The 57,671-nt window shown below is 47.0% G+C and carries 39 protein-coding genes, 2 tRNA genes and 3 rRNA genes (2 of these 44 only partly in view); 35 read left to right on the forward strand and 9 right to left on the reverse strand.

Annotated features, from left to right (window positions below; all coding sequences use genetic code 11):
* From L6466_RS02715 to L6466_RS02740, 6 genes are all read left to right on the forward strand, one after another.
* Positions 1 to 476 (forward strand): 16S ribosomal RNA (locus L6466_RS02715) (it extends 1,054 nt beyond the left edge of the window).
* 158 nt (positions 477 to 634) lie between these two features.
* Positions 635 to 708: transfer RNA gene (locus tag L6466_RS02720), tRNA-Ile, on the forward strand.
* 20 nt (positions 709 to 728) lie between these two features.
* A tRNA-Ala gene (locus L6466_RS02725) sits at positions 729 to 805 on the forward strand.
* A 215-nt stretch (positions 806 to 1,020) separates the two neighbouring features.
* Positions 1,021 to 3,916, forward strand: a 23S ribosomal RNA gene (locus L6466_RS02730).
* A 135-nt stretch (positions 3,917 to 4,051) separates the two neighbouring features.
* Positions 4,052 to 4,164, forward strand: a 5S ribosomal RNA gene (rrf, locus tag L6466_RS02735).
* Together the 16S, 23S and 5S rRNA genes with 2 tRNA genes alongside form the textbook arrangement of a ribosomal RNA operon.
* Before the next feature lie 195 nt (positions 4,165 to 4,359).
* Positions 4,360 to 5,547 (forward strand): right-handed parallel beta-helix repeat-containing protein, encoded by a 1,188-nt coding sequence (locus L6466_RS02740; RefSeq protein WP_237802174.1) that lies wholly within the window; start codon positions 4,360 to 4,362, stop codon positions 5,545 to 5,547.
* Between the two features lies 1 nt (position 5,548).
* Here L6466_RS02740 and L6466_RS02745 read toward each other — a convergent pair whose 3' ends face one another.
* Positions 5,549 to 7,633 (reverse strand): sensor histidine kinase, encoded by a 2,085-nt coding sequence (locus L6466_RS02745; protein ID WP_237802173.1) that lies wholly within the window; start codon positions 7,631 to 7,633, stop codon positions 5,549 to 5,551.
* Positions 7,634 to 7,810: 177 nt separating this feature from the next.
* On the opposite strand from L6466_RS02745, the gene L6466_RS02750 reads away from it, so the two are divergent.
* From L6466_RS02750 to L6466_RS02765, 4 genes are read left to right on the forward strand one after another with little or no spacing between them, the layout of a single operon-like run.
* Positions 7,811 to 8,569 carry a phosphocholine cytidylyltransferase family protein gene (locus tag L6466_RS02750; RefSeq protein ID WP_237793428.1) on the forward strand — a complete coding sequence of 253 codons (759 nt, stop codon included), beginning with the start codon at positions 7,811 to 7,813 and terminating at the stop codon, positions 8,567 to 8,569.
* 28 nt (positions 8,570 to 8,597) lie between these two features.
* On the forward strand, positions 8,598 to 9,656 hold the full coding sequence (locus tag L6466_RS02755) for a pyridoxal phosphate-dependent aminotransferase (RefSeq protein ID WP_091818402.1): 1,059 nt from the start codon (positions 8,598 to 8,600) through the stop codon (positions 9,654 to 9,656).
* 6 nt (positions 9,657 to 9,662) lie between these two features.
* Positions 9,663 to 10,649 carry a CDP-alcohol phosphatidyltransferase family protein gene (locus tag L6466_RS02760; RefSeq protein WP_091818404.1) on the forward strand — a complete coding sequence of 329 codons (987 nt, stop codon included), beginning with the start codon at positions 9,663 to 9,665 and terminating at the stop codon, positions 10,647 to 10,649.
* A gap of 28 nt (positions 10,650 to 10,677) precedes the next feature.
* Positions 10,678 to 13,053, forward strand: a complete 2,376-nt coding sequence (locus tag L6466_RS02765) for a clostripain-related cysteine peptidase (protein ID WP_237802171.1) — start codon at positions 10,678 to 10,680, stop codon at positions 13,051 to 13,053.
* A gap of 7 nt (positions 13,054 to 13,060) precedes the next feature.
* Here the strand turns inward: L6466_RS02765 and L6466_RS02770 are convergent, their stop codons facing one another.
* Positions 13,061 to 14,194 (reverse strand): sensor histidine kinase, encoded by a 1,134-nt coding sequence (locus tag L6466_RS02770; RefSeq protein ID WP_091818406.1) that lies wholly within the window; start codon positions 14,192 to 14,194, stop codon positions 13,061 to 13,063.
* Between the two features lie 141 nt (positions 14,195 to 14,335).
* Between L6466_RS02770 and L6466_RS02775 the strand changes: the two genes are divergently transcribed.
* The 5 genes from L6466_RS02775 (at position 14,336) to era (ending at position 18,535) form a co-directional block, all read left to right on the forward strand.
* Complete coding sequence (locus tag L6466_RS02775; RefSeq protein ID WP_091818409.1) at positions 14,336 to 14,866, forward strand: YceD family protein; 531 nt, start codon at positions 14,336 to 14,338, stop codon at positions 14,864 to 14,866.
* A gap of 57 nt (positions 14,867 to 14,923) precedes the next feature.
* The gene (gene rpmF / locus L6466_RS02780) at positions 14,924 to 15,115 is read left to right on the forward strand and encodes a 50S ribosomal protein L32 (RefSeq protein WP_091818411.1); all 192 of its coding nucleotides are present in this window, start codon (positions 14,924 to 14,926) and stop codon (positions 15,113 to 15,115) included.
* Positions 15,115 to 16,116 (forward strand): beta-ketoacyl-ACP synthase III, encoded by a 1,002-nt coding sequence (locus L6466_RS02785; protein ID WP_091818413.1) that lies wholly within the window; start codon positions 15,115 to 15,117, stop codon positions 16,114 to 16,116. The genes rpmF and L6466_RS02785 overlap by 1 nt, the downstream gene beginning before the upstream one ends.
* Positions 16,117 to 16,286: 170 nt before the next feature.
* Positions 16,287 to 17,540, forward strand: a complete 1,254-nt coding sequence (locus tag L6466_RS02790) for an alpha/beta hydrolase-fold protein (protein WP_237802169.1) — start codon at positions 16,287 to 16,289, stop codon at positions 17,538 to 17,540.
* 110 nt (positions 17,541 to 17,650) lie between these two features.
* Positions 17,651 to 18,535 carry a GTPase Era gene (gene era / locus L6466_RS02795; RefSeq protein WP_091855004.1) on the forward strand — a complete coding sequence of 295 codons (885 nt, stop codon included), beginning with the start codon at positions 17,651 to 17,653 and terminating at the stop codon, positions 18,533 to 18,535.
* Between the two features lie 15 nt (positions 18,536 to 18,550).
* Here era and L6466_RS02800 read toward each other — a convergent pair whose 3' ends face one another.
* Entirely contained in the window at positions 18,551 to 21,433 is a 2,883-nt protein-coding gene (locus L6466_RS02800; RefSeq protein ID WP_237802167.1) for an InlB B-repeat-containing protein, read from the reverse strand.
* Positions 21,434 to 21,563: 130 nt separating this feature from the next.
* On the opposite strand from L6466_RS02800, the gene L6466_RS02805 reads away from it, so the two are divergent.
* The gene (locus L6466_RS02805; RefSeq protein ID WP_237802165.1) at positions 21,564 to 22,178 is read left to right on the forward strand and encodes a porin family protein; all 615 of its coding nucleotides are present in this window, start codon (positions 21,564 to 21,566) and stop codon (positions 22,176 to 22,178) included.
* Between the two features lie 1,318 nt (positions 22,179 to 23,496).
* On the opposite strand, the gene L6466_RS02810 is transcribed toward L6466_RS02805, so the two are convergent.
* Both L6466_RS02810 and L6466_RS02815 read right to left on the reverse strand, forming a co-directional pair.
* On the reverse strand, positions 23,497 to 24,480 hold the full coding sequence (locus L6466_RS02810) for an IS3 family transposase (RefSeq protein WP_237802163.1): 984 nt from the start codon (positions 24,478 to 24,480) through the stop codon (positions 23,497 to 23,499).
* A gap of 2 nt (positions 24,481 to 24,482) precedes the next feature.
* The gene (locus L6466_RS02815; protein ID WP_237802161.1) at positions 24,483 to 24,869 is read right to left on the reverse strand and encodes a transposase; all 387 of its coding nucleotides are present in this window, start codon (positions 24,867 to 24,869) and stop codon (positions 24,483 to 24,485) included.
* 136 nt (positions 24,870 to 25,005) lie between these two features.
* On the opposite strand from L6466_RS02815, the gene L6466_RS02820 reads away from it, so the two are divergent.
* The 15 genes from L6466_RS02820 (at position 25,006) to L6466_RS02890 (ending at position 45,524) form a co-directional block, all read left to right on the forward strand.
* Positions 25,006 to 26,010, forward strand: coding sequence for a helix-turn-helix transcriptional regulator (locus L6466_RS02820; protein WP_237802159.1), 1,005 nt, complete (start codon positions 25,006 to 25,008; stop codon positions 26,008 to 26,010).
* Positions 26,003 to 27,031 carry a PDDEXK nuclease domain-containing protein gene (locus L6466_RS02825; protein WP_237802158.1) on the forward strand — a complete coding sequence of 343 codons (1,029 nt, stop codon included), beginning with the start codon at positions 26,003 to 26,005 and terminating at the stop codon, positions 27,029 to 27,031. The genes L6466_RS02820 and L6466_RS02825 overlap by 8 nt, the downstream gene beginning before the upstream one ends.
* Before the next feature lie 52 nt (positions 27,032 to 27,083).
* Complete coding sequence (locus tag L6466_RS02830; protein WP_237813068.1) at positions 27,084 to 28,658, forward strand: AAA family ATPase; 1,575 nt, start codon at positions 27,084 to 27,086, stop codon at positions 28,656 to 28,658.
* A gap of 2 nt (positions 28,659 to 28,660) precedes the next feature.
* Entirely contained in the window at positions 28,661 to 29,644 is a 984-nt protein-coding gene (locus tag L6466_RS02835; protein WP_237802155.1) for a hypothetical protein, read from the forward strand.
* A gap of 71 nt (positions 29,645 to 29,715) precedes the next feature.
* The gene (locus tag L6466_RS02840; protein WP_237802154.1) at positions 29,716 to 31,944 is read left to right on the forward strand and encodes an N-6 DNA methylase; all 2,229 of its coding nucleotides are present in this window, start codon (positions 29,716 to 29,718) and stop codon (positions 31,942 to 31,944) included.
* 77 nt (positions 31,945 to 32,021) lie between these two features.
* The gene (locus tag L6466_RS02845) at positions 32,022 to 32,276 is read left to right on the forward strand and encodes a hypothetical protein (protein WP_237802153.1); all 255 of its coding nucleotides are present in this window, start codon (positions 32,022 to 32,024) and stop codon (positions 32,274 to 32,276) included.
* 50 nt (positions 32,277 to 32,326) lie between these two features.
* Complete coding sequence (locus L6466_RS02850; protein ID WP_237802152.1) at positions 32,327 to 33,847, forward strand: class I SAM-dependent DNA methyltransferase; 1,521 nt, start codon at positions 32,327 to 32,329, stop codon at positions 33,845 to 33,847.
* Complete coding sequence (locus L6466_RS02855) at positions 33,844 to 34,989, forward strand: restriction endonuclease subunit S (RefSeq protein ID WP_237802151.1); 1,146 nt, start codon at positions 33,844 to 33,846, stop codon at positions 34,987 to 34,989. The genes L6466_RS02850 and L6466_RS02855 overlap by 4 nt, the downstream gene beginning before the upstream one ends.
* A gap of 39 nt (positions 34,990 to 35,028) precedes the next feature.
* Positions 35,029 to 38,370, forward strand: a complete 3,342-nt coding sequence (locus L6466_RS02860) for a type I restriction endonuclease subunit R (RefSeq protein ID WP_237802150.1) — start codon at positions 35,029 to 35,031, stop codon at positions 38,368 to 38,370.
* Between the two features lie 477 nt (positions 38,371 to 38,847).
* Positions 38,848 to 39,156: a nucleotidyltransferase domain-containing protein gene (locus L6466_RS02865; protein ID WP_091818507.1), complete on the forward strand. Its 309-nt coding sequence runs from the start codon at positions 38,848 to 38,850 to the stop codon at positions 39,154 to 39,156.
* A gap of 593 nt (positions 39,157 to 39,749) precedes the next feature.
* Positions 39,750 to 40,763, forward strand: a complete 1,014-nt coding sequence (locus tag L6466_RS02870; protein WP_091818453.1) for a sensor histidine kinase — start codon at positions 39,750 to 39,752, stop codon at positions 40,761 to 40,763.
* Entirely contained in the window at positions 40,760 to 42,058 is a 1,299-nt protein-coding gene (locus tag L6466_RS02875) for an NCS2 family permease (protein ID WP_237802149.1), read from the forward strand. Before L6466_RS02870 ends, L6466_RS02875 begins: the two co-directional genes overlap by 4 nt.
* Positions 42,059 to 42,490: 432 nt before the next feature.
* The gene (gene ftsZ / locus L6466_RS02880) at positions 42,491 to 43,708 is read left to right on the forward strand and encodes a cell division protein FtsZ (RefSeq protein ID WP_237793409.1); all 1,218 of its coding nucleotides are present in this window, start codon (positions 42,491 to 42,493) and stop codon (positions 43,706 to 43,708) included.
* A gap of 5 nt (positions 43,709 to 43,713) precedes the next feature.
* Positions 43,714 to 44,301: a hypothetical protein gene (locus L6466_RS02885; protein WP_237802148.1), complete on the forward strand. Its 588-nt coding sequence runs from the start codon at positions 43,714 to 43,716 to the stop codon at positions 44,299 to 44,301.
* A 146-nt stretch (positions 44,302 to 44,447) separates the two neighbouring features.
* Positions 44,448 to 45,524, forward strand: a complete 1,077-nt coding sequence (locus tag L6466_RS02890; RefSeq protein WP_237802147.1) for a transposase — start codon at positions 44,448 to 44,450, stop codon at positions 45,522 to 45,524.
* A 302-nt stretch (positions 45,525 to 45,826) separates the two neighbouring features.
* Here the strand turns inward: L6466_RS02890 and L6466_RS02895 are convergent, their stop codons facing one another.
* From L6466_RS02895 to purL, 4 genes are all read right to left on the reverse strand, one after another.
* A complete protein-coding gene (locus L6466_RS02895; protein WP_431356504.1) occupies positions 45,827 to 46,846 on the reverse strand; it encodes a family 43 glycosylhydrolase in 1,020 nt (339 codons plus the stop codon).
* Between the two features lie 47 nt (positions 46,847 to 46,893).
* Complete coding sequence (locus tag L6466_RS02900; RefSeq protein WP_237802146.1) at positions 46,894 to 47,475, reverse strand: chromate transporter; 582 nt, start codon at positions 47,473 to 47,475, stop codon at positions 46,894 to 46,896.
* Between the two features lie 50 nt (positions 47,476 to 47,525).
* Entirely contained in the window at positions 47,526 to 48,068 is a 543-nt protein-coding gene (locus L6466_RS02905; protein ID WP_237803567.1) for a chromate transporter, read from the reverse strand.
* Between the two features lie 62 nt (positions 48,069 to 48,130).
* A complete protein-coding gene (gene purL, locus L6466_RS02910) occupies positions 48,131 to 51,841 on the reverse strand; it encodes a phosphoribosylformylglycinamidine synthase (protein ID WP_237802145.1) in 3,711 nt (1,236 codons plus the stop codon).
* Between the two features lie 123 nt (positions 51,842 to 51,964).
* On the opposite strand from purL, the gene L6466_RS02915 reads away from it, so the two are divergent.
* The 4 genes from L6466_RS02915 to L6466_RS02930 all read left to right on the forward strand — a co-directional run.
* Entirely contained in the window at positions 51,965 to 54,424 is a 2,460-nt protein-coding gene (locus L6466_RS02915; RefSeq protein WP_237802144.1) for a bifunctional UDP-N-acetylmuramoyl-tripeptide:D-alanyl-D-alanine ligase/alanine racemase, read from the forward strand.
* Positions 54,425 to 54,514: 90 nt separating this feature from the next.
* Positions 54,515 to 55,951 (forward strand): PTS galactitol transporter subunit IIC, encoded by a 1,437-nt coding sequence (locus tag L6466_RS02920; protein WP_237802143.1) that lies wholly within the window; start codon positions 54,515 to 54,517, stop codon positions 55,949 to 55,951.
* Positions 55,952 to 55,977: 26 nt separating this feature from the next.
* Complete coding sequence (gene kduI / locus L6466_RS02925) at positions 55,978 to 56,982, forward strand: 5-dehydro-4-deoxy-D-glucuronate isomerase (protein ID WP_091818509.1); 1,005 nt, start codon at positions 55,978 to 55,980, stop codon at positions 56,980 to 56,982.
* 39 nt (positions 56,983 to 57,021) lie between these two features.
* On the forward strand, positions 57,022 to 57,671 hold the 5' end (the start) of the coding sequence (locus L6466_RS02930; RefSeq protein WP_091854748.1) for an MFS transporter. Its footprint extends 802 nt past the window's final position; only the first 650 of its 1,452 coding nucleotides appear in the window; its start codon is at positions 57,022 to 57,024; its stop codon lies off the right edge, out of view.

The following is a 57,671-nucleotide window of genomic DNA, read 5'->3' on the forward strand; positions in this document are numbered from 1 at the left end:
TTGTCGTCAGCTCGTGCCGTGAGGTGTCGGCTTAAGTGCCATAACGAGCGCAACCCCTGCGACTAGTTGCCATCAGGTAAAGCTGGGCACTCTGGCTGGACTGCCACCGTAAGGTGTGAGGAAGGTGGGGATGACGTCAAATCAGCACGGCCCTTACGTCCGGGGCTACACACGTGTTACAATGGGTGGTACAGAGAGATGGTGTTCCGCAAGGCGCATCTAATCCTAAAAGCCATCCTCAGTTCGGATTGGGGTCTGCAACCCGACCCCATGAAGCTGGATTCGCTAGTAATCGCGCATCAGCCATGGCGCGGTGAATACGTTCCCGGGCCTTGTACACACCGCCCGTCAAGCCATGAAAGCCGGGGGCGCTTGAAGTCCGTGACCGCAAGGATCGGCCTAGAGCGAAACTGGTAATTGGGGCTAAGTCGTAACAAGGTAGCCGTACCGGAAGGTGCGGCTGGAACACCTCCTTTCTGGAGAGGATGACTATCGTAATTGACAATTGAAAATTGACAATTGACAGTTTAAGAAGAGGTTTGAGATTCTCAACCCCAAGCTTCTTTACTACACGCTGTTTATATATAGAGAATGAATGAGGCTGGGCAGAGGTACCCCCTCTGACCAAACTGACAGTCCTATAGCTCAGTTGGTTAGAGCGCCACACTGATAATGTGGAGGTCGGCAGTTCAAGTCTGCCTGGGACTACTTCTATTTCTCTATCCCATGGGGGATTAGCTCAGTTGGCTAGAGCACCTGCTTTGCAAGCAGGGGGTCAACGGTTCGAATCCGTTATTCTCCACCAAGTACGGACGACCTCTGAAATTTAATGTTTCATGTTTAATGTTTCAAGTACAGAGATCTTTGACATATTGACACACAAGACTGTAAGTAAAGACTTTAAGAAGTCAAACTGAGTAGATTAGAAAATCTCAAAATTACAGCTGAAAGTATGAGCTATGCATTGAATGTCTAATGTTTAATCTTTAATGTTTAATCATAAATGTTTAATGTATATAGGCGAAAGCAAGTTAGGGCGTCTGGTGGATGCCTTGGCTCTCGGAGGCGATGAAGGACGTGATAAGCTGCGATAAGCTCTGGGTAGATGCAAATAATCTTTGATCCAGGGATTTCCGAATGGGACAACCCAGCAGTCTGAAGGACTGTTATTCCTACAAAGGTAGGAAGGCAAACGGGGGGAACTGAAACATCTTAGTACCCCCAGGAAGAGAAAATAAATAATGATTCCCCTAGTAGTGGCGAGCGAACGGGGAAGAGCCCAAACCTGTTATGTAGCAATGCATAATGGGGGTTGTAGGACCACGCTGTGGTACTCTGATCATGAGCAGAATGTTCTGGAAAGTTCAACCATAGAAGATGAAAGTTCTGTACGCGAAGTGAAATGAGGCCTAGTGGTATCCTGAGTAACGCGGAGCACGAGGAATTCTGCGCGAATCTGCCGGGACCATCCGGTAAGGCTAAATACTCCCGAGAGACCGATAGCGAACCAGTACCGTGAGGGAAAGGTGAAAAGCACCCCTATTAGGGGAGTGAAATAGTACCTGAAACCAGTCGCCTACAAGCGGTCGGAGCTAGTTATACTAGTGACGGCGTGCCTTTTGCATAATGAACCTACGAGTTACCATGTCCGGCGAGGTTAAGCCCTTCTGGGGCGCAACCGCAGTGAAAGCGAGGCTGAAGAGGCCGCCCAAGTCGGATGGGGTAGACGCGAAACCGAGTGATCTACACATGTCCAGGATGAAGTCCCGGTAACACGGGATGGAGGTCCGCACCGATAAGCGTTGAAAAGCTTCCGGATGAGGTGTGTGTAGGAGTGAAAGGCCAATCAAACTCGGAGATAGCTCGTACTCCCCGAAAGGCATTTAGGTGCCGCGTCGGATGGTCACCGTGAGAGGTAGAGCGACCGATAGGTCAAGAGGGCTTCACCGCCTATCGAGACCTGACGAACTCCGAATGCTCACGGTCTGCAGTCCGGCAGTAAGGGGGCGGGTGCTAAGGTCCGTCCCCGAGAGGAGAAGAATCCAGACCGCCGTCTAAGGTCCCGGAATCCTGTCTGAGTTAGTCTAACGAAGTGTGGCCTCGATGACAGCTAGGATGTTGGCTTGGAAGCAGCCATTCATTCAAAGAGTGCGTAACAGCTCACTAGTCGAGAGGCCGTGCATGGATAATAATCGGGTATAAGACAGGTACCGAAGGCGCGGGATAGCATTAAAAAGTATCGGTAGGGGAGCATTCCAGCGGCGCCGAAGGTGAAGGATGACCTTCACTGGAGTTTCTGGAAAAGCAAATGTAGGTATAAGTAACGATAAGACGGGTGAGATTCCCGTCCGCCATAAGACTAAGGTTTCCCGGGCGATGTCAATCACCCCGGGGTGAGTCGGGTCCTAAGTTTAAGCCGAACGGCGAGAGCGATGGCTGACACGGTTAATATTCCGTGACTACCATACGGGGCGACGTGGTGACGGAGCAGTGACACTGCCGCGTGCTGACGGAATAGCACGTTGAAGCGTGTAGGTGTAGAGGAGTGCAGGCAAATCCACACTCCGAGCCGAACGTGACAGTACAGGGTCTTCTTCGGAAGAGCTTGATAGCGCAGGTAAACATACTCCCGAGAAAAACCGCTAAGCTTAACCCGTGTGGTACCCGTACCGCAAACGGACACACGTAGTCGGGTAGAACATACTAAGGCGTTGAGAGATTCGTGGCTAAGGAACTAGGCAAACTGACCCTGTAACTTCGGGATAAAGGGTCCTCACTTTAAGTGAGGCGCAGAGAATAGGTCCAGGCAACTGTTTAACAAAAACACAGGGCTGTGCAAACTCGAAAGATGAGGTATACAGCCTGACACCTGCCCGGTGCTGGAAGGTTAAGAGGAGATGTCAGTGGTAACATGAAGCATTGAATTGAAGCCCCAGTAAACGGCGGCCGTAACTATAACGGTCCTAAGGTAGCGAAATTCCTTGTCGGGTAAGTTCCGACCTGCACGAATGGTGTAATGATCCGGACGCTGTCTCGGCCACGATCTCAGTGAAATTGTAGTATCGGTGAAGATGCCGATTACCCGCGATGGGACGAAAAGACCCCGTGAACCTTTACTACAGCTTAGCACTGACCTTGGTCATCGGATGTGTAGGATAGGCCGGAGGCTATGAAGTGGGCGCGCCAGCGTTCATGGAGCCGCCGTTGAAATACGGCCCTTCTGCTGCCTGAGGTCTAACTTGTGTTTACAAGGACACTGTTTGGTGGGTAGTTTGACTGGGGTGGTCGCCTCCAAAAGCGTAACGGAGGCTTCCAAAGGTGCCCTCGGGCCGATTGGTAACCGGCCTTATAGAGTGTAAAGGCAAAAGGGCGCTTGACTGGGAGGCAGACATGCCGAGCAGGCAGGAAACTGGGGCTTAGTGATCCGGTGCAAGTGTATGGAAACTGCATCGCTCAAAGGATAAAAGGTACTCCGGGGATAACAGGCTGATCCCCCCCAAGAGCTCATATCGACGGGGTGGTTTGGCACCTCGATGTCGGCTCGTCACATCCTGGGGCTGGAGAAGGTCCCAAGGGTTGGGCTGTTCGCCCATTAAAGTGGCACGCGAGCTGGGTTCAGAACGTCGTGAGACAGTTCGGTCTCTATCTATCGTGGGCGTGGGAGTCTTGAGTGGATCGGACACTAGTACGAGAGGACCGTGTTTGACTGACCTCCGGTTTACCGGTTGTACCGCCAGGTGCACCGCCGGGTATCCGCGTCGGGATCGGATAAGCGCTGAAAGCATCTAAGTGCGAAGCCGGCCACAAGATGAGGGCTCCATTGAGGGTCGTCGTAGACTACGACGTTGATAGGGTGCAGGTGTAAAGACAGTGATGTCAAAGCCGAGCACTACTAATTGCCCGAAGGCTTTCGCTGCTAAAGCGCATGCTTTCAACTGTGACAGTATTGACGCTGAAGTTTTGTCTTCAGTCTTAGTGTGATATGTCAACCTTATACGCGGTTGTATAATTGTCAATTATCAATTGTCAATTATCAATTTAGCAAAGATATTCAGGTGGCTATTGCGGCGGGGTCCCACCTCTTCCCATTCCGAACAGAGAAGTTAAGCCCGCTTGCGCCGATGGTACTGCAATGCAATGCGGGAGAGTAGGAGGCTGCCATTTTTTACAAGTAAAGACCCTGATTCAGCAATGAGTCAGGGTCTTTTTCGTTTGTGTGTGCCCATAAATATCTTGCCGATTATTTGGTTATCTCGGAAATATTCTGTAAATTTGCATTGAAACTAAAAACACTAAAACAATATGACTATGTGGGTAAAAACGCTATTTATATTCTTTCAGCTGTTTGTTTGCTGCAGTATGACATATGGCATTACTCGTTATGCTTCTCCCTTAGGTAAGGACCTGTCAGGAACATCAGTGAATGCTCCCGGAGAACTGCGGTTTATGGTCAGCAAACTTCAACCAGGCGACACACTTTTACTCCTTGACGGGCAGTATGACCTCGTGAATACGGTTGTAGTGAGCGTGAATGCTACGGCCGATAAATGGGTTGTTATTTGTGCGGCAAAGGGGGCTCGTCCAGTCCTCGACTTCCGTCAACAGCAGATTAACATGAATGGTATGAAGGTGTCCGGAAGTCATATCCTGATAAAAGATCTTACCATACGATATGCTGGAAAGAAAGGTGTCTGGTTAGAGAATGCCTCCTGTTGCCGTCTGGAGGGACTCGATGTCTATGGGTGCTGTGACTCGGGTGTGCAGTTGCGTAAAGGCGGACATAATCTGGTGATAAACTGTGATTCGCATGATAACTTTGATTATCAGGCAGACGGCGGTAATGCCGATGGCTTTGCGGATAAGCAGGGTGGAGGTGCCTTTGCAGGCAATACTTATATTGGTTGCAGAGCATGGAATAACTCGGACGATGGTTGGGATTCTTTTCAGCGTGATACGAAGGACGGTGTGCCAACCATGTACCTGTTTTGCGTGACCTATCATAATGGTCCTGCCGAGTTTGACCTGACCAATCATCCGCGAGCTACAGGCGTGGACAGCGAACTCCCTTGTCTGGCTGGAAAAGACCTGCAACATTTCCCAAATGGCGGTAATCCCAATGGATTTAAACTCGGTGGTCAGGGAAAGGAAAATAAAGCAACCGGCGAATATACCCGACATCACACAGTCTTGATGAACTGTCTTGCCGTGGGACATCGTAAAAAAGGTTTTGATCAGAATAATAATGCCGGTGAGATGGAGATAGCCCACTGTCTGGCCGTGGATAATGATATCAACTACGGATTTGGCAATCCATACCCCTGTACCCTCCATATCCATCACTGTATCAGTTTGGCACCCAAGAGCGGCAACCACCTGCTGACGGCACGAGAGACGACCCTGAGTCAGTCGGAAAACTCATGGAACGAACAGCATCATCGTGATACATCTGTTTTGGACGGTGTGGATATCGTGCAACTGCTGCTAGCCCCCCGTCAGGCCGACGGACAACTCCCTGTCTCCCTCTTGGAAATACTGAGAAAACTATGAGCTATGACAGAGGCAGGGTGAATACAAAGCGAGCACCAGGCGTGAATGCTGTGTCGAGCGTGATGTCACCACCCAGTCGGCGAGCGATAGAACGTGCCACGGTGAGACCTATGCCAGTGCCGTCGTAATAATCATCCAGTTGTACGAACTCATCAAAAATATGTTCGGCTTCCTTTACAGGGACACCGATACCAGTATCCTCAACGTTGAAGCAGACGGTTTGCTCGTCGATTTGTGATACAATCAGTCGGACGGTGCCCTCAGATGCCGGTGCATTTGGTTCACTGATAAATTTCATGGCATTGTCAAGCAAGAGTACCAAGGCACGGGTTGCCTGAGCCAGATTGGTGTGAAGCATCGCAGTCTCAGCCTCAGGTGCTATCTGTAAATCAAAGGTGATATTGGTCGCATTATTAATGCCTGAGTCCTCGGCAGCCTGAGCTGCAATCTGGACAGCGGGCACATCATCATTTCGTTCGATGACGGCTTGTGACGTGGTGTCAGAAAGTTCCAGCATCTTATTGACCAAACCAGTGATACGGTTGGTGTTGTCATTAATCTGATTGTTGATATCCGTACGTGTGGCATCATCGAGTTCCATGCCAGGCGTAGTGATGATCTGCGTAAAACCGCTCAAGATATTCAGAGGCGTGCGGATTTCGTGAGATATCTGGTGGATGAAGTTGGTCTTCATCTTTGAAGACTCTTCGGCACGAGCATTAGCTGTGACAAGTTGCGAGTTGAGTGAATACAACTGCGAGTTGAGCGTTGACAGTTGGGTGTTGGTCTCCTCCAGTTTTTTATTGGCAGCAGCTAGTCTCATCTGCGCCCTGCGGCGATGCAGCGAGTAGATAATGAAGAAGATGACGACCAGAGCCAAGATGAACATGGTGCTAATCCAGCGTGAGCGCTGCATATCAGCCTGTTGCTGTACAATCTGCGCATCTTTCAGGTTGGTATTATAGATTGTAGCCAACTCAGCAGCGGTGTTGTCTTTCTGGTCAGTGATGGCCGAGTCGAGGATGGAGAGTATATAAGCACTCATGGCCTGTGCAGAGTCTATGCGGCCAGCCTGCGTATTGGCGTTATATTTAGGCAGCAGATACAGTTGGATATTGTCCAAAGACAGCCCCATGCCCCATTGTTGAAATGCCTGCTCCAGATAACGGAAGTTGTAAGCTGCTTCCCCGTAGCGTCTGGCCACAATCAGATAGTCGGTGGCATTGATGCGACCAGCAGGAGTCTTGGAGTAGTTGGTTTTCAGAAAAGCATCGTAAGCCTCGGTCGCTTCCTCCTCGTCGCCCAGTCCTTCGTGTGCCACAGCGCGCATGATTTCTATACGTCCCTGGTATTCATCAAAATACTCCTTACGTGCGTCAGGGCGTTTTCTGTATTCATTCAGGAGCATAGCCGAGCGGTCAATCCAATAGATGGCATCATTATACTTTCGCGTGTTGATATAAGCCATGCTGGTGTACACCGTGCCAACTACCGCCTCCTGGAATCCTCGGCTGGTGCTGTCGGACTCCCAGCGGCTTACGTAGCGCTCGCGGGCAGTGATGAAACTCTCCTTGGCCTCCTCGTCTTGCCCCAGATTCAACTGACAACAGCCGATGGTGTTGAGCAGGATGGCATAGTCGATGTCAGAACCTATTCCCGCATTATCCATCTTCTCTACAGCAGGTATTGCAATGCTGAGTGAGCCCTCGTAGTCGCCCTTTACAAGCAGAATCTCTGATAGACGGCGTGCCGACTTGATATAGCTGACCAAGTCCTGTTCGGAAGTGATTTCACTTTCCAATGCCTTTCTGAAGCAAATCTCTGCCATGGTATTGTTGCCCTCACGATAGTAGGACGCACCTCGCCAGCGGTTAGCGTTGAGAGGGGTGATGTCTCCCGACATTTCAAAACTGTCGGCAAGGGCACGCATCTGCGTATAATCCTTCACGATACCAGCATTAAAAATAATACTATCGGCCTTGTTGGCTTTGCTCTCCATGGTCTGCTTGTTGTCGCAGGAAAAAGATATGAGTCCTATAATCAGGGTGATACAGGTAAAGATATATGCGTAAATAGACTTACTCATAGTCGTGTTGTTTTAGGGTTCGGGGGCAAAGTTAAAAAGAAATCTGTAAAAAAACAAATTTATTTCTTGTTTTCTTACAAAGCACCTGCATTACTTGTGAAACATTGCAAAATATTTTGGTGAAATGGGAAAATATCCGTAATTTTGCAGCTTGATTTGTGAATTCTTTAAATCTCAATGGATAAGATGAATAATAAACAGACACCGATAGGTGTGATTTTGGCAGCAGGTATGGCAAAACGCTTGCGCCCCCTGACTGATGAACGCCCCAAGTGTCTTCTGACTGTAGGTCAGCGCACGCTTTTGCAGCGTACGGTTGATGGCATGCTGGCTGCTGGTATTGATGAGCTGGTCGTTGTGACAGGCTATCGTGGCCAGATGATTCGTGATTTCTTGACACAGCACTATCCACAGCTGCAGATCCATTTCCTGGATAATGTGGACTATGCTAACAATAACAATATCTTCTCGCTTTGGATGACACGCCCCTTCACCGAGGGACGCGATTTTCTGTTGCTTGACAGTGATATCCTGTTTGATCCGCAGATTATTCCTACCGTGTTGAAGGAAGAGGGCAGTGCCTTGGCTCTGAACCGTCATGATCTTGGTGAGGAAGAGATGAAAATTGTGGTGGACGAGCATAACAATATCGTAGAAATCAGTAAGACATGCTCTATTGAGAAGGCCATCGGTGAGAGCGTTGGTATTGAGAAGATGACTGCAGATTACAGTGCTGCCCTGTTCAAGGAGCTGGAGCAGATGATTGAGCGTGAAGGTCTTATCGATATCTTCTATGAGCGTGCCTTCGAACGTCTGATTCCTCAGGGACATACCTTCCGCGTGGTGGATACCACCAACCTCTTCTCTATCGAACTGGATACCGTGGAGGACTTTGAGAATGCTAAGCAGTTGATTCCTGCAGCACTTTATGATTAAGAAAGAATAACTTAAAATTACGAATAAAATGAATTTTCTTGATAGAAATGAATTTAACTTTGAGCCCAGCCAGAAAGTGGTAGAGGCCATTAAGAACTTCGATCCTAAGGATCTGTGCTTCTATACCCGTATCTATGACCAGGGTAAGAAGAGTGTCATCAGCGTGCGCGTCGGTGAGATTTACGGCGTACCCGAGGAGCAGGTGCTGCTGACCTATGGTGGTGAGGACATGCTGAAGAATGCTATCCACTATTTCCTGTCAATCAATAGTCAGGAGGTGAACGGCACTCCCAATACGAAGATCCTGATTCCTGAGTTCTCCTGGTGGTATTATAATAAGGTGGCTCAGGAGTGTGGCGGTACCTTCGAGATGTACCCCCTGCACGAGAAGGAGGATACCTTCGCCTACGATATCGACGAGGTTATCGAGTACACCAACCGTGTACATCCCCGCATGCTGTTGCTGGCATCACCTAACAACCCCACAGGTAACGGTCTGACTCCTGAGGAGACTGCCCGTATCCTGGAGAATATCCCTTCAGACACTATCGTCCTGATTGACGAGGCTTATGCAAGCTTCATTTCAAAGGACACCGCTTATATTGCTCCGCTGGTCAACAAGTACAGCAACCTGATTATCTCACGCACCCTGTCTAAGTTCTATGGACTGCCCGGTCTGCGTTGTGGCTTCGGTTTCATTGGCAAGGGCCACGATCAGTTCCTGAGCTATGTGAACAAGTACCTGGGTTACAACCGCTTCTCTGAGGCCGTGGCACTGGCTGCCCTGGATAGTGATGACCACTATCGTCATGTAGCTGATGACATGGAATGGGGACGCCAGTTGTACAAGAAGGAACTGGGTGACCTGCCTGGCTTCAAGGTGTACAAGAGCGTGGCCAACTTCATCCTCATCAAGTATCCTGTTGAGATCAAGGATAAGTTGATGGAAGAGTTGAAGGCTCAGGACTACAAGATTAAGTTCATGACCGACAAGGGCCTGGAGTCTTGCCTGCGTATCACACTGGGACGTAAGGAACAGACACAGGTCGTTTGCGACACCATCAAACGCGTTTATAATAATAAATAAGATGTTATGAACGAAAAATTCAGGGCAACACTGAAATCATCTGAGACGGAGGACTGGCTAGACTTGCATGTCATCCGTCCCTTTTGCTATTATTGTGCGGTATTCTTCGCTAAGTTTGACGTCAACCCCAATACCATCACCATCTGGTCGATGATTATCGGTGCCGCCAGTGCCTGGTTCTTTGCACAGGGCAGCTTCTATTATGGTGGCACACTGGGACTGGTTTATAATCTCATCGGTATCTTCCTGCTGATGTGGGGTGATATCTTTGATTGTACTGATGGTCAGCTGGCCCGTATGACGGGTAAGAAGAGCCGTCTGGGACGTATCCTCGACGGACTGGCAGGTTTTGCCTGGTTCTTCCCCATCTATTTTGCATTGGTGTATCGTTTCTATATGCATCATGATCTGGAGTTCCAGTGGCTGGGTATCGAGAACAACGAGCAGAACACACTCATTGCTACGGGTGTGGTCTTTGTGCTGGCTGCCATCTCTGGTCTCTGGGGACTGCAGGGACAGCAGCGTCTGGCCGACTATTACATCCAGGTGCACCTGTTCTTCCAGAAAGGTGAGAAGGGTGCCGAGTTGGATAACTCTGAACGCCAGAAGGAAATCTACGAGCAGATGCCCAAGGAGACACCATTCTATGAGCGCTGGTTCCAGAAGTCGTATATAGAATATACCAAGAAACAGGAGGACGTGACGCCTGAGTTCCAAAAGCTGATGGCTGCACTCCGTGAGAAATATGGCAGTACGGACAATATCCCCCAGGAGGTGCGTGACGAGGTGCGTCGCCACTCATTGCCCCTGATGAAGTGGAACGGTCTGCTCACCTTCAATTTCCGTGAGTCATGGTTGTTCCTGTTCTGCCTTCTGGATTTCCCCGTAGGCAATTTCCTGTGGGAAATCATCGGCATGGGTATCCTTTACTGGTATGTGAACCATCGTCACGAGACATTCTGTAAGCGTATCGCTGCCGGTCTTTCTAAATAAAAAAAACTGGAGAAATAGCCCCGTACTTATGAAGTGGACTAAGCAGCAACTGAATAACCTCTTTTTTATCGTCGGTGTTGTGGCCGTAGTGGTCATGATACTGACGTTTGATGTAAGCTTCAACGAACTGTGGCATCATCTGGCCCATGCCGGTTACTGGCTGATACCTATTCTGGGTATCTGGCTATTGGTTTACGGACTCAATGCTCTGGCTTGGAAAAGCATCATCAAAAGCTGTTCGGTTCCAGGGATAGGGGATGACGAACAGGTTGGTAAGGTGAGCCCTTGGCGTATCTATCGCCTGACGATTACGGGTTATGCCCTGAACTATGCCACGCCTGTTGGCGGACTGGGTGGCGAGCCATACCGTATCATGGAACTGTCGAAGAATATCGGTAACCAGCGAGCCACCTCGTCGGTTATCCTCTATGCGATGATGCATTTCTTCGCTCATTTCTGGTTGTGGTTCACGTCCATCTTCCTTTATCTGGCATTGGCCGTTATTGACTATGTGCCGATGACGCCTTTCATTGGTGGCCTGATGGGAGCAGCTATCGTGTTCTGTCTGGTGGCCTTCTACGTATTCTCAAAAGGCTATAAGCATGGACTTGTAGTGAAACTCATCCGCTGGATAGGCAAGATTCCCGGTCTGAAAGGCTGGAGCACCCGTTTCCAGGAACGCCATGCTGAGGCGCTGCAGAATATCGACAAGCAGATTGCTGCCCTGCATAAGCAGGATAAGCGTTCGTTCTACTATAGTCTGTTTATGGAGTATGCCTCACGTATCGTGCAGAGTTTGGAGATCCTGTTTATGCTCCTGCTCTTCGGCATCGATTGCGGAGGTGGCTTCGAAGGTCTTTTCTTCACGTTCCTTTATTCAGTATTGATACTGTCGTTCACCACGTTGCTGGCCAACCTGATTGGTTTCCTGCCTATGCAGTTGGGCGTTCAGGAAGGCGGTTTCATGCTCTCCATCGCCCTCATTGGTATGTCCACCAAACTGGGTAGCGATGTTGACTCTGCCGCACTGGGTATCTTCGTGAGCATTATCTGTCGTGTACGTGAGATTCTCTGGATAGCTATCGGAATGTTGCTGATGAAGATTGATGAACTGCACCTGGGACGTAAGGCTGTGACGGTTATGCTGGCTATCGTTACTATGACAGGTTTTTCTTCCTGCTGTGGCGATGACGACGAACCGTTGCCTTGGACCTTGGGAAAGGCTGAGCGAACGGTGATGGTCTATATGGCAGCCGAAAACAACCTGTCGTCGCTGGGCTATCTGAAAAGTGATTTGCTGGAGCTGATAGAAGGGTCACGCCAGTTGACAGATAAGCAACGCTTGCTCGTGTTCATAGACAGCTTGGGGAATAATAAGCAGATGGGATTCCCCAGAATCGTGGAACTGCATGGCGGTAAGAGTTATACGGTGAAACAATATGGGGAGGAGTTCTACTCCAGTGATCCAGCCCAGTTTCGTGAGATACTACAGACCATGACTCATGCAGCAGAAGCAGACAGTTATGGTCTTGTTCTTTGGGGCCATGCCAGTGGCTGGCTCGTCGATAAAGATTCTGTTGTGGAAGAGGCCTCGCCAGCACGTCGCTCCTATGGGCAAGACTGGGGCTCGGATGGTAACCTGGGTGGTGAGAAATACATGAATATCTCCCAGATGGCTCGTGCCTTGGAGGCACTGCCTCACCTTGATTATATCTTTGCCGACTGCTGTAATATGCAGTGTATAGAGGTGGCCTACGAGTTGCGCCACGCCACGGACTATCTTATTGGTTCTCCTGCCGAGATACCTGGTAGTGGAGCACCCTATCATAAGATGGTGCCGCGTCTCTTCCAGAATGATACAACATTTTATAAAGGTATCATCGATACTTACTACGATTATTATAAAGAGTACTATGCCGGCGATGCTTATCTGAGTGGCTATAGTCTGCCGCTCTCAGTGGTAGATACCCGACAGTTGGACTCCCTCCTCAGTGCCACGCGTGATATCCTGCCTCTGTTCGTGCCTTCCTATCCTCAGTCTCTGGGGTTGATGCAGAGTCATATAGCCTTCTATCTTTATATGAACACGCCGTTGATGTACGACATGCGCGCCATGATGCGCTATTATACCACAGGAGACGTGCTATCCAAGTGGGATGATGCCTTTAATAAGGCCGTACCCTACCGCCGGATGTCGAAAAAATGGTATTCCATGCCGAGTGGTCAGAAGGAAGCCTTCGGTTCGTTTATCATGGATGATGATGCTTATGGCTGTGTCAGCATGTTTGTGCCTTTGAACACGCAGTATTATTCAAATGGTACTTACCGTATGAATCATACATATAAGAACTATGCCTGGCATCAGAAACTCTACTGGGACCGTTTCGGCTGGGTTGAAGATTAGATGATTGTCAGGCCTTCTTCAACTCGATACGGAAGGTGGTACCTCGGCCCTGTTCAGAGGATTTGACGTAGATATGTCCCTTGTGATATTCCTCCACAATACGCTTGGCCAGTGAGAGACCTAAGCCCCATCCGCGTTTCTTTGTCGTGAAACCAGGACGGAACACGTTCTTGATGTCTTTCTTCTTGATGCCTTTACCCGTGTCAACTACCTCCACGGCTACGATATCATCCTCCTCAAGCAACCACAGGTCAATCTTGCCCGCACCACCTTCCATCGCATCTACAGCGTTCTTGCACAGGTTCTCGATGACCCACTCAAAGAGGGAGGCGTTGATTCTCACCATGACGGCATGATCGGGGTAATGCCCCTTGATGCTAATCTTCTGCGAAGTGCGCTTATCCATATACTCTATCACGCGGTCGAGTACCTCGTTCATTGAGGTTTCTACTGGCTCGGGTAGTGAACCAATCTTTGAGAATCGCTCGGCTATGCGCTCCAGTCGCTTCACGTCTTTAGCCATTTCGGGTATCAAGGCGTCGTTGGGGTAGCTCTCTTTGAGTACCTCCACCCATGCCATCAGACTGGAGATGGGGGTGCCCAACTGGTGGGCTGTCTCCTTGGAAAGGCCTACCCATACCTTGTTCTGCTCGGCACGCTTGGCCGCCAGGATGGCAAATACCGCGACGAGGGCAAACACCATCACGATAGCCAGGGCCCAATAGGGGTAATATGTCAGGCGTTTCAGCATGATAGACTCGTCGTAGCACACCTGCTGGTAGTCGCCATCCAGTTCTATCCTGATGACATTGCCCGACTGCTTCATCCTCATGGCATATTCCCTGACGCTGGTCGTATCGTCGATATTACGGTAGTCCATCACCTGGTCTTTCGAGTCGAGCACAATGACGGGAATCGTGTTGTTGCTCTCCATCACCTGTGTCACCAGCATCAGGTAGGTCATCTCGTCTTCCTGGTTCAGGGCTTCCATCGCCTTGGCCCATACCTCCATCTTTCCTTGTTCCTCGCGCTGCAGGTCGCGCACCAGGTATCTAGAGGCTAAAAGGGCGGCCACCGCTATTAAGATAGCGACCACCACCAGCCAGTTTTTTATCCGCCTAGTTTTTTCCGTCCACTGCATTTTTACGTTCTTTTTTGGAGAATGTCGTTCAGAATTCTCGGCAAAAATACGTAATTTTAATGAAAAAATACAAGAAAATGAAGAAAAAATGAGCGTATTCGAAAAAAAAGTGGTAACTTTGCACCCGCTAAAAAAGTGTATATGTGTTACTTAGAGCGATTTGATATTGATTTAAAGGCACTTACGGACGAGGTAACCCCTCTCTCGTGGGAGTTGGACGACCAATTCTTTGCGTCGCTCGAAGGTGCTCAGTTGCAAGGTGGCTCGTTGCATGTGTCGGGGTCTATACGCAAGGCAACCGGCTTTTATGAGCTTCAACTGCATACTGACGGCACAGTTCGCATCCCCTGCGATCGCTGCCTGGATATGATGGACCAGCCCATCGGGGCCGACCTCCGTCTGGTGGTGAAGCTCGGAAGCGAATACAACGAGGAAGATGATATCATCACCGTTGATGAGAACGAGGGTGTTTTCAAGGCGGCTTGGTTCATCTACGAGTCTATAGCACTGGCGGTACCCATCCAGCACGTTCATCAACCTGGCGATTGTAACGATGCTATGATGCGAGTGCTTGAAGAGCATTCGGCTGCCCGAAGCAGTGATGCGGACGCAAAGGAGATAGACCCCCGATGGAGTGCACTTTTGAAGTTAAAAGAGAAAAGTGAAGAGTGAATAGTTTGCTCCCGCACATGAAATTATAAATTGTAAATTTTAAAATAGTAATACATTATGGCACATCCTAAAAGAAGACAATCAAACACTCGTACTGCCAAGCGTCGTACTCACGATAAGGCAGTAGCACCTACGCTGGCTGTATGCCCCAACTGTGGCGCTTACTATGTGTATCACACTGTATGCCCCACCTGCGGTTACTATCGCGGCAAGGTTGCTATCAAGATGAACGAAGAGGTTGCTGAGTAATGGGAAAGATTAACGCGATCATCACCGGCGTTGGAGGCTACGTACCTGACTATGTCCTTACCAATGAGGAATTGTCACGCATGGTCGACACCAACGATGAATGGATTATGACGCGTGTCGGAATCAAGGAGCGCCGAATCCTCACAGAAGAGGGTCTCGGCACTTCCTATATGGCGCGCAAGGCTGCCAAGCAGTTGATGCAGAAGACGGGAGCTGATCCCGATTCTATCGATGCGGTTATCGTTGCAACATCAACAGCCGACTATCACTTCCCTTCTACCGCAAGTATTGTTATTGGTAAGCTGGGCCTGAAGAATGCTATGGCATTCGATTTCTGGGCAGCTTGCTGTGGCTTCCTGTATTCCCTCGATGTAGCGTCTTCAATGATTCAGAGTGGTCGCTACAAGAAGATTATCCTGATTGGTGCCGACAAGATGTCGTCGGCTACCGACTACAAGGATCGCAACACCTGTCCACTTTTTGGTGATGGTGCAGCTGCCGTGATGCTTGAGGCCACAGAAGAGGAGAACGTCGGACTGATGGATTCCTATCTGCGTACCGATGGACAGGGCTTGCCCTTCCTCCATATGAAGGCAGGTGGTTCAGTGAGTCCCGCAAGTCACTTCACCGTTGACCACCGTATGCACTACACATATCAGGAGGGTCGTACCGTGTTCCGCTATGCAGTGACCAATATGAGCGACGACTGTGCTCTTATTGCCGAGCGCAATGGTCTGAACAAGGATAATATCAACTGGGTTGTTCCTCACCAGGCTAACATGCGTATCATCGAGGCAGTAGCAAGGCGCTTGGAGATGCCTATGGAGCAGGTGATGGTGAATATCGAGCATTACGGTAACACCTCAGCTGCTACTATTCCCCTCGCACTTTGGGAGTATGAACCTCGACTGAAGAAGGGCGATAACATCATTATGACAGCGTTTGGTGCTGGTTTCGTTCACGGAGCTAACTACCTGCGTTGGGCATACGATGGCAAGTAAAATGACTTTTATCAGATAAAAAAAGCGAAGTATCCTGTGGTGCTTCGCTTTTTTTGTGTTTAAGGCTAATTGTTAATCTTTCATAACAACGCCCGCCGCGTTTTATCTTTTCCCTTTTTGCTACGTCAATACAATCGGAATAAAAACCCAACCAAAAGTAAATATAACCTATGAAACAATTCTTTTTATTGGCTGCTGTAGCCTTTACAGCAATGACAGCATCAGCACAGTTTGGTGCTCAGCGTGGAAATCCCGTAGTACCTTCCGTAAAAGCAGAGGTAGAAGATTTCAAACCTGCTGTCTCTAATCAGGAAAACAAGCAGTTTCCTGCTGTTAACTCCAAGCGTCAGGTTCGTGCGCAGATCATGGCACCCAATGCTAAGTTCGTGGGCCTCGACATCGCAGGCAAGATCTACGAGATGACCAAGGACGAGAACGGTCTGTGGACCGGTACATCAGAACCTCAGGACGAAGGCTTCCACTATTATCAGTTGAATATCGACGGCGCCTCAGTGCCCGATCCTGCCAGCCTCTATTACTATGGCGCCAGCCGTTGGGGCAGTGGTATCGAGGTTCCTTCTGCCGACCAGGATTTCTGGCAGGTGAAGAACGTGCCACAGGGTTCTGTGAGCGAGGTGTTCTATTGGTCAACCTATACAGAGAAGATGCGCCGTTGCCATGTATATCTGCCCGCAGAGTATTACACCAATCCCACCAAGAAATTCCCTGTGCTGTATCTGCAGCACGGTATGGGTGAGAACGAGTACGGATGGGCCGAGCAGGGACATACCGCTCAGATTCTGGACAACCTGATTGCCGAGGGTAAGGCTGTGCCTTGCATCATCGTGATGGACAATGGCCTGAACGCTCGTCGTCCTGGTGAGCAGGGTGGCTTTGGCGGTCCTCGTCCACAGCGTCCGCAGGGTGGTGCCGCTCCTCAGGGACAACGTCGTCAGGGTGCTCCCGGTCAGGCTGGTCCCCGTCGTGGCGGTTTCGGTGGTTTCGGTGGTTTCTCAGAGGGCTTCAAGAATGTGCTCTTCAATGATATCATCCCCATGGTCGAGAAAAACTACCGTGTGATTGCCGATCCTCAGCACCGTGCTTATGCCGGTCTTTCCATGGGTGGTATGCAGGCACGTGAGATTACCCTTGCCAATCCTGAGAAGTTTGCCTATGTAGGTTCTTTCAGCAGTGGTGCATGGAGTGTAGACCAGGTGAAGAACTCAGAAGGCTTTGCCAAGAACGTCAAGCTGCTCTTTATGAGTGGTGGTGGCAAGGAGAACATGGGTTGCGAGGAGGCCGCTAAGAAGATTCATGATGAGCTCGGCATGAATGCCGTTGGCTACGAGTCTCCCGGAACAGCCCACGAGTGGCACACCTGGCGTCGCAGCCTCTATCAGTTTGCACAGCTGATCTTTAAATAAGGAGTTAAAGGAGTGAAGGAAATAGTTCTTTCACTCCTTTTCTTTTTTGCTGCAAAAGTTTGGCAGTCTCGATAAAAATGCCGAAATTTGCAGCATCAAATAAAAAACACATGAAACATAAGGCAGGATTTGTAAATATCGTAGGCAACCCCAACGTGGGTAAGAGTACACTGATGAATCAACTGGTGGGCGAGCGTATATCAATCGCTACGTTCAAGGCGCAGACCACGCGTCATCGTATCATGGGTATTGTGAATACCGATGATATGCAGATTGTGTTCAGTGATACCCCGGGTGTGCTGAAACCCAACTACAAGTTGCAGGAGTCGATGCTGGCATTCAGTGAGAGTGCGCTGGCCGATGCCGACGTGCTGCTTTATGTCACGGATGTGGTGGAGAACCCCGAGAAGAATATGGAGTTCCTTGAGAAGGTGCAGAAGATGACCATTCCTGTACTGCTGCTTATTAATAAGATTGATGAGAGCGACCAGAAGACGCTTGGGGCTATCGTCGACAAATGGCATTCGTTGCTGCCTAACGCCGAGATCCTGCCTATCTCTGCCAAGAATAAGTTTGGCACGGACCTTATCCTGAAACGTATCGAGGAACTACTGCCCGAGAGTCCTGCCTTCTTTGATAAGGACCAGTTGACCGACAAGCCTGCCCGCTTCTTTGTGAGTGAGATAATCCGTGAGAAAATCCTGCTGTTCTACGACAAGGAGATTCCTTATTCCGTTGAGGTTGTCGTGGAGCGCTTCAAGGAGGACGACCGTCAGATTCATATCAATGCCGTCATCTACGTAGAGCGCGACTCCCAGAAGGGTATCATCATCGGTCATCAGGGTGTGGCACTCAAGAAGGTTTGCACCGAAGCCCGTAAGGCTCTTGAGAAGTTCTTCGACAAGCACATCTTCCTGGAGGTCTTTGTCAAAGTGGACAAGGACTGGCGCTCATCGCAGCGTGAGCTCGATAACTTCGGTTATAACCCAGAATAAAAAAAGAGGAGCCGTTTAGCGGTCCTCTGCCAGATATTTCCTTCCATTCAGGATGTTTATACCTTTATGCGGGTGCAACAGTCGTTGCCCCCGCAAATTGTATATAGCCCCTTCGTTGCTGTCTTTCTGAGGCGTACGGATGCCCGTCATCTTATAGGGCTTCAGGTCTATCGTGCCATCGGCCACACCGTTGAGGAATATCTCCAGGTTTGAGTAGCCGCTCTCTGTGAGCTTGTAGCCATCCGACGCGTCATTGGGATTCAGTCCTGCGCTCTTCTCGTACTCATCAGGCATGCCGTCCAGGTCTGTATCCTGCATCAGTTGTTCGCCTTCCTCCATACCCATCCAGGGCCACATCTGTGTCTTGATGGTCTGTCCTGTGGCCTCGTCCTTGGCGTAGAACTCATCATAGCGTGACAGCGTGATGTCGGCAGGCGAGTTGATGATGCCTGCGGCAGGTGTAATCATCGTGCCTGGCTTCTTCTCGCTCTCAAAGGTGCTGCCGTGGTACTGTGGCTGACGTGTGCCGGCTGCCTCGGCCAACAAGCGTTCGTCCACCTCGTCATAGCGGGGTAGGGAGGCACCTGCTTTCTGCGTCACCTGACGGTAAGCCTCGTCGGCCGTCTCGTAGGTCATGCCGCTGAGGGCATATGGCAGTTCATGCAGCAGGGCTTTGTCGGCCAGTGTCTGTGAGGGAGATACCGACCAGAAATTCATGGCGCGTGAGGCATAGTCTGACGTGAATCCGTAGTAGTTGTCATTGTTCACCTTCTGCAGTTCCGTGTCACTCCAGATAGAGCCGTTTGGCGCCCATCTGCTGCTCAGTTCAAACTTGTTGCCCGAGAGATACCACTCGCCCACCAGGTTGATGTTATCGCCCGATGCCGATACGAAATAGCGCTTGGCGGCTGCCCCACTATAGGTGGCAGGACCGGGACGGTAGTAGTTGTTGATCATATAGACGCGGTCGTAGGACGACTCGTCGGCCGAGGCATTCTCGCCACCATGTATGGAGTTGTGGTTTCCCCAGTTGAATATCACGTTGTTGGCAAACTCATTATCCACGTACAGGTCGTGCTCCAGGGGCTTTGCCTGATTTCTCACACCGTTGAAACGTGGTGAGCGACTGATGCAGCTGCTCACCAGACAGTGGTGCATCGTGCCGTGCTCGCCACCCCATTGCATGGCATACGAGCGCTCGCCCTTCACATTCTTGGAATAGTACAGGCCCTCGGCCGAGATACACCATTGCATCGTGGTGGAGTCTGTGTCGTAGAGCGTCAGGTTCTCCTCCATCGACCATGAGAAAGAACAGTGGTCCAGCACGATATGATGTACGTTCTCCACGTCGAGTGGCGACATGCTCGTAGCTGCCAGGTCGCCGGCACGGAAGCGGATATGACGGATGATGATGTTGGGCTGTGTCAGTTTCATCTGGTAGCCGGCAATGCAGATACCTCCGCCAGGTGCCGTCTGACCGGCTATGGTCACGTTGGGGTGATTCACGGACAGTTTCGATGTCAGATAGATGGTGCCGCAGGTGCGGAACAGGATGGTGCGTGGCGTGTCGTCGCCTGTACGCAGGGCCCAGCGCAGCGTGCCCTCCACCAGCGCATCGTCCGAACAGTCGTCCGTGCGTGTCACGTAATACACCTTGGCCCCTCTGTTGTCTGTCATGCGTCCGCCTGTGGTATATTTGCCGTAGCCCTCGGCACCAGGGAAGGCGATGAGGTCTGCACGGTAGTTGTCCACCATGGCAAACACGGCCTTGATGGTCATATCCGTATTCAGCGTGAAGGTGTATTGTGCGCTGGTTGACAGCACATTACCATTACCGTCCTCCCAACGTACGAAGTAGTGTCCTTTGTTGGCCTTTGCCGTGAGCGTCAGTACCGTTCCTGCGTTATACTTGCCGTTATCGCCCTTGTCGCTGATGCTCACGCTGCCCATCGCTGGCATGTCGGTGCCATAGGTCAGCGTGGCCTCTTCCAACTTCGTGAAACGGGCCTCTGCCTGAGTATCGCTGCTGATGGTAAACAGGTGGGGATTGTCCGTACCTACCTGTACATTATTAATGTACCAGCCCTCGAAGGCATAACCGATGTTGGGCGTTGCCGTACAACTGACGTTATCGCCTGTGACAACGGATGTCTGGGCAGGCGACACCGTACCGGCACCCTCAGGTACTACCGTTGCCGTAAACGTGCTCAGTTGCACGCTGCCACCTACCGTGGCCGTGCCCGTCAGCGTCACGTTGCCCATCGCCAGGTTCTTACCGTTCGCATAGCCCTGCGCCATACGTACCACCACCTGCCAGGCATCATTGCTGGCCGTGGCTGTTGCGGGCACGTCAAACGATGCGTTGTCGTAGTTGGCGTCTATGTCGCTGTGACTGTTTACCTTACCCAGCTCGTATGTCTGCGTCACCTCGCCTGCCGCATTCAGTTTCAGCAGCAGTACCTCGAAGGCAGGGCTGCTGTTCTTCACCCACGATGCCACACTCACCCCCACCTTCGTAGGCACGTAGGTCAGGTCGGTGGTATTGGGCTTGATCTGAAGTATCATGCCGTAGTCGTTGCTGCCGTCAGCGGCACCCTGCACCTTGAAGCGCAGCAGTTGCAGTCCCGTCACCTCTTTCGTGGCGTAGCTCTGAGGCGTTATCGTGGCCTGGAATGCCAGTTTCGAACCAAAGGTGACGCTCGTCTCCAGCATCTGCTTCACGTCCGTGCCCTCGCAGGTCGTGGTTGAGGCCGTGGCGCTATTGTAGGCCGCAGAGCCCATTGCCAGGTCTTTTATCGACTTGTTCAGTGGCCAGTGGGTGGTCACGATGGCATTCTGCGCCAGTACTGTCGACACGATGGTCATGAACAAAGACAGGAGTATCAGTTTCTGTTTCATTTGTTTTAGTTGTTTTTAGCTGTGCAAAAGTACGCTTTTTTCCTTAATACCGCAAATTATTCCTGTATTTGTTTTGCACTTTACCGACTAATTCGTACTTTTGCATCATCAAACCTAATAAATAATGAGAATGAAAACCTGGATTTTAACTATTGTTGCCCTGCTCACGTCTGTTGTGGCAGTGGCTCAGCGCAGAGAAGGAACATGTACCGTACAGCCAAAGGTGGGCTTGAACGTCAGTACGCTGTCGGATGCCCAGAAGACCATTGGCGATGCCTGTTTTGGTATGGAGGCAGAGTATATGATCACGAATATCTTCAGCCTGTCGGCAGGTGTGATGGTGTCTAACCAAGGTGGTAAATACGATAAAGACGGCTTAAGATATACGGCCGACCTCGACTACGCCAATATCCCCATTATGGCCAATGTCTATGTGCTGCCTGGACTTGCTTTGAAGGCTGGTGTGCAGCCCGGCTTCCGCCTGAAGGCTAAGATGAAGACTGACGACGGCACCTACGATGTTGACGAATTCTATAAGCTCGTGGGCATGTTGACACCAGGCGAGGAGCCCAAGGTCTATAAGTTTGACCTCGCCATCCCTGTTGGCATCTCCTACGAATATGAAAACGTAGTGCTTGATGCCCGTTACAACTGGGGCCTCCTGAAAGTAGAGAACATCGGTAATGCCTATTATAACCGCGTCTTTGAAGTGACGCTGGGCTATAAGTTCGAGTTGGACTTCTAATCCTGAACGGTCAAGATATTTTACCGTCTTGGAAATCCCCCTATAATACCCCTAAAAATTTGAGTTAACTCAAATCATCATTTGAATTAACTCGATTCATGATTTTAGTTAACTCAAACGATTAATCTAGTTAACGGGCCATTTTCGGCCCGTTTTTTTGTTCACTTTTTTGTCTTACTTGAATTATTCATGGATATTTTTGTCTGCGACGCTACACAAATGACCATAACGTCGTATCTCTGTCCGAGAAACGACGTGTTGCTTGCAGAGAAACAACCTTTCTCGATACTATTTTTGACAACAGTTATTTTTGTGTGCAACACCCACCCCAAGAACATAGAAATCTCCTGAAAAGCCTTTAAATACAATATATTCAGCAGGGGTTAGTGTTGTGTCAACACTCCCCCTGACACTAACCCCAACAGTAACCCCTACACTCCCCCCCATGAGACTTTTTGTATTTTCTGATATCGCAAAATTTTCTTTACACTATACGGAAGCAATTTTGCTACCATTAAATGTAGTAATTGCGTCCTCACTAGGAAAAAATATTTTCTTAGGCAGAGCGCAATTTTTTCTTGGTTAAGGAGTAAATAGCCAAGATTAATGAACCTGGAATTTATTTGACACGTGCCGTCAGATTTGATCTTCCCTGATATCCTTAGGGTTGGGTGTCGGGTGGAGTGTTGGGTTAGGTGTTGGGGTTAGTGTTAAAGCAACACTCCACCCATCGCATTCCCCTGTATTTAAAGGCCTCCCAGAAGATTTCTATGCTCTTGGGGTGGGTGTTGATAAAGTATCGTCATACTCTATGCTCTTTGAAGGGTAAAGGCTCATAAGAAGCGAGCCGTAATCTCACGCCATGCGAGATTACGGCTTGCTTTGGACGAGGTTACGTCTCTTTAATCCGACGCTATACAAAATGACTTACTAATTCAATTATTTGGAAAGCAACATAGAAGACTATGAAAGAGACATTATTAGGCAATTCATGATTGACATCAATCCTTCCTGTCACGTAATACCCCCAAAATCTTCACTCGAGTGAATTCATCGATTGAGCTAGGTCAAATCATGAAATCACTCGAGTCAATTCATGATTTCAGCTATAAGGTGACTTTTCCTGATTTCACTAGACACTTTTTCTCTTCATTAGCTGATTCTGTAGACACTTTCGATGTTGTCGTCCTGAATCGATAGACACAAGCGAAAAAGCTGTGCTGTTTTAGTTGACACCTTGGTCATGCTGGACACGCAGAGCCCTGGGCTGTTCGTTCGGCAAAACCGGATGCCCCTCGATGGGGCATTCAGTTTTTTGTCAGATGCGCTGGCATACGCCTTCGCCCATACTGTTTGTTCGGCTCTGCAAAGATACAACATTATTTTCATTCTCTGTCTGTTTTTGGGAATAAATCTTGTTTTTCCACTTCCTTTCCTGTAGACCCTGCTCAAAATGCACCACCGCTGGTGTCTTGTAGCCTATGCTCATGTGCAGGCGATGGTAGTTGTAGAAATGGATGAAGTTCGGTATAAGATTCTGCATGTACTCATACGTATGCAGTTGCTTCTGCCTGTAGAGGCATTCCACCTTTATTATACCGTTGGTACGCTCGGCAATGGCGTTATCTGTAGGTTTGTAATCCTCACACATGGATATGCTGATGTTGTATGCCTTGAGCGCAGCCACGTAGGCATCGCAGCAGTACTGTACCCCTCGGTCGGAGTGATGTATCAGCCCCTTGAGCGACTCGCTGCCAGACATGGACACTGCCTGTTCTACAGCCATTTTTAGAGCCTCTATCGAAATGGCAGCCTTCAGTGACTTAGCAAGTTTCCAGCCTACAATCTTGTGTGAGTAGGCATCGGTAATCAGATGGAGGTAGCATACGTCGCCGCCAGCAAGGGCAATATAGGTAATATCGGCCACCCAGAGCTGGTTGGCGGCGGTGACTACTATGTCCTTTGTTAAGTTATTGTACTTGTGGTAGCGATGGTTGGAATTCGTCGTATGGCGGGGCTTTGGTTTGGGAAGCATAAGTCCCTTGCGGCGTAGCAGTACGAAGAAACGGTCACGCCCAGGAACAAAGCCACGTCCAAACATCTCGATAAGCATTAACCACAGTTTGTAACCGCCAATACCAGGATCCTCCCCACGGATATCCTTGACGGCATCGATGACTTTTCGCTCATGTTCGATCTCCGTCTCAATGTCAGCCTTCGACTGGTAGAAGGCCTGACGACAATGGCCAAACAGCTGGACTACGAGTGCGACGGCAAGACCGCACTCGAAGACCAGTTCCATTGCTACTTGGCCCCAGATTTTTTTCTTATTGAAATGTCGTAGTAATCCTCAGCCTTGTCAATCATCATATCACGGGCCAAGGTCTCAAGACGGGAGAATTCCAATGCCTTCTCTAGTTCCTTAATGCGCTTCTTTAACTGCGCATTCTCGTCCTTGTAGCTGTCTTTACCGCGGTTTGCCATATCATCTTCGCCTGATTCCGACTGCAAAGGTAATGAAACTTTTTCAGATTCGTGCGTCTTTGTCCATCTTAAAAAGGTACCACGATCAATCTCATGCTTTTTGGCGAAGGCATAAATGCTCATGCCTGAATCGTAATACTCACTCAGCATCCTCAGACGAAAATCTTCACTGTAATGCTTGTAATGCTCTCGAATTGCTTTACTCATAGTTATACACATTTTTTATTAATACTAAATGTGTCTACCTATATCAGTATAAGTCAAGGCGTGAATTTTTCTTCAAAAAGGAAACAGATTGCATTTTTTTTACTAACTTTGTAGGCAATAAGCTAAGAACCACTGTATGCCAGTAGATAAACAAGTTTTGTTGAGATATCAGGTTCTGAACAAGTGCTTCAGAAACAAATATAGGGAATACACCATTGATGATTTGGTTGATGAGTGTAATGAGGCATTACGCAGAGCTGATAAGCCAGATGTATCTAAGCGTACTGTCCAGAATGATATTAATATCCTGGAGGCTGATTACGGCATAATACTTAACGAGAAGCTACGTCTTGGCAAGAAACGCCTATATCGGTATGTTGATACGAACTATTCAATACCCCTTTTCCGCATTAACGATGAGGAGCGCCACAAGCTTCAGGATGCAATTCGCGTATTGGATCATTTTGAGGGTGAACCCACATACGATTGGGCAAGGACGCTCCTGATGCAGATAGAAGGCGGATTGTTTGACGAAGACACATCGCCCGTAGTTACCTTCCAGTCAAATCCTGACTTGAAAGGTATCTCGTATTTTTCAGACCTTTTGCAGGCAATCCTCACCAAAAGAGTGTTGAAACTAAAATACACGCCTTACGGAAAAGAAACGCAGATAGTTAATATCTATCCCTATCATCTGAAGCAATTCAATGACCGTTGGTATCTTATTGCCCAAGCGATAGGCTATCAGTCTTATGCTCATTATGCCCTTGACAGGATTGAAGGTTTTGAAGAGATAGCTTTACCGTACAAGGAGTCGGATGTTGATTTCTCAGAGTACTTCGATGATGTCATAGGAGTGACAGTCCCTGACGTTGACGCAGAAGATATTGTCATCAAGGTGACAGGCAAGCGTTTTAACTATATTCGCACCAAGCCCCTTCACCTCTCTCAGCGCGTCATCGAGGAGACAGAGGGCTATGCCATCATATCTATCAATGTCAAGGTAAATAAAGAGCTGGAATCTCTGATACTCTCCTTTGGTGATGACATGGAGGTCATTGCTCCTGCCAGTTTCAGGGATAGGATAGCGGAGAAAATAAAGGTAATGAATCAACTATATTCAAAAGATAAAGATGAATAATATAATAGTGCAAAATAGAAACGACCAATTCGCTGAAATCGTCGCCATGATTCAGCATACTCGTAATGAAGTGGTGAGATTGGCTAATGCTTCTCTGATAGATTTGTATTGGAAGATTGGTAAATACATCTCCAATAAGATTGCTGCTTCAGAATGGGGTGATGGCATAGTCAAGCAATTGGCTGAATATATCGAAAGAACCAGCCCAGAAGCTAAAGGCTTTTCTGATAAGAACCTTTGGCGAATGAAGCAGTTCTATGAGACTTATAATGGTGCAGACGAAATACTCTCACCATTGGTGAGACAAATTAGTTGGACTAATAATCTTACTATTTTAAGCCGTACCAAATCAACCGAAGAGAGATGTTTTTATTTGGAGCAATGTGTTCATGAACGATGGACAAAACGAGAATTAAATCGACAGATAGATAGTGCACTTTATGAAAGATCTAAAGTTGGAACTCTAAAACTCTCACCACTGGTGAGAGAAATTGCACCCAATGCGGAACAGATATTCCGAGACCAATATGTATTGGAGTTTATTGGCGGAAAAGAGTATAAATACGAGAACGATTTGAAAGCGGCACTGGTGAAACAGATGAAGGACTTTGTCCTGGAATTTGGAAAAGACTTCCTTTTCATTGATGAGGAATATCGATTACAGGTTGGAAATAGTGATTTTAGAATAGATTTGTTGTTCTATCATCGTGAATTGCAATGCCTCGTTGCTTTTGAGTTGAAGATGGAGAAATTCAAACCAGAGCATTTAGGTCAATTGAATTTCTATTTGGAGGCTCTTGATAGAGATGTGAGAAAGCCCAAGGAGAATCCCAGCATAGGCGTACTGCTCTGCAAAGACAAGGATGACGCTGTGGTGGAATACGCTTTGAGTCGTAGTTTGTCACCTACAATGGTAGCAGAGTATCAGTTGTGCTTACCTGATAAAGCCCTATTACAAAAGAAACTTCAGGAAATACAAGAATCAATTGCAGAATCTGGAAAAAACAATTCTGATCAATGAAGAAAACCTGCACAGTAAGTGAGTAATTTTGCAACCGACTAAATAAAAATATATGAACTCAATTGGATTTACGAACTTTCGTCGTTTTCAAAACTTCCCAGAAATAGATTTGGGAGATATTACTATTCTGGTAGGTGGTAATAATGCCGGAAAATCAACTCTTGTAAAAGCAATCCTCCTGATGCGTGATTTTCTGAAGAGAAGAATAGAACGAGTTGGGAATTCAGAAAAGAAATTATTTTGGAAATATTCTCCACAGTTCAGTTTTGACACAGAACACGTTAATATTGGTGATTTTTACCGTGCATTTTGTCGTCAAAGTCCAGTAAAGGATAACACGATTTCTTTTTCTATGAAAATTGACAAGTTTCGTTTTGTAGTTAATATACGTGGAGAAAGAAAACCAGGAATTATCCCACATGTATCGAAGATTGCTGTAACTGATGAAGAAAAAGATATTCATTTTGAATTTGACTTTTTAAAAGCTCAGATGACAATTCATTTTGAATACGATAAGGAGGCTTTAAATTCCGATATAGATAAAGCTGAGCAAATATCTGACAGGATGAATCGAATAATGAATAAGTTATCTCAAAGCAGAGATTTCGAAGAGATTTCTAATCTTAAGGTTGAACTTGAGAATCTTGAGAAAATGAAATCTTATAATAATTACTCAGGAATAGAATTTTCTGAGTATGATGAAATTACTATAGATTTATCTTATTTCAAGGCTGATCATGTTGGAAATTTGGTTATACCAGAATTGATAAGAGGTTTTGTTTCCTTCTCAGAAACTGGAACTATTGGCGACAAGCGTTCGCGTTATTATGCCGACAAGGTCGCTAAGAAAACATTCATTAGAGGAAAGGCCTATGAAATCAATCGCATTGCAGACGAGGTTGAAAAAGTTTTGAATGGACAAACAATTGAATATATTTATGCTCATTCTGTATATCAGGATTCTGTTTATGCAAACTGTGCTAATTCGAGTGATTACACAAAACGTACTATTCATGAATTCTATACATCACGTATATCAAAAGGTGATGATGAGTTTAAGTTAATAGATAATTGGCTCAAAGAGTTTAAAATAGGTGACTCGTTAAAGGTTTTACCTTACAAAGGAGACAATTACAGTCTTGTGATATTTGATAAAGATAATCCCGAAGCTACTAGTAAAAATGACAAAGCCTATTCTGGGGGAATAGACTTGGCCGACAAAGGAATGGGATCAATACAGATTGTTATTCTTTTACTTCGTATTGCCACTCTTATCCGCAAATATAAAGGACAACAATTAACTGTTTTGCTTGAAGAGCCAGAACAAAACCTTCATCCTGCAATGCAAAGCAAAATAGCAGATTTGATAAATTATGTAAATATTGAGTTTGGCTTAAAATTCATTATTGAAACACATTCGGAATACTTAATACGTAAAACTCAAGTTATCGTAGCAGAACTAAATAAGTCTGTTAATAGAGTGGCTATTCCGTTTAAAGTGATTTATCTTCCTGATAACGACGAGCTTCCGTACGATATGCAGTATCGTCCAGACGGAAAGTTCTCGAAAGAATTTGGTGCAGGTTTCTTTGATGAAGCAGCAAAGTTAGCTTTTAAAATATTTTGATTATGGATATCTATATAGATAAAGCTAACCTTAAGTCTTACGTTAGTTCCTCTGCGAATAATTCTTTTGCAGATTGTAATCGCATGCTGTTAAATAAGTTTGATTTGAAGTTTACTTTTTCAAAAGACGAAATAGCACAGGATGTCGCCATCTTACAATGGATAACAATAATGAACGATGGATTTAAAGGTACTATAACCTGGAATGTAAACCATCCGCAGCGGCCCGTAAAATCAAATTCACATGCAAGATATGATAGAGAACAGCTATCTTCTGTTTATCTGATAGATGACGAGAGAATTCAACAGTTAAAAGAATATGGGGTGTTGCTCTATGGTGGTGTCGGTTCAGAGATTGATGTTCTATCTTCTCTGATTATGGCTGGAACTGATTATGGTTTTGTAAAACAATTACCCATCAAGAAATTGTCTCATTGGAAGGATATAAGGAATTATACTTCTCCATGCTCAGATATAATCCTTACTGATCAATATTTATTTACTTTCCAAGAGCTATATGATTATAATGTTTATGAGCTGATAGGAGAGATTTGTTCACATGCACATGAAAGTAAAATTAACATAGTAATATTGACGTTACCACAATGTTATGACAAGAGAACTAAAACGTCATTTGTTCCTGATTGGTCTGATATTCGTAACAGAATAAGGAATGTTGTATCATCTAAAACTGGAATGAGCCCCAATGTGACATTTGCTTTATCCTCAAATTTAGGAGAACACGATCGTACGATATTTACTAATTATAAAAGTATCGAAAGTGGGGATACGTTTAATTATTTTAATTCCGAGTGGGAGGTGATTTCTGGTGGCAGACATTTAGAAATATTTAGCTTGGCAGATAGAGAATTTTACGATAACAGCATGAAGTTCGTCAGTGATATGCAAGAAGTGATAAACAATATCCAAAAAGTCAATAAAGATAATATCATAGGTGATCGTAAAAGTAACTATTTGACTTTTTAACCAACTATGCAGAAAACTTGCACAGAAAATGTGTACCTTTGCAGCAGAAACAAAAACAATAACAATTTAGAATGATGGAAGAGCAAAATAAGAGTTCAATTGTGAAACTAATTTGTGAGGTAAGCTCTCGTCTTAGGGGGCTCTATTCTTACGAGCAAATGGTGCAGGTTGTTGCCGCATTTACAGTCTTGCGCCGTATAGATTGCTTTATAGGCAAGTATTCCAAGGAGTGCGCATCATTCTATCTTGATAAAGGTAAAAGACTAAGCGATGAAAGACTTGCAGAGAAACTTTGCGAGGTTTCTGGAGGGTATCCATTTTATAATTATTCTGGATATAATTTCAGAGAGATCTTGTCATCGTCAGATTCTATTGAGGTTACTATGAATTCTTATCTCCAAAGTTTTAGTGATAATGTACAGGAAATCTTGGAAGGTATGAATTTTTATCAGAACTTGGCAACACTGCAGCGTCAGTCTAGATTACTCGTAGAACTTTTCGAACAATTTGCGAAGTTGGATTTGTCAGAAGAAGCAGTCGATAAGGAAGATTTTGTAGAATTGATGTCTTCTTTATTTGATGAAGGTGGACGTTTTTCGGGAGAATTTCATACTGATTACGCACTTTCTAATCTGATTAGTGATTGTCTCTTATCTGAGGATCTTCGTATTAATAAAGAAGATTATGTAACCATCTATGATCCCGTTTGTGGTACTGGCGGAATGCTTGCTACCGCAGGCTTAAAAGCAAAGTCTTTTGCGATTCATCAGTCAGACATCTGTCTGTATGGTCAGGAAATATCGCTTTTTCCAAGTGCTGTTGCAAAAGCGTTGGTTTTACTTTGCGGAAATGAGTATAGTATGGTTGTATATGCAAACACTTTAACTGAAGACTGTTTTAGCGGTCAGCATTTCCAATATATCCTTGCCGATTATCCTTTTGGCGTTTCCTGGAAACCGATTCAATCGAAGATTCAGATGGAGGCGCTTGATTCGTCAGGACGTTTTTCTATTGGTCTTCCTGCTATTTATGATAGTCAATTCCTTTTTATAGAGCACATTATTTCAAAAATGAGTTCTGAAGGCAGTCGTGCTGCTTTTATTACAAGTCCGTCTACACTATGGACCGGCGATGCTCGTAGCGGAGAGTCTCGTATTCGTCGCTGGATGTTTGAGCACGATCTTGTAGAAACCATCATTGCCTTGCCTGCAGGTTCTCTTACTTTTACAAACATTCCCGTCTATTTGTGGATTCTTTCAAATAAGAAAAATGAGTCGCAAGTTGGTAAGGTTCGCCTTATTGATGCTTCATCTATGAAAAGTAAGAATCGTAGAAATGGTTTGGATAATGACATAGTTAAATTCATCGTTGATGAATATCTGTCTAACATAATCTCAACAAGGTCTGAGATTGTGTCAAATGATCAATTTGGCTATTTCGAGGTCGATCTTCTTGAAGATGGAAAGAAAAAGGACAGGGTTACAATATCCTTAGATACGGATATTCATGAGTTTGTTGAAAAGGAGTATCAGCCCTATGCTAAAGGCAAAGTAACTGTAGACTATGCTTCAGTAGAGAAAGGCTATTCTGTACAATTTGATAAGTTCTTTGCACAAGAGAAAGTAGATGTGACATCATTGATTGATGCATCGCATGATCTATTGTCTGTTGTTGATTCAATAGAAGCAATTAAAAAGGATATTATTAAAATAAAGGGACGAACTGAAGCAAAAGCGTGGAATGAGCTCCCATTGCGTGTGGCTACAGAAGTAGTCCTTGGAGGAAGTAAACCCACTGTTGAAAATCCTTCTGGATTACCACTACTTTCTGTTTCATACTTAAGAAAGCCTTCTAACGATGAACCTCTGTATGAGATTACCTCCAAAACAAGATGTTCAACGAAGGATGATGTTATTATCATAGTAAAAGGTGATAATACTGGTGAGGTGTTTAGAGGCGTTGATGGCATATTGTCCTCTTCTGTAGCTGCAATAAAGTGCATTGACGAGGATATTATTTTCCCTCAGTTCTTTTATTATTTGTTGAAAGGAAGTGAGAAGGATCTAAGAACATTAGCAACTGGTGCTATAATAAAGTCGCTTGATCTTAAAACAATCAAGAGCTTTAAGTGTTCAATACCACCAATGGAGGAACAAATAAAGATGGCATCGTATCTGGATGATATCGTCGGAAAAATCGACGACGTTATTAAGGTCCTGGGTGGTTCAGATAATGTTTTTTCATCCTATAGACAGACGCTTATTGAGAATGTCATTCGTGGAAGAGTCTTGATAAAATGATTTTCTCTTAACTATGCAGAAAACCTGCATAGAAAGCAATTACCTTTGCACCCAGAAACAGAAAATATCGTTGTAATATGGTTACAAAAGAGTATTACGATAACCTCCAGAAAGAGATGGCAAACAAAAGTGTTGAAGCACTCGTAGAGGAATTCAATAAGCAGGTTGGTAACACTGGCTGGACTTCCATTCGTGGTCTTCACGATTCTATCCTCATAGACACTCTCATCGCTAAAGGTGTTGATGTGTCTGCTGTATATGATGGTGTTGACATCTCTTTTAAGCGTAAAATATCGCTGAATGAAGATAAAACTCGTGTGATATTTGCGTAATTAGTGAATTGTTTATACTTTTGTAGAAATATTGAATTACTGACTGGAAAATGATTACAGGCGAGATAAAGAATAAGATTGACCAGATTTGGGATACCTTCTTTGTGGCAGGTATTACTAATCCCATCACAGTATTGGAGCAGATGACCTATATCTTCTTCATGAAACTGCTCGATGACAAGCAACTGCAGGAAGAGGAGAATGCTCGCGACTGGGGTGTGGAAATCCAGAATCCAACATTCCTTGACGGACAGCTATGGGTGAATCCTGAGGCTGTTTCGGATGAAGAGAAGAAGGGTGTTCCTTATGAGAATCTTCGATGGCATGTATTTAAGAACTTTGGTTCTGACAACATGTTCAAGATTGTTCGCCAAAGTGTGTTTGAGTTTATCAAGCATATCGGAACAGGTGAGGAAAGTGCCTACAGTCGCTATATGAAGTCTGCCATATTCCTTATCCCCAATGCTCGCACCCTTACAAAGGTGGTTGATGGTGTAGATGCCCTCGATATGAACAATCGTGATGCAATGGGCGATGTATATGAATACATCCTTGGCAAGATGGCAGCATCAGGCACAAATGGTCAGTTTCGTACTCCTCGCCACATCATCCGCATGATTGTGGAAATGATGGAGCCAACCCCCAAAGACTACATCTGTGACCCTGCAATGGGTAGCGCAGGCTTCCTTGTTGAGGCAGTCAAGTATATCAAGGAGAATTATGGAACAGCCATATATGCAGCGGAAGAAGTTCATCACATGAAGACATCCATGATCAATGGTTACGATACAGACCAGACGATGCTTCGCATAGGTGCCATGAACCTGCTGCTTCATGACATTACTGCTCCAGAACTTGCCTGGCGCGACTCTTTGTCAGAACAGAATGATGATCAGAGTTGCTATACGCTCATCATGGCAAATCCTCCTTTCGCTGGCAGCCTGGACAAGGGTAATGTAAACAAGAAGATTCTTGCATTCGCCAATACGAGTAAGACAGAACTCTTGTTCCTTGCTCAGTTTGTACGCTCTTTGGAGGTTGGTGGCCGTTGTGCCAGTATTGTTCCTGATGGCGTATTGTTTGGCACCAGCAAGGCTCATATCGCTATTCGTAAGGAGATAGTAGATAACCAGCAGCTGAAGGCTGTCATCTCGATGCCCAGTGGCGTCTTCAAGCCTTACGCTGGAGTAAGTACTGCCGTTCTTGTCTTCTCAAAGACGAATAGTGGTGGCACAGACAAGGTATGGTTCTACGACATGAAGGCTGATGGCTTCAGTCTTGACGATAAGCGAAGCCCTATCAGTGAGAATGATATTCCTGATGTGGTAGCTCGCTACCATCATCTGAAGGCAGAAGAGTCTCGCAGTCGCAAGGAGCAGAGTTTCTTTGTTCCTGTGGAAGAGATTCGCCAGAACAACTACGACCTTTCTATCAATAAGTACAAGGAGATAGAGAGGGAAAAGGTAGAGTATGAACCCGTTGCTGACATCCTTACTCGTCTTGAAAAGACAGAAGGAGAATACCTGAAGGGATATAGCGAACTGTATAAGATGTTGGAGAAGGACGCATGAGAGAAAACTGGACATATAAGAAATTAGGGGAGGTCTGCGAGATTGTCATGGGGCAATCTCCTGATGGTAATAGTATAAATGAGAATGAAGGAATAGAATTTCATCAGGGCAAAACTTGTTTTGGAGAAAGGTTCTTATCTCATTCTAGTTTATATACAAGCAAACCTGCCAAGTATGCTGAGGCAAATTCTGTCTTATTATGTGTTCGTGCGCCTGTAGGTTTCCCAAACATTACCAAAAGAAGAATTTGTATTGGTAGGGGACTCTGTTCATTGGTAGGTAGTGAAGAAATTACAAATATGTTTTTGTTTTATTCTTTATTAGGTAAACAGGGATATTTTGAGAAGAATTCTACAGGAAGTACTTTCAAAGCCATATCATCAAAAGTTATTTCTGATGTCGATATCCCCATACCTCCTCTTTCTGAACAGCAATCTATTGTTGCGGAACTTGACAAGATTAACGAGCTGATAAACTTGAAGAAGGCTCAGTTGAGTGACCTCGACAATCTTGCTCAAAGCATATTCTATGATATGTTTGGTGATCCCATCGAAAACGAAAAAGGATGGGGAATTAAAGCTTTAGGCTCAATAGCTGATTTCAAGAATGGTCTAAATTTCAGCAAGGAAGAATCTGGGAATTGCTATAAGTTTCTTGGAGTTTCAGATTTTCAAGACAATAGAATTGTATGTTCAGATTCTTTAAACATTATACATTTGAATGATAGCATTTCTGAGGAGTATTTGCTACAAACAGGTGATATCGTGTTTGTTAGATCCAACGGAAGCAAAGAATTAGTAGGGCGCAATATTTTAATGCAAATAACCGAACCTACAACCTTTAGTGGCTTTTGTATTAGATGCAGATTATCAGATAATGATTTCAATAGTGTTTATTTATCTTTTCTTTTGAAAGCCCCATCTATGCGTCCTGTTATAACGAACTCAGGAAGAGGTTGTAATATTTCAAATTTAAATCAGAAGATTTTGAGCGCACTGCCAATAATTTATCCCCCTCTCTCCCTTCAGCAAGAATTTGCAAAGAGAATTGAGTTGATTGAGCAGCAGAAGGCGCAGATCTGTTCTACGATAAAAGACCTAGAAACTTTGCTTGCATCAAGAATGCAGCATTGGTTTGACTGAAAACGTTAAGTGATGGTTTGACTAAAAAAAATAAGTGATATGAAGAATTTCGACTTTATCCAACTATTAGCTCAGCATGTTCCGAGCTTCAGCAAACTGCATGCGTATTGCGATAAGGCAGAAATATTTCAGAACTCTTATCCAGAGGAGTCTGCTACTAATGCCCGCAAGGCCTTGGAATGGCTGGTGAAGAACCATCTTGCTATGGCATCAGCCAAAGTGGAGCAGAAGGAAACACTTAACGATATGCTGAAGCATCCAGAGATGGATGCCTTCATCAACTATGACTGGGAATTTCAGAAGAATATCTATACCGTCAAGAAGTTTGGTAACTATGCTTCTCATACGGGAACACAAGAGATAAAAAAGAATGATGCCTTTATCTGCTTGAGGTCCCTTTTCTATGTGGTGGAGGGCTTCCTGTATCGTTGGAAGGTAATCAAGAACATGGTAGCCTTTGATGCTACCCTGGTGCCACAAGTGCTGCCTGGAATGCAGGTGTTAACTTCTCCTGAGCCACAAGTGTCGCAAGAGGTTGTTGACAGTGTTCCCAAGGAGGTGATAGAGAATCCTGTCAAGCCAGTAGAGGCACCCAAGGAGTCGCTTGCCAGCGAGGCTGTGACAAGAAGATGTCTCATCGACTATATGCTGAATGAAGCAAAGTGGGATATCCTTACAATCAAGGGCGATATACAAGGTGGAAAGGCCTGCATTGAGGTAGAGGTGGAAGGCATGCCAACGCCAAGCGGTAAGGGCTATTGCGACTATGTACTGTTTAGCAGGGGTGGTAAGCCTTTGGCAGTCATAGAAGCAAAGAGTACCATACAGAATGCAGGAAAAGGCAGAGCGCAGGCAATACTGTATGCTGAATGTTTGGAAAAGAAATATGGTGTCCGACCTGTCATCTACTATACCAATGGTTATGTGACAAAGGTTATTGACGGCTTGGGATATCCTGACAGGGATGTCATATCATTCCATAGTCATGACGACCTGGAATATATCATGCAGAAACGTGGCAGGGCTGACATCAAGGACTTGACTATAGACGAGACGATTACTGACAGACCTTATCAGAAGACAGCCATCAAGAGCCTGGTGGAATGGCTCAACATGAAGCATCGTCGTGGATTGCTAGTGCTGGCTACTGGTACAGGAAAGACACGAGTGAGCATCTCGCTATGCAAGCTGCTGGCGAATAACGACTGGATAAAGAATGTGTTGTTCCTTGCTGACAGAACAGAATTGGTCAGTCAGGCAAGGGGTAACTTTGAAAAACTGTTGCCCAGTGAGTCGATGGCGTCACTGTCAGACGATGATGAGCCAGACTTGGACGCCCGGTTCATATTCTCCACCTACCAGACGATGATCAACTACATCAATGAGTATGATGTGAAGTTCAGCGTGGGACATTTTGACCTGATTATCATAGATGAGGCCCACAGATCTGTATTTGGAAAGTATGGAGCCATCTTCCAATACTTCGATTCGTTGTTGATAGGTCTGACAGCAACACCTCGCGACGAGATAGACAAGAATACCTTCAGATTGCTGGAGCTGGAGAATGAACCCAACTTTGAGTATACCTTTGACGAGGCAGTAGATGACGGATACCTTGTGTCTTACAAGGCAAAGCGTCATTACTCGAAGATGATAAACAAAGGCATCAAGTATGACGAACTGACTCCTGAACAGCGTGAGGAACTGGAAAAGGTTTGGGATTACGAGAAGATGCTGAAGGGCATTGACCCCAATGCGGAATACCATCGAGATATTGAAGGAAACGAGATATTCCGTTACCTCATCAATGATGATACTATAGACAATGTATTGTCAGAGCTGATGGAAAACGGCTTGAAGATTAAGAGTGGCGAAGATATAGGAAAGACGATTATCTTTGCCTATAATCACAAGCATGCTGAAAGAATAGTAGAACGCTTCCACGCACTATTCCCTAATCGTGGAGCAGACTATTGTCAGTTGATAGACAATCAGGTGAAGTACCATGATAAGCTGATAGCAAAATTCAAGGTTGCGGAAAGCATGCCTCAGATAGCTGTCAGCGTGGATATGCTCGACACAGGCATTGATGTGCCAGAAGTATTGAATCTGGTCTTCTTCAAGATTGTGAAGTCAAAGATAAAGTTTGAGCAGATGATAGGTCGGGGTACTCGCCTTTGTCCTGACATCTTCGGAGAGGGTAAGGACAAAGAATGCTTCTATATCTTTGACTGGTGCGGCAACTTTGATTATTTCTCAAAGAAACCTGATGGCATAGATGCTTCAAACAGCAAGTCTTTGACAGAAAGACTCTTCTCTCTGCGACTGGATATCGCAAAGGAACTGCAGAGTGCTGAGCATCAGGAGAAGGCTTTTGACAAGAAGATGCATGATGACCTGAAGGTGCTTTTGTATCAACAGGTAAACGGCATTGTGAAAGAGCGCAAGGATGCTCGCCCATATTGGAACATCATAGAGCCCTTCCGAGACAAGGATAAATGGACTTATATCTCAGAGGTAGATGTGTTGCGCCTGAAGGAAATAGGGAAGCTGATACCACAAGATGACGATGATGAATCGGCAAAGAAATTTGATGTCATCATGCTTCATCTTCAGTTGGCTCATATCGACTCTACAGTTCGTGTGGGACAGTTTAGGCAGGTTGTAGTAAATGTTGCTGCCCATCTGGAAAAGAAGGGCTCAATACCTGCTGTGATGAAGCGTATAGACACAATACGACTGGTTCAGCAACCACAATTCTGGGCGAATGAAAGCCTTGACAGTCTTGAAAGAGTCAGGACAGAACTGAGAGACCTGATAAAGCTGCTGGAAGGTACTAGGAAGAAAGAGAAGTTTATTATTGACATTGAAGACCCATACGTAACAGTAGAGGGAGGAGAAGATACTGTTATCCGTACTTCTTACAAGCAGAGAGTGGTAGATTATCTGGCCCAGAACACAGGTAATCCTACACTTCAGAAGATACAGCAGTTTGAGCAGTTGACAGCAGAGGACTTCAAAGAACTGGAGCGAGTCTTCTTTGAGGAACTTGGCAGTCGTGAAGAGTTTGACGAACTGGCAGAGGGGCATCCATATAAAACAAATGTGGCTGCATTCATTCGTGTTGTCAATGGCATAGACAGAAAGAAGGCCCTCCTGATATATCAGAAGTTTATCAACGACAATAACCTGACTTCAGACCAAGAAAGATATCTTAAGAATATTCTCGACTATGTCAGCGTAAATGGCGATATCGAGGTGAAGAACTTCCTGGAGTATCCGTTAAAGGCATTCAACTGGCGAGTTACCTTTGGCGATAATTTTGTCAGTCTAAAGGATTTCGTCAAGGAAATCCATCAGGTCATTTCTATTTCGGCATAAAGTACAGAGGGGACGGGTGAGTGTCTCGCTCCGATGAGAAAAGTCTGATGTTTGAGGCCTGATTCCATGCTTTAGCCTGCTCTTAGGCAGCAATCACTCTGCTCCTAGGCAGCAATCACTCTGCTCCTAGGCTGCTCCGTGGAGCACTCACGAAGCAGGCTAGAGTATGGCAGCAGTATGGCTAGGGTAAGGCTAGGGTAAGGCTAGACTATGGCAGCAGTATGGCTAAAGCGAGGGAAGAGGTCTGATGTCTGAGGGCTGATGGCGGGAGATGTAAGAGGGAAGATGTAAGAGGGCGCTTGGCGAGCATAGCGAGAATTTTGCTATCCATGCCAGTTGGCGTAGAAAGCGATAAAATATATAGTCATAGGGTGTGTGGACTCGATCTTGCGTATAGCATAAGTGGGTCGTCATTATGGGATTTTTTATTGAAATATTTGGAGACTATTGTTTTTTTTTTCTATCTTTGCAACAGATATGAGACGAACGGAAATCACCAATTCCATAAAGGAGGCTCTGAAAAGCGTTCCTTACAAAATGGAAGCAAGGCTTTACGGTAGTGAAGCCAGAGGTGATGCTCGTCCTGATTCAGATATAGATTTGTTGATTTTGGTAGATCAGCCAACTGTGACAGGGAAAGATGAGGATGCCATTTTCGCACCTCTTTATCAGTTGGAATTGCAGTCTGGCGTTATTATCAATCCGCTAATTATACCAAAATCCCAATGGGGCGCTAATGTCAGTCCTTTCTATATCAACGTGGAAAACGAAGGAGTGGTTCTATGAACAAAACGTTGGCAGATATTTCAGTCGTCTGTTTTCAAAGCGTTCCACTGGTGATTATGACGATTTCTTTAATCATAGTATAGAAACCGTTGACGAATTGATGCCAGATGCTAAACTGTTTATCCAGACTATCAAAGACTGGATAGAATTGTGGTTGAAAGAACAAGAACAATCAGCGCAATAATAACCAAGAATTCCAAAACGTCTATAACAAAAAAAATCCCCATCTCACGACGGGGATCCCTCAACCATTCTTTGCTATGAAAAAAAATAACCTAATAATTAGAATTAAGTTTTCCTGATTATTAATGATAATTCTAAGTGAAATTTATTGATAGGGATGGGAAGGCTGCCTGCAGAGTAGTGATGTTTTTTTCATTCATATGCTTTTGTCGTTTGCTTCCTGTGATTGTTTTGATAGTTTATCGATGAATATACTTACAAAAATATCAATATTTGACCGAAAAACTGATAAAAATGCATCAATTTTTGCATAATTTACTGTGCGGTGCTTATTTTTACGTCTTTTTTCTTTGTTTTTTGTTTTGATTTTTCGTATCTTTGCCAGCAAATAATGCAAAATCATTTGAGTTATGCGATTCTATAAGGTGTCGGCTTATGTCTTTCTGTCCCTGACATTGCTTTTTATCTCGATGCCCGTATGGGCTGATGCCGTGCAAGTTGATTCGCTTGGCATACTCAATGAGCTGAGGTCACAAAACGAGTTGCTCCAACAGCGTTCGCGATTCACAACGGGTGGATTAGCCATGATTCTGACCATTACCGCTATGTTGGTCTTTCTGGTTATCAACAACCGCTGGAATCATAGGTTGTCGATAAAGAACAGGCAACTGGAGCGCGAACGCAATGTCGTGGTGGCGCAGAACAAGCAGTTGGCCGTGGAGCGCGACCGTGCTGAGCAGGCCCTGAGTGTTAAGACATCTTTCGTGCAGAGCATGACTCATGAGATTCGTACTCCTTTGAATGCTATCAGTGGATTCAGTCAGGTGCTGGCCACACCGGACATCGACATTCCGCAGGAGCAAAGACTGGAGCTCAGTACTCGCATTCAGGAGAACACCCGACAACTTACTACCATCCTTGACGACTTAATCTTGATTTCCGACTTGGAGAGCAATTGTTCCACTCCACCTCTTGAGGACTGTCCTGCCACTGCCATTGTAGGATTTGCTGCTGATGCTTTTCGTCCGCTGGTTCCCGCCACGTTGACGTTTAATATTGACAATAAGGTGGATGAAGATTTGATTGTCAGGACCAATCCGCATATGATTAATACCATTCTTCAGAAATTGTTGAGCAATGCGGTGAAATTTACCAGCCAGGGCGGTATCACGCTTTGTCTGAATAGTTCCGATGACCATCTTTGTATTTCCGTAGTTGATACTGGTCCTGGTATTCCTGCAGATAAGAGGGATTTTGTGTTTGAGCGTTTCTCAAAACTCGATAGTTTTGTTCCTGGCACAGGACTTGGCCTCTCTATTGCACGCATGATTGCCGAGCGCATCCATGGCACTCTGACCCTTGATACAAGTTATGTTCGCGGGGCAAAATTCGATCTTATTATACCCATCCATTTCGACGTATGAAAGAAAGATTCCTTGCATTGATGGGCTTCTCCGTTCATCGCCATAGCCTTAAAACAGAGATAGTCTCTGGTCTGACCACTTTTACCACCATGGTTTATATCCTGGCTTTGTTGCCCGCCATGATGGAACCACTCCGAGCTTTGGGCTTTCCCGTTGACACCGTGTTCACTGCTTCTATTCTGGCTACTATCGTGGGCACGCTGCTCATGGCTTTTCTCGCCAAACGTCCCTTTGGCCAGGCTCCAGGTCTCACGCTCAACATCTTTTTTATTCAGACGGTCTGTCTGTCGTTGGGCTATCCTTGGCAGTTTGCCCTGACGGCTGTCCTGATTGAGGGAATACTGTTTGTGCTGCTTTGTATCGGTAACCTCCGTCAGATCATTTTTGAGCTTGTACCATCTTCACTGAAGTATGCCATTGCTGCTGGCATCGGTTTCTTCATTGCTATGTTGGGTTTCAAGAGTAGTGGTATGCTGGCCGACGGAACTGTATTCAATCATTTGGAGACGTTGAGCACCCCAGCAGCCATTCTCTTCCTTATAGGACTCATCCTGACGGGTTTGTTTGCCATTCTGCGAATTAAGGGCGGTCTGCTGCTCGGCATCGTCTCAGTGACACTTATCGGTATTCCTATGGGAGTGACAACGGTTCCTGATGATGTGTTTTCGATGCCGGTATCACCAGCACCACTTTTCTGCCAGTTTTCATCGGAATTCCTGTTGCAACCGGATCTTTGGGTCTGTGTGCTTATCATGCTATTTTTTGACGTCTTTGATAGCTTGGGAACGATAGTGGGTATCATGACATGCACCGGACTGATGCGTAAGAATGGTCGTATTCCGCATCTGCGTTCCATCATGCTTAGTGATGCTCTCGCTACGGTGACGGGGGCGTGTCTGGGATGTAGCACTGTGACGACCTATGCAGAGAGTGCCACAGGATTTGCAGAGGGCGGTCGTACCGGTGTTTCTGCCTTTGTTGTGGCGCTGTGTTTCACCGCCAGTCTGTTTCTTGCTCCTCTATTCCTGTCGATCCCTGCTGCAGCCACTGCGCCTGTGATGGTCATGGCAGGTCTTTATCTCTTTGGTTCTGTGCGCCATATCTCGCTTACCAATACTAGAGAGATGTTGCCGGCTTTTCTCACCATCTTGCTGATGCCTGTCACAGGAAGTATCACTGATGGTATTATTGCCGGTCTTTTTTCCTATATCCTTTTTGCTTTCCTGGGTGGATTGGTGAAACGTTTGGTACACCGTCGTCACCCAACGGCAGAGAATGCCGAAGAATTAGTATAGCAGAAGTACAGAGGGGACGGGTGAGTGTCTCGCTCCGATGGAAGATGGCCGATGGCTGATGTCTGATGTCTGAGGGCTGATTAACCTAGAAGCAAAAACGATATTACTGACTTGCAATCCGTCTTCTATAGGATAGTAAAAAATGCTTTAGCCTGCTCTTAGGCGGCTATCACTCTGCTCCTAGGCAGCAATCACTCTGCTCCTAGGCTGCTCCGTGGAGCACTCACGAAGCAGGCTAGAGTATGGCTGATAGCTGAGATCTTTATTCCAAAATACTTTTGTACCTATATAGACAGAATCAAAGAAACATGGATTATCGATTTGACTGACGGGAGGATCTGAGGCACTCAATGATAAGTTGCAAGCCTTGCAATAATTTGCAAATGAAATAATAATTGCTTAACTTTGCAGGAAAATAAAGAAAACGAGGTTATGGGTGATGATATATTAATAGATTTTGGTCCTGTAGAGGATAAGATGCAAGGCATCATCAAGGTGATTGGTGTTGGTGGAGGCGGTTGCAACGCTGTGCGCAACATGAATGACGAGCATATTCCTGGAGTGACGTTTGCCGTTTGTAATACGGATAGTAAATCGTTGGCTCCATCGCCTGTTCCTGTCAAGATTCTATTGGGAGAGGGACTCGGTGCTGGAGGCAAACCCGAAGTTGGGCGCTCGGAGGCGGAGAAGAATATTGAGGATATAGAGAAGCTGCTGAGCGATGGGACTAAGATGGTTTTCATCACGGCAAGCATGGGTGGTGGTACAGGTACTGGCTCGGCACCTGTTGTGGCCAGTGTGGCGAAAAGAATGGGTATGCTTACCATCGGCATCGTAACCATTCCTTTCTACTTTGAGAAGACTCAGAAGATTATCCGTGCGCTGAAGGGTGTTGATGAAATGCGAAAGAACGTTGACGCACTCCTGATTATCAACAATGAACGCCTGTGTGATGTCTATGCTGACACACCTATCTCTGTGAAAGAGTCGTTTGCCAGAGCTGACAATATCCTGAAGGAAGCGGTAATCGGTATATCGGAATTGATAACCGTCAACAGCAATGGTGGTATCGACCTGGACTTCCGCGATGTGGAAACGACCATGCGTGATGGTGGAGGTGCTATCATGGCGATGGGCAGGGCAAGCGGAGAAGGGCGTGTGGAGAGAGCTATCAAAAACGCCCTGAATTCGCCGCTTTTGTATGGTAGTGATATCACGAAAGCTAAGCGTATTCTCTTTAATATCTATTCTAGTGAAGAAGCGCCTATCATGGTGCCTGAGATGCAGGAGATTGATGATTTCTTCGATAAACTGGATCCAAAGATTGAGGTAATCTGGGGTATCTCGACTGATAATTCCATAGGCGAAGATGCGAAGGTTACTATCTTGGCAACCGGGATGGAAGAGGTTGTCGGCAATGAGGTTGAAGTAAAGGATGATGCCTATTATGAGAGTCTGATACCACTGCTTTACAGGCCCATAGTAAAGCCCGTCCACGAGCCTGCACCAGAGCCGAATTTTGTTGTAGAGCCTGCACCAGAACCGGAGCCTTCTGTTGTCGTGGAAGAGCCTAAGCCTATACGTAAGCCAACTGCATTTGAGAAGTTTACGCAATGGATGAAGAGTATCGCCCAAGAAGCTGATGAATAATGACAATGACGGATAGGACACCTGAGGAAATTGCTGTAGAACTTTCCCAGTTGGTAAGGGAACTGGTTGCTGCTGGATGCAACGATTTGTTGTTGCGCGCTATTGGTGTGTCTGTCTTGGAGGAGTTACGCATCGAAGCAGCAAAGAGCCGTTTAAGCCGACTGCTTGTCACAAAAGACTACAGGATCATCCTTGTAGACTACGGCAATAAGGAGGTGGAGATGACGCCTGTTCACAAGGCCGTCTATCTGTTGTTCCTGAATCATCCTGAGGGCATTGAGTTCAAGAAACTCTGTGAATATCGCAATGAACTTCTTGGATATTATATGGCCACGGCAAAGTTGATGGACAAACAGACTATTGCGGAGAGTGTGGACATGCTGGTGGATCCATTGAATAACTCCATCAATGAGAAGTGTTCACGCATCAAGAGTATTTTCCTCAATATAATGGACTTGTACACCGCCAATTATTACATTATCAGCGGACATACCCAGAAGCATTTCGCTGGTTCTTCTAAAATATGGTATGAGAGACTGAAGAATGTTAAGATACCAAGGGAACTTGTAATAAGAGAAGATAAACAAGTATAGAAGGGGACTGGTCTTTGATGAACCAGCGGAGAAACGCTGGCCACGGTGATAAGGGGGGGAGAAAGGGCGGATTTTTGCTTGTTTGTTTGATGATTTGGTAAATTTGTAGTACCTTTGCGTTGTAAATACTTTAATCATTAAGACAGGTGACAAAAGAGGAGAAGATTGCTGCAGGAATCGTGCTTTCGGAAATAAAGCACAATGGGCACCGTCGTGCCTTTTTTCATGACTATAGTCGTCCTGGGTTATACATGGTAACCATGGCGGTGGCAGGGCGGCAGCGCCTCTTTGGTTGTATTGTAGGACATTCAAGGGGGAAAAGGGGAACGGCGGATTTTCCTCATCTGGAGTATTCCAGGCTTGGCTCCCAGATTATCCATGAGGAGCTGTCAAAGATATCTCAGTTTTACCCCATGGTGGAGGTGTGTAAGGTGGCGCTGATGCCTGACCATGTACACCTGTTGTTAGCTGTGAAGGAGCAATTGCCTCAGGGAAAGCATCTGGGTAGCATCGTGCGTGGCTTTAAGACGGGATGTACCAGGGCTTGGTGGAAGTTGCAGGATGAGGCTGTCATGGCGGATGGTGTGTCTGCTATGACTGTGGCAGAGGCGTCTCCCTCTGGCAAGCGTCCTGTCTTGTTTGAGGATGGTTATCATGACCGTATCCTTATGGGCGATGGCATGCTTGGAAATATCTGTCGCTATATGGACGAGAATCCGTTCAGGGCAAGGCTGAGGGAGGAGCATCCGAACTTGATGCAACGCTGCCTGCATCTGTGGATACATGACCGTGAATATGCGGCTTTTGGTAATCTCTTCCTGCTGAAGAACCCAGAAAGGCTTCAGGTATTTTTTCATCGTAAGGATAAGAAGGGCAGACTGACGCATCTGACTCCTGAGTATGCAGAAGCAAAAGCGCAGCTGCTGCAACGTGCAGAGGAGGGGGCTGTGTTGGTTACGCCTGGTATTTCAAAGGGCGAACAGGATGTTGTTGATGCGGCATTGGACGATCGTCTGCCACTTATATTATTGCAGAAAGAGCAAATCACGGATTATTGGAAACCATCAAAGGAACGGTTCTATGCTTGTGCTACAGGTAAGTTGTTGATTCTGTCGCCCAAGCTGATGCCTGGTGATTCTGACTATGAGCGTTTTCATTCCTTGAATGATTTGGCACATGACATTTGCATTGCCACGGATACACGTCTTTTGAGAATAGGATAAAGGCTTTATAGAAATATGGATGCTATTTCATAGCACAAAAAAATCCCCATCTCACGACGGGGATCCCTCAACCATTTTTGCTATGAAAAAAAATAACCTAATAATTAGAATTAAGTTTTCCTGATTATTAATGATAACCTAAAACAATGTTTTACCTTTAACTATAAACTCTAACCTTTTCGCTAATCACTAACCATATTTCACGATGCAAAGATAAGCAGATGAAAAAACATGGGCAAATCTGTTCAACGAATTGCCTGTTTTTCTAAGTGAAACTTGTAGGATTAGGTTGAGAAGGCGGTCTATTCCAAGTACGGCCACTGGTCACGGGTCCATTTGATGGGCTTCTGGATGAGCAGGGCGGCACCATTGAGACGGGCAGAGTAGCCGTGGCAGATGAAGATGCTCTCGCCGTTCATGTCGTAGGCTGCGCAATGGCCTACGGCCTCAAACTCCGTTTTGTCGCCCTCCAGGAAGAGAGTGCCTCCGCCGTGAAGCATGTCACGACCTTCGCGGTCGAGATAAGGACCAGTTACCTGTTTTGAGCGTCCTACGGCTACGCGGTAGTTGCTCTGGGCACCACGGCAACAGTAGTCCCACGAAACGAAGAGATAATAGTAACCACCGTGCTTCAGGATGAAGGGGGCCTCAATGGCATTGCGTCCGGCAAACTTGGACGTGGGGTTCTCGGCAGCATTGGGATCGTTAGGCTGGTAACGACGGGCAATGGTGACGGGGGGAGAAATGAGAGATGAAAAATGAGAGAGAGTTAATCTTGCAATCTGTATGCCGTCCCAGAAAGAGCCCCATGTGAGCCATGGCTGGTCGTTGTCGTCAATAACGAAGCAGGGATCAATGGCATTCCAGTTGTCACGTTTCTCCTTGGAGGCCACGATACAACCCTCATCTTTCCACTGGCCGGTGAGTGATGAGGCTGACATCAGACCGATGGCTGAAGTGTTCTTGCCAAAGGTGGAGCAGCTGTAGGCCAACCACCAGCGGTCGTGCCAACGGATGATATCTGGAGCCCATACATGGTTGCGGAAACCAGGTACGGAGTCGTGTGTCCATTGCGGAATCTGTTCGATAAACGGCGTGGGTTGCATCACCCATGTCTTGCGGTCTTTCGACGTGGCCCACTGAATGCCCATGCCTGTAGAAAGCAGGTGATAGGTGCCGTTCTCGTAGGCCATCACAGGGTCGTGGGCCATCACGGTATCCGTAGAAAAGGCCATGCGACGGTGGTGGTTGCGAGGCTGGGCATGGAGACAGATGGCACACAGCGCCATCATACAGAATGGGAGAAGATGTCTTTTAGTCATAGTTTTGTAGTTTTTAGTTAATTATTGATTGATTAATGAATGAATTGTCAGTAGAGCAGCAGGAGGCCTGCGAAACCTGCCATCGCTATCATGTGGATAGGGTTCACCTTGTAGACCTTGGTACCGATGAACGTGGCGGCGAAGAGAATCACGCTGATGCAGAACTGCCACATATCCTCGCTGGGTGCGGAGAAATTCTCCTTGTTGCACAGTAAGAGGGTGGCTGCAGCCAGCAGACCTACGACTGCAGGGCGCAGGCCATTGAAGACCGACTGTACTGCGGGTGTGTTCATGTATTTGATGAACATCTTGGCAATGATAATCATCAGGATGAGTGATGGCAGCACAAGGGCAAATGTAGCAACGCAGGAACCAAGGATTGACATAGATGTGCCCAGTCCGGCATTATGGCAAGCCATGTAGCCGCAATAGGTGGCAGAGTTGATGCCGATAGGACCGGGGGTCATCTGACTGATAGCCACAATATCAGTAAACTGGGTCGTGGTAATCCAGTCGGGCACTACCTTCGTCTGAATAAGTGACAGCATGCCGTAGCCTCCTCCGAATCCAAACAGACCAATCTGGAAGAAGGTAACAAACAACTGTATGTATAGAAGAACAATGTCCATTTTCTTTTTAAACAACGAATTATACGAATTACACGAATTCTTTCTTCAAATCATTCCGTTGGCTTGATGTATTTGCCATAGACATAGCCACCGATGCCTGCCGCTAGGATAATATAAATTGGTGAGACACCTAAAAGCCAGATGAGCAGTGCGCCTGCTACAGGTATCCAACAGTTGACCCACGATATCTTGGCGCTCTTGGCCAGATTGAACGTGGGTACGGCAATGAGAGCTACCACCGCAGGACGGATGCCTCGGAAGATGGCTGCTACCACGGGATTATCCTCGAAGCGATGAAAGAACATGGCTATCATGAGGATAATCAGAAATGAGGGTAGGGCAGTGCCAAGGGCGGTGGCGATGGCGCCACGAATCTTGCGCAGTTTGTAGCCGATGAAGATGCTGATGTTGATAGCAAAGACACCCGGACAACTCTGCGCTATGGCGATGAGGTCGAGAAACTCCTCACGCGACACCCATTGCTTCTTGTTTACCACTTCCTCCTCTATCAAGGGTATCATGGCATATCCACCACCAAGGGTGAATATGCCAATGTGAAAGAATGTCTTAAATGATTCCCAATAGATATTCATTATTTTCATATTATAGGATAACCTAGGATATCCTAGGAAAGCCTAGGATTTCCAGAATTCTCCTAGATTCTTTCCTCTACCCACTTACGTGCGTTGACGAAGGCCTCAATCCAAGGTGTTACCTCGTCATTGCGGCGGTCAGCTGGATACCATGCATTCTGCCAGGGGAATACGGCACGCTCCAGGTGAGGCATCATGCAGAGATGACGGCCATCGGCAGAGCAGATACCTGCCACATTGTAGTCAGAACCGTTAGGATTAGCGGGATAGCCAGCATAGTTGTACTTCGCAATCACGTTGTAAGCACTCTCAGCCTCGGGCAGTGAGAACTTACCTTCTCCGTGGGCTACCCACAGACCGAGCTTGTTGCCGCTCAGAGAACCGAACATCACAGAGTTGTTCTGGGGAATGCTCAACGAGATGAACTCACTCTCGAACTTGTGAGAGTCGTTGTGCAGCATCTTGGCACCCTTGGCACCTGTCAGGCCGAGTTCAACCATCAGCTGGCAACCGTTACAGATACCCAGTGACAGGGTGTCCTCGCGGGCATAGAACTTATCCAGTGCCTCCTTAGCCTTAGGATTGAAGAGGAAGGCACCAGCCCAACCCTTAGCAGAACCAAGTACGTCGGAGTTAGAGAAACCACCGCAGAATACAATCATGTTGATGTCCTCGAGTGTCTCGCGACCAGAAATCAGGTCGGTCATCATCACGTCCTTCACGTCGAAGCCTGCGAGGTAGAGGCAGTAAGCCATCTCGCGCTCACCGTTGGTACCCTTCTCACGAATGATGGCTGCCTTGATGCCAGAGGGCTGACGGCGGTCGGCAGAGATGCCATACTGAGAGAGCTTACCAGTGAAGTCCTTGTTGAACTTCATCTCCAGAGGCTGCTTCTTATAGTTAGCGAAACGCTCTGCAGCCTTGCCGTTGAAACTCTGCTTGCGATCAAGCAGGTATGATGTCTTATACCATGTGTCACGAAGCGCGTCGATGTCGAAGGTCAGCTCCTTGTCGCCAGCCTTTACCACGATGTTGCGGCTCTCAGGTACCGAGTAACCAATCTTAGCATAGCCTACGCCCTGCTCCTCCATGAAGTCTGCAAACTCCTGCTTGTGCTCATCGCTCACCTCGATCACCACACCGGGGTTCTCAGCGAAGAGGGCCTTCACTACGTCGCCATCCTTGCAGATGTCGTGCAGGTTGATATGCATACCACCCTTCTGGTTGGCGAAGCACATCTCGAGCAGGGTAGTAATCAAACCACCGGCAGAGATATCGTGACCAGCCAGGATCCATCCGCGGTTGATCATCTCCTGAACAGCCATGAAGGCATCTGCGAAGTACTCAGCGTTCTTCACGGTAGGCACATCGTCGCCTACCTTACCCAGACTCTGGGCAAAGGCAGAACCGCCAAGGTGCTGCTCGTCGAATGAGAAGTCGATATGATAGAGAGATGCATTCTTGTCGTTAACCAATACGGGGCTTACCACCTTCTTGATGTCAGAAACCTCGCCACCGGCAGATACGATCACTGTTCCCGGAGAGATAATCTTCTCGCCGTTAGGATACTGCTGAGAGAGTGACAGCGAGTCCTTACCTGTAGGTACGTTGATGTGCAGGTCGCAGCAGAAATCACTCAGCGCCTTAACGCCCTCGTACAGACGGGCATCCTCACCCTCCTGAGAGCGGCAGGGCCACATCCAGTTGGCAGAGAGTGAGAGAGAATCCATACCCTCAGCGAGTGGAGCCCAGACGATATTTGTCAGTGCCTCAGCTACAGAGAGTACAGAACCGGCAGCAGGATTAGCCAGACCTGCCTGAGGAGCATGACCAAGGGCTGTGGCGATACCCTTCACACCACGATAGTCGAGGGCTACAACACCGCAGTCGCTCAGAGGCAACTGGATCTCACCCTGACACTGCTGACGGGCAATCTTACCTGTCACAGAACGGTCAACCTTGTTGGTCAACCAGTCCTTACAAGCCACAGCCTCCAGCTGGAGCACGCGGTCGAGGTACTCGTTAATCTTATCCTGACTGTAGGTAACGTCCTGATAGTGGCGCTCTACAGTATTATCTTTCATGATGGTCTTGGGAGAGTGACCGAACATCTGAGCGACATCAAGGTCGAAAGGCTTCACGCCGTCGCCTTGCTTGAATGAGAAGTGGGCATCGCCTGTGGTCTCACCAACCACATACAGCGGAGCACGCTCGCGCTCAGCAATCTTACGTACATGTTCGATATGCTTCTCGTCGATGAGCAAGCCCATACGCTCCTGACTCTCGTTAGCGATGATCTCCTTAGAGCTCAGAGTCTTGTCGCCAATTGGCAGTTTGGTCATGTCGATCTCACCACCGCACTCCTCAACGAGCTCAGAGAGACAGTTCAGGTGACCGGCAGAACCGTGGTCGTGGATAGAGACAACGGGGTTTACATCCTCTTCGCAGAGCGCACGCACCAGGTTGTAGGCACGCTTCTGCATTTCAGGGTTAGCACGCTGAACGGCATTCAGCTCGATACCATTGCTGTAGCGACCGGTATCAACAGATGATACAGAGCCACCACCAAGACCGATGCGGTAGTTATCACCACCTACAACGACCACCTTATTACCCTTCTGGGGTTCCTTCTTCAGACAGTCGCGCTTGGTGCCATAGCCTACACCGCCTGCCAGCATGATAACCTTGTCATAAGCATACTTGGTGTCGTTGGGCTCTTGGTGCTCAAAGGTAAGCACAGAACCACAAATCAGTGGCTGACCGAACTTGTTACCGAAGTCAGAAGCACCATTTGAAGCCTTGATCAGAATCTGCTCAGGTGTCTGATACAGCCACTGGCGAACGGGGATGATGTTCTCCCAGTCGCGAGTCAGCTTGTCATCGTCAGTCAGACGGGGGTAGGCTGTCATATATACAGCTGTACCTGCGATAGGCCATGAACCTACGCCACCGCCCATACGGTCGCGGATCTCACCACCAGTACCTGTTGCAGCACCGTTGAATGGCTCTACGGTTGTGGGGAAGTTGTGGGTCTCAGCCTTCAGCGAGATAACGCTCTCGATATCCTTGATGCGGAACCAGTCGCTGGTTGACTGATCAGCAGGAGCAAACTGTTCTACGACAGGTCCCTGCGCAAAGGCCACATTATCTTTATAGGCAGAGAGAATCTTGTTGGGGTTCTCCTGCGTCGTCTTCTTAATCATGGCGAAGAGCGAACTCTCCATCTCCTGGCCGTCAATGATGAATGTACCACCAAAGATCTTGTGACGGCAGTGCTCAGAGTTGATCTGTGCAAAACCGAAAATCTCTGAGTCAGTCAGAGGACGGCCGTTCTGCTTCTCCAGTCCGTGGAGGTATTCAATCTCCTCAGGAGAGAGAGCCAGTCCTTCTTTCTCGTTGTACTCCTCCAGATTGTCCACATACTTAATGGGCTCTGGCTTGATGTTAATCGTAAAGATATCCTGATTCAGTCCTTCGTACATGCGCTGAAGCATCTCGTCGTGCTCGGCATCTTTCGAAGCAACAGCAAAATACTCTTCTATACGAGAAATGCCGCTGAGTCCCATATTCTGAGTTATCTCAACAGCATTCGTTGACCAAGGGGTCACCATTTCGCGACGCGGACCGACGAAGAAACCTTCCATAGTCTGGGCGTCAACAGGCTCGGCATTGCCATAGAGCCAACAAAGTTCTTGTACTTCTGCTTGTGTGAGCTGATGGTCCACCTGCGTGGCAATCACGCTCTTCTGAGGGGTCTTGAAGAAAAGAATCATATTACCTGATTATCTATAAGTTTGAAATTTGGCTGCAAAGGTACAAATAAAAATTGATAATTGATAATTGATAATTGAAAATTTTATTGTACCTTTGCGTCTTGAAAATTAAAATACGATACTATGACATATACAATTGAAAAGGTGGCAACCCTGATAGGGGCGCGTCGCTATGGTGAAAAGGATGCAACCATAGGTTGGTTGCTTACTGACAGTCGCTCTCTGTGTTTTCCTGAGCAGACTTTGTTTTTCGCCTTGCGCACTAAACGCAATGACGGTCATAAATATATATCCGAACTCTACCGCCGTGGGGTTCGGTCGTTTGTAGTAGAACAGGTGCCAGAGGATTATCAGGCACAGTTCGCTGATGCTAATTTTCTGAAGGTTCCATCGCCACTGGCTGCCTTGCAGCGCCTGGCCGAGCGTCACCGTGATGAGTTTGATATCCCTGTGGTGGGTATCACGGGCTCTAACGGTAAGACCTGGGTGAAAGAGTGGCTGTATCAGATTTTGTCGCCCTCCATGAAGGTGACTCGTTCACCAAAGAGCTATAACTCACAGATTGGCGTTCCTTTGTCAGTCTGGCTGTTGAACGAGCAGACAAAGGTGGCTTTGCTGGAGGCAGGTATCAGTGAGCCAGGTGAGATGCTGGCACTCCATGATATCATCCAGCCCACGATAGGTGTGCTGACTTCCCTGGGTAGCGCGCATCAGGAGAACTTCCGTAATATGGATGAGAAATGTATGGAGAAGCTCCAGCTCTTCCGCAATACGGAGACCATGATTTATCCTTCTGATGATGACACGGTGAGCCGTTGCGTGCGTCGTTCGCAGTATCAGGGCGACCGTATCGGATGGTCCCGTTTCAACGATAAGGCTCCGATGTATGTCAAGACGGAGGGTAGTCATGTGTCATATGTATATAAAGGTATAGAGGGCAGCTATGATATCCCGTTTATCGATGAGGCCAGTATCGAGAACTCCATCACTTGTGCTACGGTGGCGCTGACGCTGGGGCTGACACCCGAGGAACTGGCCGAACGTATGCCAAAGCTGGAGCCTATCGCCATGCGACTGGAAGTGAAGGAGGGACAGCGCGGACTGACGTTGATTAATGATTCGTATAACAGTGACGTGAACTCCCTGGATATTGCACTGGACTTCATGAACCGTCGTCCGGAACAGGAAGGGAAACGTAAGACGTTGATTCTGAGTGATATCTATCAGACGGGTGAGTCGTCGGCTGAGTTGTATCGTGAGGTGTCGGAACTGATAGCCAAGCGTGGTATCGACCGGTTCGTAGGTATCGGACCGGAGATTTCCAGTCAGGCTGCGCAGATAGAGATTGGTCAGAAGTGGTTCTTTGCCAATGTGGATGATTTTGTGCAGAGTAGTGTCTTTAAGTCGATGCGTGATGAGATCGTGTTGCTGAAGGGCGCCCGCCCGTTTGGTTTTGAACGCATCAGCGACCTGTTGGAACAGAAGGTGCACGAGACGATTCTTGAGGTGGATCTGAATGCGGTGGTGGACAACCTGAACTATTACCGTTCATTCCTGAAGCCCGAGACCAAGATGGTGTGCATGATCAAGGCTGATGCCTATGGCGCCGGTGCCGTGGAGATTGCCAAGACGCTGCAAGACCACCGCGTGGACTATCTGGCAGTGGCAGTGGCCGATGAGGGCGTGACGCTGCGAAAGGCTGGTATCACCCAGAATATCATCGTGATGAACCCGGAGATGTCGTCGTTTAAGACGCTCTTTGACTATGACCTGGAACCAGAGGTGTATTCTTTCCGATTGATGAATGCGCTGGTGAAGGCTGCTCGTCATGAGGGTATCACAGGATGGCCTGTGCATATCAAACTGGATACCGGCATGCACCGCCTGGGCTTTGATCCCAAGAAGGATGTCGATGAACTGATTGATTTGCTGAAACATCAGTCGGCCATCATTCCCCGTTCTGTATTCTCGCATTTCGTGGGCTCAGACAGTGACGACTTCGATAACTTCTCGGCAACGCAGTTCCGTGTGTTTGATGAGGCCAGTCAGAAGATCCAGGGTGCCTTCTCGCACAAGATTCTCCGTCATATAGATAACTCGGCAGGTATAGAGCACTTCCCTGAGCGACAGTTGGATATGTGTCGTCTGGGACTTGGCCTCTATGGCGTTGACCCACGTACCAATAATATCCTGTCAACGGTGTCAACATTGAAGACCACGATTCTGCAGTTGCGCCGTGTGCCCAAGGAGGAGACGGTGGGCTACAGCCGCAAGGGAAAACTGGAGCGCGACAGTGTGATTGCAGCTATTCCTATTGGCTATGCCGACGGACTGAACCGTAAGTTGGGTAATCGTCATTGCTATTGTCTGGTGAACGGACAAAAGGCAGAATACGTAGGCAATATCTGTATGGATGTGGCGCTGATTGACGTGACAGACATTTCTTGCGAGGAAGGTGACAGCGTGGAAATCTTTGGTAAGAACCTGCCTGTAACGGTGCTGAGTGATGTGCTGGAGACCATCCCTTATGAGGTGCTTACCAGTGTCAGCAACCGCGTGAAGCGTGTCTATTTCCAGGATTAATTGCAAATAATTGATAATGGATAATGGGAAATTGATAATTATTTTGTAATTTTGCGCCCAATCTACGCTAAAACAAACAAAGTATAAGAAATGGAACAAGTTTTCAGTTACATCATTCAGTTAGGAGCGTCGGTCATGATGCCGATCCTCTTCACTATCATCGGCTTGTGCATCGGCATGAAGTTCGGCAAGTCGCTCAAGAGTGGTCTTTATGTGGGTGTCGGTTTTGTTGGACTGGGCATCGTGACGGCTCTGTTGACAACCAATTTCAATACCCCGCTGGATGCCATCTCCAAGATCTTCAACCTGGACTTGAAGGTTTTTGACATGGGATGGCCTGCTGCTGCCGCTGTGGCTTACAATACAGCGGTGGGTGCACTGATTATCCCCATTTGCCTGGGTATCAATTTCCTGTTGCTGGTAACGAAATGTACCCGCACGGTGAATATCGACTTGTGGAACTACTGGCATTTTGCCTTCATTGGTGCCGTGGCTTATTTCGTGATGGACGAGAGCTTGCTTTGGGGCTATTTCGCTGCCATCAGCTGCTATATCGTCACGTTGGTGATGGCTGACCTGACAGCCGATCGGTTCCAGGGCTACTACGAGAATATGGAGGGCATCTCTATTCCTCAGCCTTTCTGTCAGAGTTTTACCCCGTTTGCCATCGCCATCAACTGGTTGCTCGACCGTATCCCGGGTTTCTCAAAACTGGATATCGATGCAGAGGGACTGAAGAAAAAGTTCGGTGTGCTGGGTGAACCGCTGGTGCTTGGTGTCATTGTGGGCGCCCTGATAGGTGCAGCTGCGCATTTCGACCACTTTACCAATTTTGAGGAGTATGCTGCAGGTTTTGCTTCTACGTCAGATGCCGTGATGAGCATCGTGAAGTCTGTGCTTTTCCTTGGTGTGACGATGGGTGCCGTGATGGAGCTAATTCCGCGTATCACACGTCTGTTTATCGATGGCCTGATGCCTATCTCTGAGAAGACTCAGGAAGTGGTGAAAAAGAAGTTTAAGGGTAAGAAAGTTTATATCGGTATGTCACCGGCACTGGTGATAGGTCATCCCACAACGCTTGTCGTGTCGTTGTTGCTGATTCCTGTGACACTGATTCTGGCTATTGCCTTGTCAAAGGCAGACAACCAGTTCTTGCCGTTGGCATCGCTGGCTGGCATGTTCTATGTCTTCGTGATGGTATTGCCTTTTACTAAGGGTAATGTGGTAAAGACCTTTATCGTTGGCCTGGTGGCTGTAACCATCGGTCTCTATTTCGTGACGGATATGGCTCCTGCCTTTACGCTGGCTGCCAATACTGTATATGAGGCTACACAGGATAAGGCTGCTCAGATTCCTGAAGGTTTCCAGGCTGGTGCCATGGACTTCGCTTCTTCGCTCTTTGGTTATGTTGTCTATGCTTGTGTGAAATACCTGCAGTGGATTGGCATGGGCGTGCTGACAATCATTACAGTTGCCATGGTGGCGTGGAACCGCCTGCGCATCGTTCGTGAGGAAAAGAACAATTAAATGACAAATACAAAAATTATTGAGATATGAAAAAAGCATTTCTTTCAATTGCAGGGGCTATTGCTCTTTCTCTTTCTGCTGCCAATGCACAGGAAGCTGACAGATTTGTTGGCGCACAGCATGTGAAGTTCCAGACGGCTTGCCATCCTGAGGATGTGAAGCACTATGACACGAAGATGCTTCGTGAGCGTTTCGTGATGGAGAAGGTGATGGAGGCTGACTCTATCCTGTTGACCTATTCACACTACGACCGCTTTATCTTTGGTGGTGCCATGCCTGTGACAAAGACCTTGAAGCTGGAGAACTTCTGGGAACTGGGTCTTGATGTGGATAATAACATCAAGGAGAAATATTTCCTCTACAACCGTGAGATTGGTATTGTGAACTGTGGCGAGGGCGATGGCTTCGTTATCGTTGACGGCAAGGAATATGCACTCTCTCCCAAAGAAGCCCTTTACATTGGCCGAGGTCATATCGGCAAGGGTAAGGATGTGAACAAAGAGGTGCTCTTCCGTTCGAAGGATGCCAAGAAGCCTGCCAAGTTCTACCTGAACTCAGCTACGGCTCATCAGCACTACAAGACACAATGGATTACGCTTGACGGACGTAAGGGATCGCTGAAGGCTGCCGTATGGGGACCTGTAGGTTCTCTGGAGGAGTGCAACAACCGTACTGTTTATAAGTTGATTGTGAATGATGTGCTGGAGGAAGGTCCCTGTCAGCTGCAGTTGGGACTGACACAGTTGAACCCCGGTGCTGCCTGGAACACGATGCCTCCTCATACTCACGGACGCCGTATTGAGGCTTACTATTACTTCAACCTGCCTCAGGAGCAGACCATCGCTCATATCATGGGCCAGCCAGAGGAGAGTCGTGTGGTATGGTTGCACAACGATCAGGCTATCATGAGTCCGGAGTGGTCAATGCATGCTGCTGCAGGTACCTATTACTATACCTTTATCTGGGGTATGGCTGGCGAGAACCTGTATTATAATGATAAGGACAATATTCCCGTTATCGATATCCGATAATGGAATTTTGAAAGGGCTAAAAAACTAAATTATAAAAAAATGAGCGCTTTAACAAAAACAAAAATGTCCAACTTCCGTTGGGTTATTTGTGGCTTGTTGTTTCTTGCAACAACCGTAAACTACATGGACCGTCAGGTTCTCTCCCTGACGTGGAAAGACTTTATCTCGCCTGAGTTCCACTGGACTGATTCCAACTATGGTAATATCACGGCGGCTTTCTCAATCTTCTATGCCATTGCAAATCTCTTTGCAGGCAAGTTTATTGACTGGATGGGTACCAAGAAGGGTTACCTTATTGCCATCTTCGTGTGGTCACTGGGTGCCTGCCTGCATGCCGGATGTGGCTGGGCTGCCATGAAATGGGGTGGCTATACGTCTATTGCAGAACTGGGTCAGCTGACCGGTGATGCTGCTGTGATGCTGGCAACCATCTCCATGTATATGTTCCTGGCCTGTCGTATGGTGCTGGCGCTGGGTGAGGCTGGTAACTTCCCCGCAGCTATCAAGGTGACGGCAGAGTATTTCCCCAAGAAAGACCGTGCTTTCTCTACCTCTATCTTTAATAGTGGTGCCTCTGTAGGTGCACTGGCTGCACCAGCCACGATTCCCTTGCTGGCTCGTGCCTGGGGTTGGGAGATGGCCTTTATCATTATCGGTGTGCTGGGCTTCGTGTGGATGGGCCTCTGGAT

The sequence above is a fragment of the Prevotella communis genome, from assembly GCF_022024175.1.
GTDB classification, from domain to species: domain Bacteria; phylum Bacteroidota; class Bacteroidia; order Bacteroidales; family Bacteroidaceae; genus Prevotella; species Prevotella communis.

Coding starts and splice junctions, on each gene's coding strand:
- L6466_RS02740 (WP_237802174.1), top strand. CDS start 4,360: ATGACATATGGCATTACTCGTTATGCTTCTCCCTTAGGTAAGGACCTG.
- L6466_RS02745 (WP_237802173.1), bottom strand. CDS start 7,633: ATGAGTAAGTCTATTTACGCATATATCTTTACCTGTATCACCCTGATT.
- L6466_RS02750 (WP_237793428.1), top strand. CDS start 7,811: ATGGATAAGATGAATAATAAACAGACACCGATAGGTGTGATTTTGGCA.
- L6466_RS02755 (WP_091818402.1), top strand. CDS start 8,598: ATGAATTTTCTTGATAGAAATGAATTTAACTTTGAGCCCAGCCAGAAA.
- L6466_RS02760 (WP_091818404.1), top strand. CDS start 9,663: ATGAACGAAAAATTCAGGGCAACACTGAAATCATCTGAGACGGAGGAC.
- L6466_RS02765 (WP_237802171.1), top strand. CDS start 10,678: ATGAAGTGGACTAAGCAGCAACTGAATAACCTCTTTTTTATCGTCGGT.
- L6466_RS02770 (WP_091818406.1), bottom strand. CDS start 14,194: ATGCAGTGGACGGAAAAAACTAGGCGGATAAAAAACTGGCTGGTGGTG.
- L6466_RS02775 (WP_091818409.1), top strand. CDS start 14,336: ATGTGTTACTTAGAGCGATTTGATATTGATTTAAAGGCACTTACGGAC.
- rpmF (WP_091818411.1), top strand. CDS start 14,924: ATGGCACATCCTAAAAGAAGACAATCAAACACTCGTACTGCCAAGCGT.
- L6466_RS02785 (WP_091818413.1), top strand. CDS start 15,115: ATGGGAAAGATTAACGCGATCATCACCGGCGTTGGAGGCTACGTACCT.
- L6466_RS02790 (WP_237802169.1), top strand. CDS start 16,287: ATGAAACAATTCTTTTTATTGGCTGCTGTAGCCTTTACAGCAATGACA.
- era (WP_091855004.1), top strand. CDS start 17,651: ATGAAACATAAGGCAGGATTTGTAAATATCGTAGGCAACCCCAACGTG.
- L6466_RS02800 (WP_237802167.1), bottom strand. CDS start 21,433: ATGAAACAGAAACTGATACTCCTGTCTTTGTTCATGACCATCGTGTCG.
- L6466_RS02805 (WP_237802165.1), top strand. CDS start 21,564: ATGAAAACCTGGATTTTAACTATTGTTGCCCTGCTCACGTCTGTTGTG.
- L6466_RS02810 (WP_237802163.1), bottom strand. CDS start 24,480: ATGGAACTGGTCTTCGAGTGCGGTCTTGCCGTCGCACTCGTAGTCCAG.
- L6466_RS02815 (WP_237802161.1), bottom strand. CDS start 24,869: ATGAGTAAAGCAATTCGAGAGCATTACAAGCATTACAGTGAAGATTTT.
- L6466_RS02820 (WP_237802159.1), top strand. CDS start 25,006: ATGCCAGTAGATAAACAAGTTTTGTTGAGATATCAGGTTCTGAACAAG.
- L6466_RS02825 (WP_237802158.1), top strand. CDS start 26,003: ATGAATAATATAATAGTGCAAAATAGAAACGACCAATTCGCTGAAATC.
- L6466_RS02830 (WP_237813068.1), top strand. CDS start 27,084: ATGAACTCAATTGGATTTACGAACTTTCGTCGTTTTCAAAACTTCCCA.
- L6466_RS02835 (WP_237802155.1), top strand. CDS start 28,661: ATGGATATCTATATAGATAAAGCTAACCTTAAGTCTTACGTTAGTTCC.
- L6466_RS02840 (WP_237802154.1), top strand. CDS start 29,716: ATGATGGAAGAGCAAAATAAGAGTTCAATTGTGAAACTAATTTGTGAG.
- L6466_RS02845 (WP_237802153.1), top strand. CDS start 32,022: ATGGTTACAAAAGAGTATTACGATAACCTCCAGAAAGAGATGGCAAAC.
- L6466_RS02850 (WP_237802152.1), top strand. CDS start 32,327: ATGATTACAGGCGAGATAAAGAATAAGATTGACCAGATTTGGGATACC.
- L6466_RS02855 (WP_237802151.1), top strand. CDS start 33,844: ATGAGAGAAAACTGGACATATAAGAAATTAGGGGAGGTCTGCGAGATT.
- L6466_RS02860 (WP_237802150.1), top strand. CDS start 35,029: ATGAAGAATTTCGACTTTATCCAACTATTAGCTCAGCATGTTCCGAGC.
- L6466_RS02865 (WP_091818507.1), top strand. CDS start 38,848: ATGAGACGAACGGAAATCACCAATTCCATAAAGGAGGCTCTGAAAAGC.
- L6466_RS02870 (WP_091818453.1), top strand. CDS start 39,750: ATGCGATTCTATAAGGTGTCGGCTTATGTCTTTCTGTCCCTGACATTG.
- L6466_RS02875 (WP_237802149.1), top strand. CDS start 40,760: ATGAAAGAAAGATTCCTTGCATTGATGGGCTTCTCCGTTCATCGCCAT.
- ftsZ (WP_237793409.1), top strand. CDS start 42,491: ATGGGTGATGATATATTAATAGATTTTGGTCCTGTAGAGGATAAGATG.
- L6466_RS02885 (WP_237802148.1), top strand. CDS start 43,714: ATGACGGATAGGACACCTGAGGAAATTGCTGTAGAACTTTCCCAGTTG.
- L6466_RS02895 (WP_431356504.1), bottom strand. CDS start 46,846: ATGACTAAAAGACATCTTCTCCCATTCTGTATGATGGCGCTGTGTGCC.
- L6466_RS02900 (WP_237802146.1), bottom strand. CDS start 47,475: ATGGACATTGTTCTTCTATACATACAGTTGTTTGTTACCTTCTTCCAG.
- L6466_RS02905 (WP_237803567.1), bottom strand. CDS start 48,068: ATGAATATCTATTGGGAATCATTTAAGACATTCTTTCACATTGGCATA.
- purL (WP_237802145.1), bottom strand. CDS start 51,841: ATGATTCTTTTCTTCAAGACCCCTCAGAAGAGCGTGATTGCCACGCAG.
- L6466_RS02915 (WP_237802144.1), top strand. CDS start 51,965: ATGACATATACAATTGAAAAGGTGGCAACCCTGATAGGGGCGCGTCGC.
- L6466_RS02920 (WP_237802143.1), top strand. CDS start 54,515: ATGGAACAAGTTTTCAGTTACATCATTCAGTTAGGAGCGTCGGTCATG.
- kduI (WP_091818509.1), top strand. CDS start 55,978: ATGAAAAAAGCATTTCTTTCAATTGCAGGGGCTATTGCTCTTTCTCTT.